The 57,671-nt window shown below is 67.8% G+C and carries 51 protein-coding genes and 1 pseudogene (2 of these 52 cut by a window edge); 21 read left to right on the top strand and 31 right to left on the bottom strand.

Translation table 11 applies throughout. The features are described 5' to 3' along the window. From pruA to ACT89H_RS10550, 4 genes are all read right to left on the bottom strand, one after another. Nucleotides 1–1,522: the 5' portion of an L-glutamate gamma-semialdehyde dehydrogenase gene (pruA, locus tag ACT89H_RS10535; RefSeq protein ID WP_445108374.1), read on the bottom strand. The gene continues 113 nt to the left of window position 1, outside the view; 1,522 of the gene's 1,635 nt are visible here — the first part of the coding sequence; the start codon lies at nucleotides 1,520–1,522; its stop codon lies beyond the left edge, outside the window. Nucleotides 1,523–1,659: 137 nt separating this feature from the next. Further along, the gene (gene dapC, locus ACT89H_RS10540; RefSeq protein ID WP_445108879.1) at nucleotides 1,660–2,763 is read right to left on the bottom strand and encodes a succinyldiaminopimelate transaminase; all 1,104 of its coding nucleotides are present in this window, start codon (nucleotides 2,761–2,763) and stop codon (nucleotides 1,660–1,662) included. An 8-nt stretch (nucleotides 2,764–2,771) separates the two neighbouring features. Continuing rightward, a complete protein-coding gene (gene fdxA, locus ACT89H_RS10545) occupies nucleotides 2,772–3,095 on the bottom strand; it encodes a ferredoxin (protein WP_014987978.1) in 324 nt (107 codons plus the stop codon). Nucleotides 3,096–3,195: 100 nt separating this feature from the next. Beyond that, nucleotides 3,196–5,796 carry a bifunctional FO biosynthesis protein CofGH gene (locus tag ACT89H_RS10550; protein WP_445108375.1) on the bottom strand — a complete coding sequence of 867 codons (2,601 nt, stop codon included), beginning with the start codon at nucleotides 5,794–5,796 and terminating at the stop codon, nucleotides 3,196–3,198. A 370-nt stretch (nucleotides 5,797–6,166) separates the two neighbouring features. Between ACT89H_RS10550 and ACT89H_RS10555 the strand changes: the two genes are divergently transcribed. From ACT89H_RS10555 to ACT89H_RS10565, 3 genes are all read left to right on the top strand, one after another. Next, nucleotides 6,167–6,664 carry a PH domain-containing protein gene (locus ACT89H_RS10555; RefSeq protein ID WP_445108376.1) on the top strand — a complete coding sequence of 166 codons (498 nt, stop codon included), beginning with the start codon at nucleotides 6,167–6,169 and terminating at the stop codon, nucleotides 6,662–6,664. Next, nucleotides 6,661–8,265, top strand: a complete 1,605-nt coding sequence (locus ACT89H_RS10560) for a PH domain-containing protein (RefSeq protein ID WP_445108377.1) — start codon at nucleotides 6,661–6,663, stop codon at nucleotides 8,263–8,265. Before ACT89H_RS10555 ends, ACT89H_RS10560 begins: the two co-directional genes overlap by 4 nt. Before the next feature lie 61 nt (nucleotides 8,266–8,326). Then, nucleotides 8,327–10,159 carry an APC family permease gene (locus ACT89H_RS10565; protein ID WP_445108378.1) on the top strand — a complete coding sequence of 611 codons (1,833 nt, stop codon included), beginning with the start codon at nucleotides 8,327–8,329 and terminating at the stop codon, nucleotides 10,157–10,159. 9 nt (nucleotides 10,160–10,168) lie between these two features. On the opposite strand, the gene ACT89H_RS10570 is transcribed toward ACT89H_RS10565, so the two are convergent. From ACT89H_RS10570 to typA, 5 genes are all read right to left on the bottom strand, one after another. Then, nucleotides 10,169–10,606 carry a hypothetical protein gene (locus ACT89H_RS10570; protein WP_445108379.1) on the bottom strand — a complete coding sequence of 146 codons (438 nt, stop codon included), beginning with the start codon at nucleotides 10,604–10,606 and terminating at the stop codon, nucleotides 10,169–10,171. Next, nucleotides 10,603–10,761 carry a hypothetical protein gene (locus ACT89H_RS10575; RefSeq protein ID WP_445108380.1) on the bottom strand — a complete coding sequence of 53 codons (159 nt, stop codon included), beginning with the start codon at nucleotides 10,759–10,761 and terminating at the stop codon, nucleotides 10,603–10,605. The genes ACT89H_RS10570 and ACT89H_RS10575 overlap by 4 nt, the downstream gene beginning before the upstream one ends. Nucleotides 10,762–10,921: 160 nt before the next feature. Further along, nucleotides 10,922–11,806: an N-acetyl-1-D-myo-inositol-2-amino-2-deoxy-alpha-D-glucopyranoside deacetylase gene (gene mshB, locus ACT89H_RS10580; protein ID WP_445108381.1), complete on the bottom strand. Its 885-nt coding sequence runs from the start codon at nucleotides 11,804–11,806 to the stop codon at nucleotides 10,922–10,924. Beyond that, nucleotides 11,803–13,581 (bottom strand): ABC transporter family substrate-binding protein, encoded by a 1,779-nt coding sequence (locus ACT89H_RS10585; RefSeq protein ID WP_445108382.1) that lies wholly within the window; start codon nucleotides 13,579–13,581, stop codon nucleotides 11,803–11,805. Before ACT89H_RS10585 ends, mshB begins: the two co-directional genes overlap by 4 nt. 870 nt (nucleotides 13,582–14,451) lie before the next feature. Next, the gene (gene typA / locus ACT89H_RS10590) at nucleotides 14,452–16,350 is read right to left on the bottom strand and encodes a translational GTPase TypA (RefSeq protein WP_445108383.1); all 1,899 of its coding nucleotides are present in this window, start codon (nucleotides 16,348–16,350) and stop codon (nucleotides 14,452–14,454) included. 230 nt (nucleotides 16,351–16,580) lie between these two features. Between typA and ACT89H_RS10595 the strand changes: the two genes are divergently transcribed. Continuing rightward, nucleotides 16,581–16,757, top strand: a complete 177-nt coding sequence (locus ACT89H_RS10595; protein ID WP_445108384.1) for a hypothetical protein — start codon at nucleotides 16,581–16,583, stop codon at nucleotides 16,755–16,757. A 51-nt stretch (nucleotides 16,758–16,808) separates the two neighbouring features. After that, nucleotides 16,809–17,096, top strand: coding sequence for a 4a-hydroxytetrahydrobiopterin dehydratase (locus ACT89H_RS10600; RefSeq protein WP_445108385.1), 288 nt, complete (start codon nucleotides 16,809–16,811; stop codon nucleotides 17,094–17,096). Nucleotides 17,097–17,367: 271 nt separating this feature from the next. Here the strand turns inward: ACT89H_RS10600 and ACT89H_RS10605 are convergent, their stop codons facing one another. Further along, entirely contained in the window at nucleotides 17,368–18,597 is a 1,230-nt protein-coding gene (locus tag ACT89H_RS10605) for a mannosyltransferase (protein ID WP_445108386.1), read from the bottom strand. A 318-nt stretch (nucleotides 18,598–18,915) separates the two neighbouring features. Here ACT89H_RS10605 and ACT89H_RS10610 point away from each other — a divergent pair, with 318 nt between their 5' ends. Together ACT89H_RS10610 and ACT89H_RS10615 are read left to right on the top strand one after the other, a co-directional pair. Then, a complete protein-coding gene (locus tag ACT89H_RS10610; RefSeq protein WP_445108387.1) occupies nucleotides 18,916–19,716 on the top strand; it encodes an Rv1157c family protein in 801 nt (266 codons plus the stop codon). Nucleotides 19,717–19,845: 129 nt separating this feature from the next. Then, the gene (locus ACT89H_RS10615) at nucleotides 19,846–20,223 is read left to right on the top strand and encodes a hypothetical protein (RefSeq protein WP_445108388.1); all 378 of its coding nucleotides are present in this window, start codon (nucleotides 19,846–19,848) and stop codon (nucleotides 20,221–20,223) included. A gap of 31 nt (nucleotides 20,224–20,254) precedes the next feature. Here ACT89H_RS10615 and ACT89H_RS10620 read toward each other — a convergent pair whose 3' ends face one another. The 7 genes from ACT89H_RS10620 to ACT89H_RS10650 form a co-directional block, all read right to left on the bottom strand. Further along, entirely contained in the window at nucleotides 20,255–20,968 is a 714-nt protein-coding gene (locus ACT89H_RS10620; RefSeq protein WP_445108389.1) for a DUF1906 domain-containing protein, read from the bottom strand. Between the two features lie 180 nt (nucleotides 20,969–21,148). Next, the gene (locus ACT89H_RS10625) at nucleotides 21,149–22,276 is read right to left on the bottom strand and encodes a hypothetical protein (protein ID WP_445108390.1); all 1,128 of its coding nucleotides are present in this window, start codon (nucleotides 22,274–22,276) and stop codon (nucleotides 21,149–21,151) included. 293 nt (nucleotides 22,277–22,569) lie between these two features. Beyond that, complete coding sequence (locus ACT89H_RS10630; RefSeq protein WP_445108391.1) at nucleotides 22,570–24,519, bottom strand: vWA domain-containing protein; 1,950 nt, start codon at nucleotides 24,517–24,519, stop codon at nucleotides 22,570–22,572. 13 nt (nucleotides 24,520–24,532) lie between these two features. Beyond that, a complete protein-coding gene (locus ACT89H_RS10635; protein WP_445108392.1) occupies nucleotides 24,533–25,927 on the bottom strand; it encodes an ATP-binding protein in 1,395 nt (464 codons plus the stop codon). Between the two features lie 108 nt (nucleotides 25,928–26,035). Further along, a complete protein-coding gene (locus ACT89H_RS10640) occupies nucleotides 26,036–27,817 on the bottom strand; it encodes a hypothetical protein (RefSeq protein ID WP_445108393.1) in 1,782 nt (593 codons plus the stop codon). A gap of 227 nt (nucleotides 27,818–28,044) precedes the next feature. After that, the gene (locus tag ACT89H_RS10645; RefSeq protein ID WP_445108394.1) at nucleotides 28,045–29,073 is read right to left on the bottom strand and encodes a transglycosylase SLT domain-containing protein; all 1,029 of its coding nucleotides are present in this window, start codon (nucleotides 29,071–29,073) and stop codon (nucleotides 28,045–28,047) included. A 195-nt stretch (nucleotides 29,074–29,268) separates the two neighbouring features. Next, complete coding sequence (locus ACT89H_RS10650) at nucleotides 29,269–31,725, bottom strand: FHA domain-containing protein (protein ID WP_445108395.1); 2,457 nt, start codon at nucleotides 31,723–31,725, stop codon at nucleotides 29,269–29,271. A 689-nt stretch (nucleotides 31,726–32,414) separates the two neighbouring features. On the opposite strand from ACT89H_RS10650, the gene ACT89H_RS10655 reads away from it, so the two are divergent. Together ACT89H_RS10655 and ACT89H_RS10660 are read left to right on the top strand one after the other, a co-directional pair. Then, entirely contained in the window at nucleotides 32,415–33,314 is a 900-nt protein-coding gene (locus tag ACT89H_RS10655; protein WP_445108396.1) for an alpha/beta fold hydrolase, read from the top strand. Nucleotides 33,315–33,737: 423 nt separating this feature from the next. Next, complete coding sequence (locus tag ACT89H_RS10660) at nucleotides 33,738–34,892, top strand: transcription termination factor Rho, short form (RefSeq protein WP_445108397.1); 1,155 nt, start codon at nucleotides 33,738–33,740, stop codon at nucleotides 34,890–34,892. A 40-nt stretch (nucleotides 34,893–34,932) separates the two neighbouring features. Here the strand turns inward: ACT89H_RS10660 and ACT89H_RS10665 are convergent, their stop codons facing one another. Continuing rightward, a complete protein-coding gene (locus tag ACT89H_RS10665) occupies nucleotides 34,933–35,631 on the bottom strand; it encodes a MerR family transcriptional regulator (RefSeq protein WP_445108880.1) in 699 nt (232 codons plus the stop codon). A gap of 113 nt (nucleotides 35,632–35,744) precedes the next feature. Between ACT89H_RS10665 and ACT89H_RS10670 the strand changes: the two genes are divergently transcribed. Continuing rightward, a complete protein-coding gene (locus tag ACT89H_RS10670) occupies nucleotides 35,745–36,962 on the top strand; it encodes an erythromycin esterase family protein (protein ID WP_445108398.1) in 1,218 nt (405 codons plus the stop codon). A 107-nt stretch (nucleotides 36,963–37,069) separates the two neighbouring features. Here ACT89H_RS10670 and ACT89H_RS10675 read toward each other — a convergent pair whose 3' ends face one another. Together ACT89H_RS10675 and ACT89H_RS10680 are read right to left on the bottom strand one after the other, a co-directional pair. Continuing rightward, nucleotides 37,070–38,275, bottom strand: a complete 1,206-nt coding sequence (locus ACT89H_RS10675; protein WP_445108399.1) for a glycoside hydrolase family 76 protein — start codon at nucleotides 38,273–38,275, stop codon at nucleotides 37,070–37,072. Between the two features lie 188 nt (nucleotides 38,276–38,463). Then, nucleotides 38,464–38,709, bottom strand: coding sequence for a hypothetical protein (locus ACT89H_RS10680; RefSeq protein ID WP_445108400.1), 246 nt, complete (start codon nucleotides 38,707–38,709; stop codon nucleotides 38,464–38,466). Between the two features lie 535 nt (nucleotides 38,710–39,244). Between ACT89H_RS10680 and ACT89H_RS10685 the strand changes: the two genes are divergently transcribed. Then, nucleotides 39,245–40,522: an NsdA family TPR-like regulatory protein gene (locus ACT89H_RS10685; RefSeq protein WP_498049530.1), complete on the top strand. Its 1,278-nt coding sequence runs from the start codon at nucleotides 39,245–39,247 to the stop codon at nucleotides 40,520–40,522. On the opposite strand, the gene ACT89H_RS10690 is transcribed toward ACT89H_RS10685, so the two are convergent. From ACT89H_RS10690 to ACT89H_RS10705, 4 genes are all read right to left on the bottom strand, one after another. Beyond that, nucleotides 40,519–41,175: an HAD family hydrolase gene (locus ACT89H_RS10690; RefSeq protein WP_445108402.1), complete on the bottom strand. Its 657-nt coding sequence runs from the start codon at nucleotides 41,173–41,175 to the stop codon at nucleotides 40,519–40,521. The two genes, ACT89H_RS10685 and ACT89H_RS10690, sit on opposite strands and share 4 nt — an antisense overlap. 185 nt (nucleotides 41,176–41,360) lie before the next feature. Next, complete coding sequence (locus tag ACT89H_RS10695) at nucleotides 41,361–41,774, bottom strand: PIN domain-containing protein (RefSeq protein ID WP_445108403.1); 414 nt, start codon at nucleotides 41,772–41,774, stop codon at nucleotides 41,361–41,363. After that, nucleotides 41,771–41,989 carry a type II toxin-antitoxin system VapB family antitoxin gene (locus tag ACT89H_RS10700; RefSeq protein ID WP_445108404.1) on the bottom strand — a complete coding sequence of 73 codons (219 nt, stop codon included), beginning with the start codon at nucleotides 41,987–41,989 and terminating at the stop codon, nucleotides 41,771–41,773. Before ACT89H_RS10700 ends, ACT89H_RS10695 begins: the two co-directional genes overlap by 4 nt. 96 nt (nucleotides 41,990–42,085) lie before the next feature. Continuing rightward, nucleotides 42,086–42,730, bottom strand: a complete 645-nt coding sequence (locus ACT89H_RS10705; RefSeq protein WP_445108881.1) for a dihydrofolate reductase family protein — start codon at nucleotides 42,728–42,730, stop codon at nucleotides 42,086–42,088. A 139-nt stretch (nucleotides 42,731–42,869) separates the two neighbouring features. Here ACT89H_RS10705 and ACT89H_RS10710 point away from each other — a divergent pair, with 139 nt between their 5' ends. Then, the gene (locus ACT89H_RS10710; RefSeq protein WP_445108405.1) at nucleotides 42,870–43,403 is read left to right on the top strand and encodes a winged helix-turn-helix transcriptional regulator; all 534 of its coding nucleotides are present in this window, start codon (nucleotides 42,870–42,872) and stop codon (nucleotides 43,401–43,403) included. A gap of 25 nt (nucleotides 43,404–43,428) precedes the next feature. Here ACT89H_RS10710 and ychF read toward each other — a convergent pair whose 3' ends face one another. Beyond that, on the bottom strand, nucleotides 43,429–44,508 hold the full coding sequence (ychF, locus tag ACT89H_RS10715; protein ID WP_445108406.1) for a redox-regulated ATPase YchF: 1,080 nt from the start codon (nucleotides 44,506–44,508) through the stop codon (nucleotides 43,429–43,431). Between the two features lie 66 nt (nucleotides 44,509–44,574). Continuing rightward, nucleotides 44,575–45,498, bottom strand: coding sequence for a quinone oxidoreductase family protein (locus ACT89H_RS10720; RefSeq protein WP_445108407.1), 924 nt, complete (start codon nucleotides 45,496–45,498; stop codon nucleotides 44,575–44,577). Nucleotides 45,499–45,741: 243 nt separating this feature from the next. Between ACT89H_RS10720 and ACT89H_RS10725 the strand changes: the two genes are divergently transcribed. Beyond that, nucleotides 45,742–46,578 carry a helix-turn-helix domain-containing protein gene (locus tag ACT89H_RS10725; protein ID WP_445108408.1) on the top strand — a complete coding sequence of 279 codons (837 nt, stop codon included), beginning with the start codon at nucleotides 45,742–45,744 and terminating at the stop codon, nucleotides 46,576–46,578. 10 nt (nucleotides 46,579–46,588) lie between these two features. Beyond that, nucleotides 46,589–47,005 (top strand): VOC family protein, encoded by a 417-nt coding sequence (locus ACT89H_RS10730; RefSeq protein WP_445108409.1) that lies wholly within the window; start codon nucleotides 46,589–46,591, stop codon nucleotides 47,003–47,005. 96 nt (nucleotides 47,006–47,101) lie between these two features. On the opposite strand, the gene ACT89H_RS10735 is transcribed toward ACT89H_RS10730, so the two are convergent. From ACT89H_RS10735 to ACT89H_RS10745, 3 genes are read right to left on the bottom strand one after another with little or no spacing between them, the layout of a single operon-like run. Further along, nucleotides 47,102–47,950, bottom strand: coding sequence for a carbohydrate ABC transporter permease (locus ACT89H_RS10735; protein WP_445108882.1), 849 nt, complete (start codon nucleotides 47,948–47,950; stop codon nucleotides 47,102–47,104). Nucleotides 47,951–47,997: 47 nt separating this feature from the next. Then, nucleotides 47,998–48,873, bottom strand: coding sequence for a carbohydrate ABC transporter permease (locus ACT89H_RS10740; RefSeq protein ID WP_445108883.1), 876 nt, complete (start codon nucleotides 48,871–48,873; stop codon nucleotides 47,998–48,000). A gap of 50 nt (nucleotides 48,874–48,923) precedes the next feature. Beyond that, entirely contained in the window at nucleotides 48,924–50,234 is a 1,311-nt protein-coding gene (locus ACT89H_RS10745; protein WP_445108410.1) for an ABC transporter substrate-binding protein, read from the bottom strand. Between the two features lie 202 nt (nucleotides 50,235–50,436). On the opposite strand from ACT89H_RS10745, the gene ACT89H_RS10750 reads away from it, so the two are divergent. The 7 genes and pseudogenes from ACT89H_RS10750 (at nucleotide 50,437) to ACT89H_RS10780 (ending at nucleotide 56,774) form a co-directional block, all read left to right on the top strand. Next, nucleotides 50,437–52,695: a carbon starvation CstA family protein gene (locus tag ACT89H_RS10750; RefSeq protein WP_445108411.1), complete on the top strand. Its 2,259-nt coding sequence runs from the start codon at nucleotides 50,437–50,439 to the stop codon at nucleotides 52,693–52,695. A 53-nt stretch (nucleotides 52,696–52,748) separates the two neighbouring features. Continuing rightward, nucleotides 52,749–52,952 carry a YbdD/YjiX family protein gene (locus tag ACT89H_RS10755; RefSeq protein ID WP_445108884.1) on the top strand — a complete coding sequence of 68 codons (204 nt, stop codon included), beginning with the start codon at nucleotides 52,749–52,751 and terminating at the stop codon, nucleotides 52,950–52,952. Between the two features lie 164 nt (nucleotides 52,953–53,116). After that, nucleotides 53,117–54,748, top strand: coding sequence for a DNA-3-methyladenine glycosylase 2 family protein (locus ACT89H_RS10760; protein WP_445108412.1), 1,632 nt, complete (start codon nucleotides 53,117–53,119; stop codon nucleotides 54,746–54,748). Beyond that, a complete protein-coding gene (locus ACT89H_RS10765; protein ID WP_445108413.1) occupies nucleotides 54,745–55,287 on the top strand; it encodes a methylated-DNA--[protein]-cysteine S-methyltransferase in 543 nt (180 codons plus the stop codon). The genes ACT89H_RS10760 and ACT89H_RS10765 overlap by 4 nt, the downstream gene beginning before the upstream one ends. 53 nt (nucleotides 55,288–55,340) lie before the next feature. Beyond that, nucleotides 55,341–55,844 (top strand): annotated as a pseudogene (locus tag ACT89H_RS10770) (recombinase family protein); the annotation flags it as partial. After that, nucleotides 55,822–56,478: a recombinase family protein gene (locus tag ACT89H_RS10775; RefSeq protein ID WP_445108414.1), complete on the top strand. Its 657-nt coding sequence runs from the start codon at nucleotides 55,822–55,824 to the stop codon at nucleotides 56,476–56,478. The pseudogene ACT89H_RS10770 and the gene ACT89H_RS10775, both read left to right, overlap by 23 nt. Nucleotides 56,479–56,480: 2 nt before the next feature. Beyond that, nucleotides 56,481–56,774 carry a hypothetical protein gene (locus ACT89H_RS10780; RefSeq protein ID WP_445108415.1) on the top strand — a complete coding sequence of 98 codons (294 nt, stop codon included), beginning with the start codon at nucleotides 56,481–56,483 and terminating at the stop codon, nucleotides 56,772–56,774. Nucleotides 56,775–56,809: 35 nt separating this feature from the next. Here ACT89H_RS10780 and ACT89H_RS10785 read toward each other — a convergent pair whose 3' ends face one another. Beyond that, complete coding sequence (locus ACT89H_RS10785; protein WP_445108416.1) at nucleotides 56,810–57,235, bottom strand: hypothetical protein; 426 nt, start codon at nucleotides 57,233–57,235, stop codon at nucleotides 56,810–56,812. A 259-nt stretch (nucleotides 57,236–57,494) separates the two neighbouring features. Then, nucleotides 57,495–57,671: the final stretch of a hypothetical protein gene (locus ACT89H_RS10790; RefSeq protein ID WP_445108417.1), read on the bottom strand. The gene runs 474 nt beyond the window's last position; the window shows 177 of its 651 coding nt (coding positions 475–651); its start codon lies off the right edge, out of view; its stop codon occupies nucleotides 57,495–57,497.

Here is a 57,671-nt window from a genome sequence, read left to right on the forward strand (position 1 = left end):
TGCCGGAGGCACGGGCCCCGCCGAACGGTTGCTGCCCCACCACCGCGCCCGTGGGCTTATCGTTGACATAGAAATTGCCCGCCGCGAAACGCAGTGCGGCGTCGGCCTGTTCGATCGCGTACCGATCCTGCGCGAACACCGCGCCGGTCAGTGCGTAAGGCGCCGCCGACTCCACTTCGGCCAGTATCGCCCGGTAAGCGCCGGGATCGGCGTCGTCGTAGACATACACCGACAGGATCGGCCCGAAATACTCGGTGGCGAACGACTCGTCGTGCGGGTTGTCGGTCAGGAACACGGTCGGGCGGACGAACCAGCCTTCGCTGTCGTCGTAGGTCCCGCCGACCGGGATGGCGACGCCCGCGTCCGCGGCCCGCCGAATGGCCGCCACATTCTTGTCATACGCCCGCCGATCGATCAGCGCCCCACCGAAATTCGACAGATCCGCGACGTCGCCGTAGCTCAGCCGGTCGGCGTCGTGCAGGAACTCCTCGCCCATCGCGCGCCAGACCGACCGCGCGATGTAGGCCCGCGAGGCCGCCGAGCACTTCTGACCCTGGTACTCGTAGGCGCCGCGAATCAAGGCGGTGCGCAGGGCGGCCGGATCGGCCGAGGAGTGCGCGACGATGAAGTCCTTACCACCGGTCTCCCCCACCAGCCGCGGATAACCGTGATAGCGGCCGATATTCGCGCCCACCTGCTGCCAGAGATACTGGAACGTCTTGGTGGAGCCGGTGAAATGGATGCCGGCCAGCCGCGGATCGGCCAATGCCACCTCCGACAGCTGCACCCCGTCGCCGGTGACCATATTGATCACGCCGGGGGGCAGGCCCGCCGCCTCCAGCAACCGCATGGTGTGGAAGGCCGACAATGTCTGCGTCGGCGATGGCTTCCACACCACCGTGTTACCCATCAGAGCGGGCGCGGTCGGCAGATTCCCGGCGATGGCGGTGAAGTTGAACGGTGTGATGGCGTAGACGAATCCCTCCAGCGGCCGATAGTCCATCCGGTTCCACACCCCGGCGCTGGACCTGGGCTGTTGTTCCAGGATCTCCCGCGCGAACGCGACGTTGAACCGCCAGAAGTCGACCAGCTCGCACGGCGCGTCGATCTCGGCTTGCTGAGCCGATTTCGACTGCCCGAGCATGGTGGCCGCCGCGATCGTCTCCCGCCACGGCCCGGCCAGCAGGTCCGCGGCGCGCAGCAGCACCGCGGCGCGCTCCTCGAACGGCAGCGCCCGCCACCCCGGGGCGGCGGCCATCGCGGCGTCGATGGCTCCGTGCGCTTCCGAATGCGTGATGTCGGTGTAGGTCCCCAGCACGTGCCGATGGCGGTGCGGCGCGACGATCTCGTGCCGTTCACCGATGCCGGGTCGATGCTTGCCGCCGATGACCAGCGGCACGTCGACGGGTTCGGCGGACAGCTCGGCGAGCTTGCCGAGAAGAAGCTCCCGTTCGGGGCTCCCGGGCGCGTACGAGTGCACCGGTTCGTTGCCGGGCCTCGGGACAACCGTGACAGCGTCCATACCTCAGGCTAGCTCGCCACGCAGCACGGGCGCGGACGCCGACACACCCGCTGTGCCCGTCGGATGAGGTGTTGCTGCCCGACACCCCGGCGATTGCCGCGCCCGCTCTCGCGCAGCGGCGACGAACGTCGCGGGCGTCAGCCCAGGCGTTCGGCCGCCGCCGCGATCCGCTCGTCGGTCGCGGTCAGCGCGATCCGCACGTGCTCGCTCGCACCGGGGCCGTAGAAGTCGCCGGGCGCCGCGAGGATGCCGCGGTCGGCGAGCCATTCCAACGTGGCCCGGCACGGCTCGCCGCGCGTCGACCACAGATACAGGCCCGCCTCGGAGTGATCGATCCGGAAACCCGCCGCCGCCAAGGCCTTCCGCAACACGTCGCGGCGGGCACGGTAGCGCTCCCGCTGGCGCGCCTCGTGCGCGTCGTCGCTGAGCGCGGCGGTCATCGCGGCCTGGATCGGGAACGGCACCATCATGCCCGCGTGCTTGCGCACTTCGAGCAGTTCCGCGACCAGCTCCGGGTCGCCCGTCACGAATCCGGCGCGGTAGCCGGCCAGATTGGAGGTCTTGGACAGCGAATGCACGGCCAGCAGGTTGGTGTGGTCGCCGTCGCACACGTCGGGGTCGAGCAAGGAGACGCCGCGCGCCTCCCAAGTCAGTCCCAGGTAGCACTCGTCGGAGGCGACGATCACGCCGCGCTCCCTGGCGAAGGCGACCACCTTGCGCAGATGTTCGACGCCGACCACCCGCCCGGTGGGGTTGGACGGCGAGTTCACGTAGATCAGCGCGGGCGTCCGCGGACCGAGCCGGGTCAGTCCGTCCGCGCGCAGCACCTGCGCGCCCGCCAGCAACGCGCCGACCTCGTAGGTGGGATAGGCGACCTCGGGAATGACGACCAGGTCACCCGAGCCGAGCCCGAGCAGCCGGGGAAGTCCCGCGATCAGCTCCTTCGTGCCGATCACGGGCAGCACGGCCGCGGGCTCGAGTCCGGTGATCCCGTAGCGCCGCTTCAGCGCGTCGACCGCGGCCGCGCGGAGCTCGGGGGTGCCGTGCGTGGTCGGGTAACCGGGCACCGCCGCGACGGAGTTCAGCGCCGCGCGGATCAGCGGGTCGACCGGATCGACCGGAGTACCGACGGACAGGTCGACGATCCCGCCGGGGTGGGCAGCCGCCCGAGCCTTCACCGAAGCGAGGGTGTCCCAAGGAAAATCAGGTAGCAGACTGCTGACCCGGCCACGCGGCGACACGACGGATCTCACTCACTCGCCATCGGGGGCAGTTCCTTGATGAACGGCGGGTCGTAGTCGACCTTTCCGACCTTGGTCGCGCCGCCGGGCGAGCCCAGCTCATCGAAGAAATCGACGTTGGCGTTCACGTAACCGCTCCACTGGTCCGGGGTGTCGTCTTCGTAGAAGATCGCCTCCACCGGGCACACCGGCTCACATGCACCACAGTCCACGCACTCGTCGGGATGGATGTACAGCATGCGACCGCCCTCGTAGATGCAGTCCACGGGGCATTCCTCGATGCATGCCTTGTCCTTCACGTCAACGCACGGTTCAGCGATGATGTACGGCACTGCCGCTCTCCTAGTCTGTCCTCGCCTGCGGGATAGTCCGCCCGGCGAAACCCTATCCCGGCAACCACACGTTACTACTGGCCAGCCTGTCCTAACTTTCCTATCCCACCGTCAGCGGCAGCGCCGAGACCTTGTGCTTCGGCACACCGTAGCTCGTCGTCCGCTCCCGGGCCGGTCGTCCGATACCGGAGGCGATCTCCACCAGTTCGGCGACCGTCTTGGCCGAGCCGTGCTGTGAGCCCGCCATCCGGGAGATCGTCTCCTCCATCAACGTGCCGCCCAGATCGTTCGCGCCGCTGTTGAGCATCACCCGCGTTCCGGTGATGCCGAGCTTGACCCAGCTGGTCTGGATGTTGTGGATCCGGCCGTGCAGCATGATCCTGGACAGCGCGTGCACGGCGCGATTGTCCCGGTTGGTCGGCCCGGGCCGCGCGGCGCCCGCCAGGTACAGCGGCGCGCTCTGATGCACGAACGGCAACAGCACGAATTCGGTGAAACCGCCGGTTTCGTCCTGGATTCCGCGCAGCACCCGCAGGTGCCCGACCCAGTGCTTCGGGTTGTCCACGTGGCCGTACATCATGGTGGAGCTGGACCGGATGCCCACCTGGTGAGCCGTGGTGATCACGTCGATCCACGCCGAGGTGGGCAGTTTGCCCTTGGTGAGCACCCAGCGCACCTCGTCGTCCAGGATCTCCGCGGCGGTGCCGGGAATGGTGTCCAGGCCGGCTTCCTGCAACGCGACCAGCCAGTCGCGGACGCTCTGGCCGCCGCGCGAGGCGCCGTTCACGATCTCCATCGGGCTGAACGCGTGTACGTGCATCGACGGCACCCGCTGCTTGACCGCCCGCACCAGGTCCGCGTACCCGGTGACCGGCAGGTCGGGGTCGATGCCGCCCTGCATGCAGACCTCGGTGGCGCCGTCGACATGCGCCTCCCAGGCCCGGTCGGCGACCTCGTCGGTGCTCAGGGTGAAGGCGTCCGCGTCGCCCTTACGCTGGGCGAACGCACAGAACCGGCACCCGGTGTAGCAGACGTTGGTGAAGTTGATGTTCCGGTTCACCACGTAGGTGACGTCATCGCCGACGGTGTCGCGGCGCAGTTGATCGGCCAGTGCGGCGACCGCGTCCAGTTCCGCGCCGTCCGCCGTGGCCAGCGCCAGATACTCGGCGTCGCTGAGCCCGGCCGGATCGCGTTCGGCGGCGCGCAGCGCGGCCAGCACGTCGGAGTCGAGCCGCCGCGGCGTGGCGACGGCGAGGTCGCGGGCCTGTTCGCGAATGGTGTCCCAGTCGCCGAACGCGCCGACGATGTCCTGCCCGAGCGCCGCGTCGCTGCGGGCCTCGGTGTTGCGGCCCTCGGTATCGATGGCGGTGTTGAGATCGACGCGTCCGGCCGATTCCCAGGACTCGTCCGGCTCCTGCCAGGGCAGGCCGACCGGGATCGCGTCCGGATTCGCCAGCCCGGTCGCCGGATCGGTGAGCGCGGCGACGTGCGCACCGATCCGCGGATCGACCCACGGATTGCCCGCGCGCACGTACTTCGGGTGCGCGGAGGTCCGCTCGACCAGCTGATAGCCCGCCGCCGCGGTGATCTCCCGCAACGTGTCCAGGTTCGGCCACGGCCGCTCCGGGTTCACGTGGTCGGGCGTCACCGGCGACACGCCGCCCCAGTCGTCGATGCCCGCGTCGATCAGCGCTCGGCACTCCGCGTGCGAGACCAGGTTCGGCGGCGCCTGCACCGGCACATCGGGCCCGAGCAGGATGCGGGTGACCGCGATGGTGGCGAGGAATTCCTCCAGGCCCGCGTCCGGCACCTCCCGCATGGCGGTGTCGTCCTTGGCGCGGAAGTTCTGCACGATGACTTCCTGGATATGTCCGAAAGCCTTGTGCTGCTTACGAATCGCCATGATCGACTCGGCTCGCTCGGCCATCGTCTCGCCGATGCCGACCAGGATTCCGGTGGTGTAGGGCACCGACAGCCGTCCCGCGTCGGTGATGGCCCGCAGCCGCACGGCCGGGTCCTTGTCGGGGCTGCCGTAATGGCAGTTGCCCTTCTCGGTGAACAACCGGGCCGAGGTGGTCTCCAGCATCATGCCCATGGACTGCGCCACCGGCTTGAGCCGCGCGATCTCCTCCCACGACATCACACCAGGATTCAGGTGCGGCAGCAGACCGGTCTCCTCCAGCACCATGATCGACACGGCGCGCAGGTAGTCCAGCGTGGAGTCGTAGCCGCGCTCGTCGAGCCACTGCGCGGCCTCCGGCCAGCGATCCTCGGGGCGGTCACCCAGCGTGAACAGCGCCTCTTTGCAGCCGAGGGCGGCGCCGCGGCGGGCGATGTCGAGCACCTCGTCCGGTTCCAGGAACATGCCCTTACCCTCGGCGCGCAACTTGCCGGGCACCGTCACGAAGGTGCAGTAGTGGCACTTGTCCCGGCACAGCCGGGTCAACGGGATGAACACGTTGCGGGAATAACTGATCGTCTTCGGACGCCCCGCGGACGCCAGCCCGGCGTCGCGCACCCGCGCGGCGCTGCGACACAGGTCGGCCAGGTCGTCGCCGGTCGCGTGCAACAGCACCGCGGCCTCGTCCACGTTCAACGTGACACCGTCGCGGGCCCGGCGCAGTGCCCGGCGCAGGGCCGATGGACTGGGCGGCGCGGATGGGACGCTCGGGTTCGGTAGGTCGGTCACGCCCTCGATCATGCGCTACACATCCGGAACTGTCTCCCTCCAGTGCTGGTTGCGGCGTAGCGGACCAGGCGCGGCTCCGCTCGCCACGGAGCCCACGCGGAGACGTGGAGCACCGTTGAGCGTTCACAACTGTGCGGTACCCGAGGCTATTCCGTGGCACCGTGCGCGGCGGGCCCGCGGCCAGTCCTCGACGTTGTCTCGGTGAGCGCCGCCGAGTCGACTGTTCCCCTGCGATGGAATGTGTGTTCCACGGGCGCCGCGAGGCGCGATCCGTCCGGTGATCACGCCATGGCCGACGCGCCGCGGCGTGAAACGGTTGTGCCGCTGTGCGCCCCACTATCGTCCGCGACGTCGACCGCGTGATCGTGCAACCATGGGCAGCATGTCGCAGCCGCGCACGATCATGGCCGATCCGGCCTGGCGCCCCAGTCCCAAGGCGAAGCTCCTGTGGACCGTGCAGGCCGCCGTGGCGTGGGTGATCCCGTTCGCGGTCCTGCTGATGTGGGCGGTGCTCGACTCCGCGCATCGCGGATGGCGGCTCGGATTCTTCCTGGTCGCGCTCGGGGCCGCCGCGCTGCACATCGGCGTCGTGCCGTGGTGGCGGTACGCGGTGCACCGGTGGGAGGTCACCGACGAGGCGGTCTACACCCGGGTCGGCTGGCTCACCCAGGAGAGCCGGGTCGCGCCCATCTCGCGGGTGCAGACCGTCGACACCGAACGCGGACCGCTCGAACGCCTGCTCGGACTGGCGACAGTCACCGTGACCACCGCGTCCTCGGCGGGTGCGGTGCGGATCAGCGCGCTCGACCTTCCGGTCGCCGAGGAGACCGTGAGCCGGCTCACCCGGATCGCCGCCCAGCACCGCGGAGACGCGACATGAGCGGCGAGACGACGGACGACGAGCAGGCCGGGGCGCCCTGGCAGCGGCTGGACAAGCGGATGCTGCTGGTGCACCCCATCACCGAAGTGGTGCGGTTCATCCCGGTGCTGATCGGTTCGGTGATCCTTGGGACCAGCAGCGGTAACCATGTGTGGAGCATCATCCCGCTCGCGCTGATCGTCGGGTTCGCGCTGACCCGCTGGTTCACCACGACGTATCGGGTCGGGCCCACGCACGTGGAGTTGCGCACCGGGCTGCTGGAACGCAAGAAGTTGTCGGTGCCGCGGTCGCGGATCCGCTCGGTGGACGTCGAAGCGGACCTGCTGCACCGGGCCCTCGGATTGGCGGTGCTGGCGATCGGGACCGGCCGACAGGCGGATTCGGGTGAGAAGTTCAAGCTCGACGCCTTGGACGCCCGTGTCGTACCGCCGCTGCGCGCCGCGCTGCTGGCCCACACGGCGGGCCTGGTGGATCAGAACGAGGATCGAAAACAGCCCCCGCAGAACATCTCCGGTGGTTTCACCGCCCCACGTACCCAGGCGCGGGAGATCGGCCATTGGAGTCCGGCGTGGGTGCGCTACGCTCCGCTGTCGCTGACCGGGTTCGCGATCATCGCGCCGATCGCAGGCTTCGCGCTGCAATACGGGCTCGGTGAGATCGTTGTCCGCTCGGACGCGCTGCACGACATGGAAGACAGCGGCGTGCTCGTGCTCGTGCTCGCCGGGGCCGCGTTGCTGGGCGTCATCGTCGTCGTGGTCAGCGCCGCCGCGTGCGCGCACTATCTGACCACCTATTTCGGGCTGCGCGTGCGCGACGACGGCAAGACTTTGCAGCTGCGCCACGGCCTGTTCACCACCCGCCAGATCACCCTCGACCGGGCCCGGCTGCGCGGAGCGACGGTGTCCGAACCGCTGCTGTTGCGCCTGGCGGGCGGAGCGGAACTCGAGGCGATCATGACCGGGCAGAACCCGCGGCAGCGGATTCTTCCGCAGGCCCCGCGAAGCGCCGTGGAGCACACCCTCGGCCATCTGCTCGCCCCGGAGGAAATGCGGGACAACGAGTTTCCCGTCCGGCCGGGGGCGATGCCCACTCGATCGGGCGCGGCGCAGATGCGCACCCTCCCGGCGCCCGGCAGCGCCCCGTTGATCGCACACGGCCCGGCGGCACGGCGACGCAGACACACCCGCGCACTCGCGCCGGTCGCGCTCGCCGCCGCGGTGTTGGCCTCCATCGCTCTCGCCGGACAACACTATTCGCCCTGGTGGTGGCTACTCCCCGGCCTCACCCTGCCGCTCGCGCTCGCCCTCGCCGAAGACCGCTACCGCGGCCTCGGACACGCGGTACTGCCTCGCACCACCGACAACCCCACCTGGCTGATCACCCGAACCGGATCGCTCGACCGCGACCGCCACTGCCTCGAGGCCCCCGGCGTCATCGGCTGGACGGTGCGGCAGACCTTCTTCCAGCGCCGCGCCGGGGTCGCCACGGTGATCGCAGCCACCGCCGCGGGCAAGAAGCACTACGCCGTACTCGACCTGCCCGCCGACCAGGCGTGGCAACTCATCCAAGCCGTCACACCGGGGCTGCCCGGCGCACGCTGAATCCACCCCGAGGTGTCGCTGACTGGTTGCCAACCGGCGGCGGAGTTCAATGGACGCTGTGGTGACCAAGACCGAGCCGCACCATACGGAGCCACGGATCGCCGATCGCCGGATCCGGCAGATGCAGCGGGCCGACAAGTTCCGGCTGACCGCGGTGGGTGGGCTCGCCGCACTCTCCCTGGACGCATTGTCCAGCGTGGCCTACGGACCAGAGGCGATCGTGCTGGTGCTGGTCGCCGCGGGAGCGGCGGCCGTCTCCTGGACACTGCCGGTGGCCTGCGCGATCGCCGCGCTGTTGCTGGTGCTGGTGCTGTCCTACCGGCAGGTGATCGCGGTGCACCCGGACGGCGGCGGCGCGTACGCGGTCGCCAAGCAGCAGCTCGGCCGGCCCGCCGCCCTGCTCGCGGCCGCCAGCCTGGTCGTGGACTACGTACTGACTGTCGCGGTGAGCCTCGCCGCGGGCGCGGCCAGCCTGGCCAGCGCCTTCCCCGTACTCGCCGACAAACTGCTGCCGATGACGCTGATCGGGCTCGCGGCGCTCACCGTGATCAACCTGATCGGGGTGGCGGAATCGGCGCGCGTCCTGATGGGGCCCACGCTACTGTTCGTCGTCCTGATCGGCGGTGTCATCGTGGTCGGACTGCTGCGGCCGCAACCGGTCGCGATGATCGGCGTCGACCCCGGCGTGATCCGGCCGGTGGAGGCGCTCGGTGTCGTCCTGCTGCTCAAGGCCTTCGCGGCGGGATGCTCATCACTGACCGGCGTGGAAGCGATCGCCAACGCCGTGCCCGCCTTCCGCACTCCCTCGGTGCGCCGCGCGCAGCACACCGAGGTGGCGCTGGGCATCCTGCTCGGTGCGATGCTGCTCGGCCTGGCCGTGCTGATCCGCGAACACCACGTCACACCACGCGGAAACGTCACCATCCTGGCGCAACTCGCGGCGGCGGCGTTCGGCACCGGTTGGCTGTTCTACCTCACCAACCTCGCGGTCACCGCGGTGCTGTTGCTCGCGGCGAACACCAGTTTCGGCGGGCTCCCGGTCCTGCTGGCGCTGCTGGCCAAGGACCACAGGGCGCCGTCGCTGTTCGCGCTGCGGTCGGAGCGTCCGGTCTTCCGGTACGGCGTCACCGCACTCGCCGTGCTGGCCGGGCTGGTGCTGCTGGCGGTCGATGCCGAAACCCACCGGCTACTGCCGGTTTTCGCGATCGGCGTCTTCACCGGGTTCACCATCAGCCAGTGCGGCCTGGTGCGGCACTGGTGGCGCGTGCGCGGTCGCGGCTGGTTATCGCGCGCCCTGCTGAACGGACTCGGCGCGACACTCACCGCCGTCGCGGGCATCGTCCTGCTGGCGGAGAAGTTCACCGAGGGCGCATGGCTGCTACTGCTGATCGTTCCCGCGCTGGTGATTCTTTTCTTCCGGATCGAGAACTACTACGCCGAGGTCGCGCGTCAGCTGCGGTTGCGGGAAATCCCGCCGCGGCCGCGACCGGCGCCGGAAGCCAAGGAACTGGTGGTCGTGCCGGTGGTCACCATGAGCGAGGTGACCTATCGCGCCCTGGAAGCCGCCCTGCGCATGCGCGGCGAGATCGTCGCGGTGGCCGCGGACATCGATCCGGCCGCGACCAAACGGCTCAGTGCTCAGTGGAAGGAGTGGGATCCCGGCATCCCGCTCGCGGTACTTCCCTGTCCGCATCGCAGCCTGGTGGCCACGCTCGTCGGCTACGTCCGCAAGCAGACCGACGCCGGGCTCGGTGTCACCGTGCTGCTCGCGCATGTCGAAGCCCGGCACTGGTGGCAACGCCTGCTGCACAATCCGCGCGGACCGGTGCTCACGGCCGCGCTGCGGGTTCGCACCGAGGCCGTGATCGCGACCCTGGCGGTCCGCCTCGCGTGAGCACCCCGGTCAGCGGCGGCCGAAGACGCGCGCGTTCAGCTGGATGTAGATGTAGGCCAGCGGGGGCAGCAGCCCGGCGAACAGCAACAGCGCCGTGCGCCAATCACTGCCCAGGAGAATGTCACCGCCCGGCCCGGCGCTCGCGCAGACCAGGAAGCCGAACGTCCACGCGGCCACCGGAAGACCCAGAATCGCGGGACGCCGGGTCACGGCTCGCGCGCCCGCGACGAGCAGGACGTTCACCACCCCCGCCACCGCGGCGGAAATCGGGAAAGCGACCGAGCCCAGGTAGATCGGCAGGTACAACACCTCGAGCGCCAGGGTGATCAGGGCGTCCACGATCAGGATCACGAGGATCAGCGAGCCGAGGAAACCTACCGGGAGCGGAGCGGCGCCGGATGCCGCGGGAGCGCGATCGCCTGCGTGGTCGTCGATCTTCGTCGTCACGGGACCGGCGGGTAACCGAGAAGCGTCAACAGGTTGCTCTGCATGTCGACGAACGCGTACAGCACCGTCATATACAGGTCGTGCTGCTGCTGCCAGTATGGCCGCATACTGTCGACGAACGCCGCGATCGCGTTCTGGACCTCCCAGTTGTACATATTGCCGAGTCTATTCCCGCGATGGGGCGCACGATCAGTTCTCCCGGTCGGCAGGCAGGGCGGCGACCACCGGGAATTCGCCGGTCGGGCCGCCACGTTCCGCGGCGATGGCCCACACCCGCTCGCGCGCGGCGAACCAGCCGACGATCAGCTGGATCCGTCACTCCAGTCCGGCGAAGAGATCGTGCTCCCGCCCGTCCGGCCCGAGCGGACCGCGCCGACCCCGCACCAGGATGAAGTGCTCCTCGGGCAGCACCGGCTGCGCGACACCGTTCGAGAGGGCGAATTCCCGGCCGGACGGCGCGACGGTGACCTGGGTGGCGTGCGCCCGCAGCGCGGCGCGCTTGGCCGTCAGTACCTCGGACACGTCGATCGTGGTGGTCACCGCGTCGCTGGGCACGCTCGCGAGCTCGCCTTCGGCGGGCAGCCGCCAACCGGGCGGCAGCGCGCCGGGCAGGCCCGCTGCCGTGCGCCGGGCCAGCGCGGCGGTGTGCAGACGCAGCATGTCGGCGTCGGTGACGGTCCAGTAGTACTTCGGGACGTCCCAGCCCTCGCCCGCGGCGGCATGCACCGCGGCCGTGGTGATCTCGTGCGCCCGGATGTGGTCCGGGTGGCCGTACCCGCCGTGCGGGTCGTAGCCGACGACCACGCGTGGCCGCAACCGAAGCACCACGTCCGTGAGAGCCCGCACCGCCTCTTCTCCGGAGCGCACGAAAACGCGCGGCTTGTTCGCGGCGGGTGTGCCCGCCATCCCGGAGTCGCGCCAGCGGCCCGCGCCCCCGAGCAGGTGCGGCCGCCCCGCTCCCAGCGCTTCCAGCGCACGGGTCAGCTCGAGGACGCGATATCCGCCGAGCTGGTCGGCGTGGCCGGCGGCGAGCAGCGCCCACTCGTCGCCGATCACCTCGCCCTCCTCACCGAGGGTGCAGGTGATCACGGTGACCGGCACGCCGCGACGACAGTAATGCGCGATCGTGCCTCCGGTGGTGATGGATTCGTCGTCCGGGTGGGCGTGTACCAGCAGCAGCCCGCCCGTCGCCGCCGTCACGGGATCCTGCGCCACATGGACGCGTCGCCGAAGATGCCGACCTGGATCGCGCCGCTGAGCGAGGCGCCGTCCAGCCGGGGACCGGACGCGGCGACGGCGTTGTCCTGCACGATGGGCAGAACCGTCGCCATCGCCCACAGTTTGGGTTCGGCTTCGGCGAGCACCCGTCCCACGTCGACGCCCCGCACAGCGTCATCGATCGCGGGCTGCAGGGTCGGATCGCACACGCCGGACAGGTTGCTCGGCGCCCGCTGCGCCGCCTCGGCGATGGCCTGCGCCGGGCCGGTGACCCCCGGCAGCGCGGGCGGCGGGCATCCGTACCGGGAAGCCAACACGGTCGCCGGGTCCGAGCCGGCCACCTCCCAGCCGACGATCGCGTCGACCGTGCCCTCGAGCAATTCCTTGCCGTACAGCTCGTCGGCGGCGACGCTGCGCACCGTCGCGTCGATGCCCGCGCTGCGCAGCTGGTCGGCGGCGGTATTGGCCACGGCCAAGGCGGTGGCGTCCCGGTCGACCGCGCCGATGCGCACGGTCAACGGCTTGCCGTCCTTGCCGACGGTGCGTGGTTGCGGGGCGGGCGAGGTCGGGGAGGCCACCGGCGGCGGCTCCGGCGCCCGGCCGTACCCCGCGGCGGCCAGCAGCGCGAAGGCCTCCTCCGCCGACCGCCGCGGCGGAGCGGTCGGAGCGTATCCGGGATCGGACGGTGCGAGCACCTGAGCGCGAGCCGGTTCCACCCAGTTGCCGGTCTGCGCGCCGACCGTCGCCAGCAGGACGGGATCCAGTAGGGCCAGCACACCCGAGCGGACCCGGGGGTCGCTCAGTTCGCCTTTGCGACCGTTTAGCGCCATCTGCAGCACCCGCGACTGCGGCATGGTCGCGGTCCGCACGGAGGGAATCGCCCCCAGCTGCGCCTGGGTCGCCACGCCCCCGTGCACCAGCGCCATCTGCACGTCGCCGGTGCGCAGCGAGCCCGCCAACTGAGCGGTCGTGCCGCCGCGGCGCAGCAGGATCTGGCCCGGCATCGCCGGTGTTCCCCAGAAGCGGTCGTTACGTTCCAGCAGCATCTCGTCGCGGCCGGGGTCCGCCGACCGGATCCCGAACGGCCCCCCGGACACCCGGACACCGTTGACCTGACCGTTCATCCCCCTGGCGAACCCGCCGGGCGCGTCCTTGAGCAGATGGGAGGGCAGCAGATCGGTGAACAACTCGCGCCAGCCGGGGTAGGGCTGCGTCATCACGACGGTGACGGTCTTGCCGCCCGCGGACGAATTGACGTCCGAGATCATCCGGTAGCCCGCCGGATCGACGACTCCCGGCTCGGAGATCATCTCCTGCCACAAATAGCGGAAATCCTCGGCCGCGATCGGCGCCCCGTCCGACCAGGACGCTTCGTTGCGCAACTTGTAGGTGATCGTGAACGGTTCCTGCGCGGTGACTTCGGCGGAGACCAGCAACGACGAATCCGGAATCCAGGCCGTCGCGCCGGGCCGTGCGGGATCGAGCACCGGCCGGAACGGGCTCGGCAGCACCAGGGAGGCGATCGCCGAGGTCGCGGCGGACTGATCCGAGCGCAGATGCGGGTTGAACGCGGTGCCGATGGTGTCCAAGGCCACGACCACAGTCGTTTCCGCCGGCTTGACCGGTATGGTCTTCGGGCTATCGGTGCTTTCGATGGGCGGCGGCGGATTCGCCGCACAGCTGCTGATCAAGGTCAGCACCGCCACGGCCGGCAACAACGTGCGCCACGCTGCGCGTTTTCCTGCGCCCACTTTCACGCTCGGGGACTCTACCGTACGGTCGAGTCGGTTCCCAGATTCCTGCTGCCGACCAGGGAAACAACGCGGTCGCGGGATATCCGGGAGTGGAAACACAGCAGCGCCACCGTACCGGTGACATCGCCGTCCATACCGCGTGAACTCGGCAAATATTCGACGTACCAGCTGCGACACAATAGCCGGAGGCACCGGCGCACAGCGATCCGGATGCGCATCGGTTTCGTTTACGCAACCAGAAGTTATCCGCGAAGGTGCACGCTTGCGCCGATACGCTGAACGGACGGCGAACCCCCTTCGCCGGCGCACCATCCGGCAGGCACGGTGACCGCCCGCGCACACGCCCGGAACAACCGCAGGTCCAGCAGCTCGTCGCCGAGAACGCTCAGCGCTCGGACCGGTCGGGATGACCACAGGTGCGGGCGGGATGAAGTCGGCACGCTGCGCAGCCGATCAGTCCCACCCGACCACGCAATAACTTTTCGAAGCGTGTTCCGTCGGCAATTATCCGTTCTTCCCCACCGACCGAGTGCCAGCGGAAAAATATTCAGCGCAGACGCACTGCCTTCCAGATATATACCGAGACCCTGATCTCGGATCGTGATTCACGCATAATAGGCCCATCGAACGCTCGGATCATGCGGTATCGGATTCACCGCAACAAACATCGAGGCCGCATCTCGAAATTCACTGGGATAACCCCCGCGCCCCACGATTGCGTGGATCTCGGATTGCGCAGGCGCACACAACTCGAACGGAACTCGCGGCCCCACCACCCGCACACTGCGGAAACCCCGACTGCCGGGCCCGCGGATTCGGCACGGTGTTCGGCGCCACCCAGGGTGACGCCGAACACCGCTGCCCGGAAAGCGATTACAGTGCCGCGCGATCGCGCGCCTTGCGCCGGGACAGTTCCCGCGCGCGCTCGTTCTGCCCGAGGACCACCTTGCGCACCCGAACCACCTCCGGGGTGACCTCCACGCACTCGTCGGCGGCGCAGAACTCCATCGCGCCTTCCAGATCGAGCTGCAACGGCTTGGCCAAGGTCTCGATCACGTCGGCGGTGGAACTGCGCATGTTGGTCAGCTTCTTCTCGCGCGTGACGTTGATGTCCAGATCCTCCGCACGCGGGTTGACGCCGACGACATGCCCCTCGTAGGTGTCCGCACCCGGCTCCACAAAGAACTGCCCGCGGTCGGCCAGCTGGATCATCGCGAACGGCGTCACCGTGCCCGACCGGTCGGAGACCAGCGAGCCGGTGTGCCGGGCCCGGATCTCACCCGCCCACGGCGCGTAACCGTGCGACACGGCGTTTGCGATGCCGGTGCCCCGGGTCTCGGTGAGGAAGTCGGTGCGGAAGCCGATCAGGCCACGCGAGGGAACGATGAACTCCATCCGCACCCAGCCCGCGGCGTGGTTGCTCATCTGCACCATCTTGCCCTTGCGCGCGGCCAGCAACTGGGTGATCGCGCCGAGGTACTCCTCGGGGCAGTCGATGGTCAGCTCCTCGTACGGCTCGTGCACCTTGCCGTCGACCTGCTTGGTGACCACCTGCGGCTTGCCGACGGTCAGCTCGAAGCCTTCACGACGCATGGTCTCGACCAGGATGGCCAGCGCCAGCTCACCGCGGCCCTGCACCTCCCAGGCATCCGGGCGCCCGATGTCGAGCACACGCAGCGACACGTTGCCGACCAGCTCCTGGTCCAAGCGCGCCTTCACCATGCGGGCGGTCAGCTTGTGCCCCTGCACCCGGCCGACCAGCGGCGAAGTGTTGGTGCCGATGGTGACCGAGATGGCGGGCTCGTCGACGGTGATGCGCGGCAGGGCGACCGGATCGTCGATGTCGGCGAGGGTGTCGCCGATCATGATGTCCGGGATGCCCGCGATGGCGACGATATCGCCCGCCACGGCCAGCTCACCCGGCTTGCGCTCCACGCCGACCGTCTGCAGCAGTTCGGTGATCTTCACCTGTTTGACGCCGTCGGCGTGCATCCAGGCGACGTTCTGCCCCTTGCGCAATTCGCCGTTGTGGATGCGGACCAGCGCGAGACGACCGAGGAACGCCGAGGCGTCCAGGTTGGTGACATGCGCCTGCAGCGGCGCGGACGGATCACCCTTCGGCGCAGGGATGTTCTCCAGCAGCACGTCGAACAACGCGTCGAGGTTTTCCGCGTCCGGGGCGTTGCCGTTCTCCGGACGTTCCTTGGACGCCTTGCCCTCGCGCCCGGAGGCGTACAGCACCGGAAGGTCGAGCGCGAGTTCGGCGGCCTCGGCGGCGGCGTCGTCCAGATCGGAGGCCAGGTCCAGCAGCAGGTCGTGGCTCTCCTCGACGACCTCTTCGATGCGGGCGTCGGGCCGGTCGGTCTTGTTCACGACCAGGATCACCGGCAACGACGCGGCCAGCGCCTTGCGCAGCACGAACCGGGTCTGTGGCAGCGGCCCCTCGGACGCGTCCACCAGCAGCACCACGCCGTCCACCATGGACAGGCCGCGTTCGACCTCACCACCGAAGTCGGCGTGGCCGGGGGTGTCGATGACGTTGATCACGGTGACCGAGCCATCCGGGTGATGCCGGTGCACCGCCGTGTTCTTGGCGAGAATGGTGATGCCCTTCTCGCGTTCCAGGTCGCCGGAGTCCATCACCCGATCGACGGGCTCGGCCCGCTCGGCGAAGGCGCCCGACTGGCGCAGCATGGCGTCGACCAGGGTCGTCTTACCGTGGTCGACGTGGGCCACGATGGCGACGTTGCGAAAATCGCGTGCAGACGACACGCCTGAATCCTCCTGCTGTTCGGTGTTGGAGCCTACGGTGCTCGGTGTCCGGCGCGCACGGACGCTCCGTGGTTACGCAGGCTGCCGGCTCCGGGGCCCGACGCACACGCCGGGCTTCCTGCGAAGAGGTGGGGAATCGAAACTCACCAGACATCGCGGCGAGCTATACCCTACCGCCAGTCCGCTCGGAGCACCGTTTCAGCCTTTGCACTAAGGGTATGCTAACCGCTGTGGGCAAGGTCAAAGCCAAGAAGGTTTCGAGCCTGAAACCGAAGAAGAAGTGCTGTCGCAAGAAGACGCGCTGCGTGAAGTGCCCCGTGGTCATCATGCGGATGAAGAAGTGCGAAGCGGCCGGTGTCACCGGCAAGGATCTGAAGAAGGCACTCGAGCGGGCGCGCGCAGCCTGACCCCGCCGCTCCCTTCCCAGGGTCGGCCCGAGGCGAGTAGTAAGGAGTGTTATGGCGCAGCAGGCACTGCTCTCCGATACCGAAATCGCCGAAGCTCTCACCGAATTGCCGGAGTGGTCCAGATCAGGCGACAACCTGACCCGTACCGTCGAGGCGGCCACCTTCCCCGCGGGCATCGAACTCGTGCGCCGCGTCGCCGAGGTCGCGGAGGAGACGAACCATCATCCCGACATCGATATTCGCTGGCGCAAGGTCACATTCAGCCTGTCCACGCACTCCGCCGGTGGGCTCACCGCGCTGGACGTCGCGCTGGCCCACGAAATAGATCGGCTGTGTTGAATTTGCCGCGACTTCGTCGCGGCGTGTTCGCGGCCCTTTTGTGGCTCGCGTCCGAGTGGCCGCCGCTTGCTCCTTCGTCGCCTACGCGGCGGCCACTCGGACGCGAGCCGGGCCGCGAACGGAACATGCTCGATCTCGCTCCGCTCGGAAGACGTGGTCGGGGTGAGCTGGGCGCGACAACAGCGAATCTGCGGCGCTCGGGCGCACGAACGCTCGGGGGAGTTCGGCAGCGGCGGCGAGTTTCCGGGTGATCGTCAGTCGCACACGAAGGCTATCCGGCGCGCGCGGGGCCTTCTGTCGTCACACGACTTGATTCGTCCTCGACCGATCGGGTGTACCGAGTTCCGAAGCGGATCACCCAGAGGTAGAGCACCACGACGCCGAGCACGTCGACGGCGCCGAGCCAGGCCAGCACGCCCGGGCGCGAGATGGTCCAGATCGACCCCTGGAAGAACGACAGCACCCACGGCACGCCGACGAGCATGGTCACCAGCCAGTACCCGGCGATGATCCGCGCGCCGGGCGCCCGGCGCAGCGGCCCGTACACCAGCCAGAGCACCGTCGGCAGCAGCCACACCCAGTGATGCGACCACGAGATGGGCGAGATCATCAGCCCGAACAGTTGCACCACGATCAGCGTGCCGAGCCGGTCGTCCCGGTCGAGCGCGCGCCAAGCCAGGAACGCCAGCGCCGCGACCACGAGCACGGCCGCGATCCACCACGGGCCGGACTCCACGTCGTAGCCGAGGATCCGGCTCAGCGCACCGCGCAGCGACTGGTTCCACACCGACCCCACGGGGCCGATCCGGCTGGCGTCACCGAGCAGTGTGCCGAAATACTGGCGGGCCTCCACCGGGGCGATCAGGAAACTCAGCCCTACCGTCGCGCCGAAGACCACGGCCGACCAGGCCACCGTCGCCCAGCGCCCGCGCGCGACGAAATACAACCCGGTGATCGCGGGTGTCAGCTTGATACCCGCGACTATCCCGACCAGCCCGCCGGACAGCCACCACCGGGAGCTGCGTACCGCGAGCATCCCACCGAGCACCAGGAAGACATTGACCTGGCCGTAGTCCATCGTGGTTCGCACCGGCTCCAGCCAAAGCCCCACCGCGGTCCAGCCGACGGTGGCGGCACGCCACTGCGGCGTGCGCAGCCGCTGCGCCCCGAACAGCAACTCGAGACTGATGTGCACCACCGCGTACAGCGCCGCGGCGATGGCCAGCAACCAAGCCACCGCGACCAGGGTGAACGGCAGATAGTGCAGCGGGAAGAAGACCAATGCCGCGAACGGCGGATAGGTGAACGGCAACGGGAAGTCCGGCGTCTTCTCCGCATAGGTGAAGTCGTAGAGCTGATCGGTCAGCAGCGCGGCCGATCCGCCGACGTAGACGTGCAGGTCGACCAGATTCATCCCGTTCGGGGACAGCAACATCCACAGCAGCCGGGCCAGCACGGACAGGCCCAGCACCAGCACGGCCCATCGAAGATGACGATTCAAATCGCTGGCTTTCGGCTCGAGTGCGGTGCGTAGGTGGGCGCGCCCGGACTTCGATGTTCTGGCGACAGCGCGGGCGGCACCGATTAGATTAGCCGCAGCGTGCCTCCCGTCGGTTCCACCCTCGAACCACCGATAACATTCGCATCAACTTTCACATCAGTAACACGAGGGCGCGGTATCTTGCTAACACTGATCGTCCACGGCGCCTTCCGGACCCCGCGGCTGTACACCTAGCCGCGATGTCCCTAGAGTGACCCCCGAAACGATGCCTTTTTGCAATCGAACCCTGATGTAACCGAGGTAAGGACGGCCAGACCAGTGCTTCGCACCCGAGGATCGCGGATCGCGTTGTCCGCACTCGTCATCGCGGCGAGTGCGACGCTCGCCGCGCCGACGACAGCAATCGCGGCCCCCGTGACGGCCCCCGCGGCGACTACGAACACTGTTCCCATGGTTCCCGAAGGCGTTCCGGTCGACGCGCTCGCCGCGCTCGCCCCCGCCATCGTCGGCGCCATCGCGGGCCCCGCGGATATCGCGAGCCCAGCAGGCATCGCGGGTCCGCAGTCGGCCATCCTCGATCAGGCGCGCAGGCTGCTGGCCACTCTGAACCTTCCGCCGCAGATCAAGTCCACGCTGGAACAGATCATCACCTTCCTCGACGGTAGCGGCGGCGGAGGTCCCGAGGTGCCGAAGGACGGCCCGGTGATCGCCCAGTTCCTGTATCCGAGCATCGGCAAGGGCTGCATCGGCCCGTCCGCTGATTCGGTGGGCACCGCGCTGGCCGTGCCCGGGCCCGCCACGCTGCCGCCGCCTGGTCCGCGGGCGGGTCAGACCGGGTTCGTCTTCACCGCGCTCGGCACCAAGGGGCCGACGCCCGTGCAGGACCCGCCGATGACGGTGCAGTGGCTGAACCTCGACACCCGCCAGTCCGGCGTCCTGCCGCTGACCGACGCGGCCAAGATCAACCCGGACGGCCCCGCCACGCTGTCCGCGATCGCCGACACCGGCAACGGCCGCGTCGTCGCGGTCATCTCCGGCTCGCTGACCACCAAGTCCGCTGACGCGGAGGCGCGGACCTGCTCGTTCCTGCCGACGCTCGGGTTCTTCACCGTAGGCTGAGCTCACGTTCGAGGGCGGCGACTCCATCGGGGTCGCCGCCCTCGGTCGTGCCAAGAGCTTCGCTCGTACCAGCGAACGGATCCGCTCTGCCGCTTACTCGAGTGGCCGGACTGTGGTAGACCGCTATCTATGGCGACCACCGATTACTCGAAATCCACGGACTGTTCGAGACGGCCGGGTCATTCGATCCGGAGCAGGCGCTCGCACCGTTCCATCCTGTCGATCCGCTCGGAGGGGTCGATCCTGTCGATCGGCTCGGCGTACTCGGTTCTGTCCATCGGCAGCGTGGGCTCGGTGCTGTCGATCGGATCCGTGGGATCGTTCGGGTCGACGATCTCGTCATTCTCGTTCGCCAGCCTCGGTTCCGCGTTCTCCGGTCTGTCCCGGTGGTCGCTGTTCTCCTGGCTCGGCGACCACGAGGCCCCGGACGGCCGCCCCTCCCTGCGGGTCGTCCCCGATGACGAGCCCGACCTGCGCGTTACCCCGATCAGCCACTGTCAAACGTAAATCGGAGAACAGACAGGAACGCGACCCGCTTTCACCACTGCCCGTATTCGGGGGTGAGCACATTGTTCACATCGATCCCCACCCCGTCGATGGATTGCTTGTCGATCTCGAACTGGTGGAGGTTCGCGGCGGGGTGCACGAAGCCCTTCGGCGTGCCCCAGTTGTGCTGCCAGTACCAGGAACCCAAGCCCGCGGCGCGAGCCAGCTCGATCGTCGGGGTGTTCGCGTAGACGCCGGTGTTCTCCGTGCCGAGCACGGACTGCCAGCCCAGGAGGTATGGCGCGATCATGGTGGCGAAGTCTGCCGCGGAGGGATTGTCGTCGATGGAGGCGTAGATGGGCACGTTGTCCGGGCCACCGGCGGCGCGGTGCAACGCGAGCCCGCGCTCGGCATGCCGCTTACCCGCTTCCAGGCCGCCACGCCAGTCCGCGGTCGGCCCCTTGCCGAACTGGTAGCACGAGACGATCTGCAAACCCGCCGCTTTGAGGTCGTCGACCTCCGCGGATCGCAGCGGTTTACCCGCCATCCACTCGGCGCCGGGCCTGCGATCGGACACATAGCGGATCACGCCGATATGTCCGGCGTCGCGGATCGCCGTGGCGGAGGGAATACCGCCGGCGTAATCGATGAGGGTGCCGAGCGCGGATCGCGCGGAGGCGGGAGCTGCCGCGGCGGTCGCCCCGACCACGGCCGCCGCGGCCGCGTAGGCGAACAGATCACGGCGGGATACCGAATTGGAACGCATCGTCGACTCCTTCGCGCAACCCCGAGATGGATGGCAGCGTGCCCGGCGCACCTTCCCCAGATCTCATCGCGCGCCGGGAGCCTCGAACGTGAACTCATTTCACCATATTCACACTGGAACCGCTAGACCCAGGAGAATCACGTTTCACATTCGCCACACGCGCTCAGCGCCGCGACCGGCTCATACACTGCTGTCGATGCGCGCCGCGACGTCGATGGTGCGCATCGCGGGGTCGGCCAGTTCTGTGCGGATCACCGCCGCCACCTGGGTCAGAACCTGCTTCTTTATCCCGGCGAGCGCACCGAGGGCGGCCGCGCGGACACCGTGCGCGGTGAACACCATCCGAATGTCGGCCGGGTCGGGCGGCGGCACGTCGATCACCACGCACAAGGGATCGGCCGCCCGGGCGATGAGCAGCAACGGCACTTCGACGTCGGCGCGATAGCGATTGGCTTTCAGCACGTAGACCGTGATGTCCAGGCTCACCGGCAGTGTCATGTCGAAAGCGACCGGCTCGGCCGACCGGTCCGCCAGTCGCGGCATCCGCACCTTTCCCTGGACGGTCACGACGACGCCGGCGCGCGGCCCCATCCGCAGCGGCCCGACCTCGATCCGCCGGTCCGCCAGCCGTTCGACCACGTCGCCCACGCGTTCGCGCGTCACAATGCGGGAAAAGAACCGATGCCCGAACTCGTCGTAGCCGATCCAGTCGAACGCGCGCTTGCTCCGATGCGCCGAACGCCGGCCCGCGACCATGGCCTCGATGTCGAAAACCAGCCCCCGACGGGTCTGTGGGTCGGCCAGCATCGCGTTCACCCGGGAGGCGACCTCCCGCTGCACCACACCCGCGATCGGGTCGAGCAACCATTCCCACGCCGACTCCACCGCTTGGGCGCGCAGGACGAAGCTGATGTCCCGCTGGGTGATCGGCGGGATGTCGATGACGATCAGCACGGGTTCAGCGGTGCGGGCGTGCAGGATCAGATCGATCTCCACCCTGGCCTCCAGGCGCAGCCTCCGGCCGCCGAGCAGCACCTTCACTGTGAGCGACACCGGGACGGTCACCTCGAACGTCACCTTGGGGCCGCTGCGCAGGACACGAGGGGCGCCGACCTTCCCCTCGGCGACGAAACCCGCGAGTCCGGCCGGGCCGATCGAAACCGGGCCGATGGTCATGCCGCGGCCCGTCATACCGGAGATGGCGGACTCGATACGAGCGGCGTTGACGGCGTGCGTGACGAAACGCTCGCCGAACTCGGCGTAGTCGATCCAGCCGGGCGCACTACCCGGTTCGTCGGTCGGATGCATTGCTAGTTCCGCAACCCTCACCTCTCGATGGACATCCGACACGGTACGCGACCGGTCTTGTCCCATCCCGGAACACACTGCCCAGTCCGAGATCCCCGTCCTGCCGATGAGGGGGAAGCAGGGCGGGGACCGGTAGCGGCGCTGCCGGGCACCGCCGTCTCCATCGTAGGGCTATTCGCCATGCCGTTTCACCCGCATAGCGGACCTCGCCGCACTCGTTGCAGCCGACCGGAGCCGTATCCGGTCGGCTCCGGCGCCATCAGCGGCTGTGGGCAGGTCAGCGAGCCGCGTCTTCAGCGCCTGCCACGCAGGTAGTCGCTGACCACGGCGGCGCCCAAGCCGTCCAGATCCGGTGCCACCACACGGCCGCCGCTGCGGCGGGCCACCAGGTCGACGAACGCGGCCAGGCGCGGGTCATCGCCGAGCATGAACACCGTCACCGAAGCACCCAGCTTGGCCAAGGCGTCGACCTGCGCCATCGTCACGGCGAGTGTGCGTTGCGCGGGTGGCCAATTGAAGTAGCTCTCCCCGTCCGGCTCCAGGTGGGCGGTCGGCTCACCATCGGTGACGACGAGCACGACCGGCACCGCGTCCGGGTGCCTGCGCAGGTGCGCCGCGGCCAGCAGCAGTGCGTGGTGCAGATTGGTGCCCTGCTCCCACACTCCTTCCAGTGCGGTGAGTTCGCCGATGCCGAGGGTGGTCGCGTGCCTGCCGAAGGTGATCACGCTCAGGGCGTCGGAGCGGAACCGGGTGCCGATCAGATGGTGCAGCGCCAGAGCCGTGCGCTTCATCGGCACCCATCGGCCGTCCTGCACCATCGACCAGGACGTGTCGACACACAACGCGACGGCAGCCCTGGAGCGCTGCTCGGTCTCCATGATCTCGACATCCGAAACATCGAGCCGCACCTGCCGATTGCCGGTCGACGCCGATCGCAGCACGGCATTGCGCACGGTCCGTGATACGTCCCACGGCTCGGTGTCGCCGAAGCGCCAAGCCCGGGAGCCACCGGTCGGCTCACCCGCGGCGCCGGTCAGGGCCGTGTCCCGGTCCCCGCGCCGAGACCGCAAGCGCCCGACGACATCCCGCAGCGCCGTCTCGCCGAGCCGCCGCAAAGCCTTGGGCGTCAACCGGAGCGAGCCGTCCTGTGCCCGCTCGAAGATGCCTTGCCCGCGCAATTCGCGCTCCAGTTCGGCCAGCCGCGCGGCGTCCACGCTCGCGTCCGCGCCGAGGTGACGCTCCAGCGCCTCCAGGTCGATGTCCTCGAGCCGGGCGCCGGCGTAGGACTGACCGAGTTGCTCTGCCAGCGCGTCGAGTTCGGCGAGGTCCTGCAGAGCCTGCGCGCCCGCGCCGAGGCCCAGCGGATCCTCGCCGCGGAACCGCCGCGCGGAACTCCAGTCCTCGCCGGGACGCAGCGCTCGCAGATGCGCGTCCAGCGCGGCGACCTGTTGAGCGATCGCCGGATCACCGAACGCTTGGCCGATCAGCTCGGACAGCTCCGCCCGCTGCTGCTCGGACATCGAATTCATCATGCGCTGCGCGGCGGCGGCACGAGCCGCGAGCGCGTCGACCAATTCCTCGGTGTCGCGCGGGTTCTCCGGGAAGAACTCGCCGTGCTCGGCCATGAAATCGGCGAACCGCTGCTCGGTGTTCTCGCCCCTGGCGTGGGCGGCGAGCAGATCGTTCAGGTCGGACATCATCCGCCTGACCCGCTCCACGTCCTCGGCAGTGGTGTTCCGCAACGCCTGCTTCATGCCCTGGAAGCGCGATTCCAGCAGCTCGCGGCCGAGCAGGTCGCGAATTTTCTGATAGTTCTCGCGGCCGGTCTCCGATCGCCATGGGTAGTCGGCGAGTTCGGTGACGGCGGCGGCCGTGCTCGACGGCAGGGCGTCCAGCCGCGCTTCGGCGAACCTGGCGTCGTCGGAGGGGTCGGGGAACAGCGCGCCGCGCTCGGCGTCCAGTGCCGATTCCAGCAGTTCCCGGACCTGCTGCAAGGTGCCGTCCAGCCGGTGGCTGCGAGCGATCTCCGTGCGGCGCTGCCACAACCGGCGAGTCAGCTCCTCCAGCCCCGGCATGGTGCGGGTACCGCGCCGCAACAGCTCTTGCAGGGCGCTGCGCGGCGAGCTGCCCTCCATCACATCGCGACCGATCCGGTCCAGTGCCTCGCGCAGATCGAGCGGGGGCGCCAGGGGATCGGGCCCCTCGTGGTACGGGCCGTAGGAGTAGCGATCGGGGATCGTCACGACGCGTCGCCGATCATCGGCCGTACACCGCCAGACCGTCGTCGGAGTCCTTCGCGATCTGACGCGCCAGGAAGAGCGATTCCAGCGCGAACTCGACAGCCGAGGCGATCCGGGGTGGCGGATCGGCCGCGTCGACGCCCAGCCGCGCGGCGACTTCGTGCAGGACGGGCAGTTCGGGCAGTGCCGAGAGAACCTCCGCACCGGGCACGCGTTCCCCGGTGGTGACCAGGTGCCCGTCACCGACCGCCGCGGCCAGCGGCCGCAGGTCCAGTCCGCCGAGCAGCGCCCGCGCGGTCTCGGAGAACGAGCGACGCAGCAGATGGGTGAGATGCTCCTGCTCACGCCCCTCCTCGCCGGACTCGAACTCCAGCTTGCCGCGCAATACCGCGGGGACGGATTCCAGATCGACCGGACGCGCCACGGCGGGACTCTCCCCCGTCACCGCGGACCGGCGCAACGCCGCCGCCGCCACCGTCTCGGCCGCGGCCACGGCGAAACGCGCTGAGACGCCGGACCGCTGGTCGATCGCGGACGACTCGCGCAGCTGCCGCACGAACCGGGCGAGCACCTCGATCAGCGGATCGCCCACCTCTGCCACGAGCTCGGCCTCCTGGCGCACCAGCGCCACCTCCGCCGCCACGCTGAGCGGGTAGTGGGTGCGAATCTCCGCGCCGAACCGGTCTTTCAGCGGCGTGATGATCCGGCCGCGGTTCGTGTAGTCCTCCGGGTTGGCGGTGGCGACGAGCAGCACGTCCAGCGGTAGCCGCAGGGTGTAGCCGCGGACCTGGATATCGCGTTCCTCCATCACGTTCAGCAGCGCCACCTGGATGCGTTCGGCGAGGTCGGGCAACTCGTTGACCGCCACGATGCCGCGATGCGCGCGCGGAACGAGTCCGAAGTGGATGGTCTCCGGGTCACCGAGGCTGCGGCCCTCGGCCACCTTCACCGGATCGACATCGCCGATCAGGTCACCGACGGAAGTGTCCGGCGTGGCGAGCTTCTCGGCGTACCGCTGCGAGCGATGCCGCCACGCTACGGGCAGATCGTCGCCGAGTTCGGCGGCCAGCCTGCGACCGGCCGGGCTGATCGGGTCGAGCGGATGCTCGCCGAGTTCGGCGCCCGCGATCACGGGCGTCCATTCGTCCAGCAGGCCGACCAGGGTTCGCAGCAGCCGGGTCTTGCCCTGGCCGCGCTCGCCGAGCAGCACGACGTCGTGTCCCGCCAGCAGGGCGCGCTCCAGCTGCGGCACGACCGTCCGGTCGAACCCGACGATGCCGGGCCACGGGTCGCCGCCGGAACTCAGCAGCGCCAGGAGGTTCTCGCGGATCTCGGTCTTCACGCCACGCGGCAGGTGGCCGGCCGAACGCAGTTCGCCCGCGGTCGTGGGCAGGTGTTCGGGAACTTTCACGAATTCGACGCTACGTCCATTCCGCCGCCGGGTCGACCGAACTTGCCGATCAGCCTGATCAAGCGGGTGAAATGCGGCGCCGAACCGATTATCCGACGGCCGGTCGGATCATCGGGTGCTGAGCTGAGGTTCGCTGGACGGGTGCGGTGCGGTCGCGGCGGCGGTGTCGTCCGATTCCTGTGTGATCGCAGCCGGATTCACGTCTTCGGCCGGCGTCACCTGTTCCATCCGCGGCGAGTGGTCGTTGCCATCGGCACCGGGGATGTAGTGCTGGGCCATGCTCGTACCGATCGGTGCCGGCGCACGACCATTCGACTCCGGGTGCGTCTGGGCGGCCTCCGAGCGCTCGACGTGCTCGACCACCGCCTCCGCCGTGTCCCGCGCCGCCGACTCCGGCGTCTGCGAGCGAACGATCTGCTTCGTGACCACCTCCGCTGTGTCCCCCGCCGACGACTCCAGCGTCTGCGAGCGAACGATCTGCTCGGTGACCGCCTCCGCCGTGTCCCGCGCCGACGACTCCAGCGTCTGCGAGCGAGCGGCCTGCTTGGTGACCGCCTCCGCCGCGCCGTGATCCGTCGGCTCCGTACCCGCCTCGGCGACCTCGCCGCGGGCACCGTGCTCGTCGGCCGCCTGTGCGAATCCAGGCGGCTCGGACCCGTCGGCGGTGGGGGGCTCCGGCTGCTTGCCGGACCGGATTCGGTCGAGGGTCTGTCGCACCGCCGCCGCCAGACGCGCGTCCAGGACAGCCTCGTCCGGACTGGCGTCGGCAGCCGCTTCCGGACCGCCTTCAGCAACCGCGGAGACCCGTTCGACCACGGGCAAGGGCGTCGTGGCCAGCCACAGCTCCGTCAGTTCGGGCGCCGGGGCAGCGGGTGAAATGACTCGCTCTTCGGTGCCGGGTTGCTGCCCTGCCGGGGGGCGCTGTTGCTGCTGTGAAGCGTCGGCGGCCGGGACCACCGCACCCTCCTGACCCGATGCGGTCGGTTCGCTCGCGCGGTGTGCGGGCGCGGTGGGCTCCATCAGGATGCTCGGCAGGATCTGGTTTCCGGCTCCGCCGACCTGGGTGAGCGCGGCGAGTCGTTCCTGGAGATCCTCATGATCGGGCACAGCGGCCGTCGCCTGCTCGATCGCGCGCCCGTATCGCTCGGCGACGAGCCGGTGGGTGACGAGGGCGACGCCGATCATGATCGGCGCGATCGCGTGGATGCCGATTCCGGCCACATCTCCCGACCTGAAGTACGGGAAGGTGTTCAACGCGATACTCGCCGTCAGCAAGACGCCCTCGACCGTGTAGACCTGCCACAGCCGGTCGATCACACCCCACTCGGCGGTATCGCCGGTGGACAGCATCAGCGCGACGAGCACCGCGCTGATCAGCGCTTCCAACCCGTAGGACAGCCAGAACATCGGATTGGTCGCGCCACCGGTCGGCGCGATGTTCTGCTGCACCGTGACCGCGGAGAACAGCATCGAGAACGCGACGACTCCGGCCAGCAGCCCCAGCACCCGCGGCTTGCGCTGATGAAGGCGAGCGACTTTCGCGTGCGGGCTGCTGCTGTGCCGCTGCTCACCGATCGCCTGCGCGGCGCGCAGCAAGTCGGCGGCTTCCCGTTCGGCCAGTTCGGCGGCCGTGCGCCGCACCCGCTCCGCGGCGTCGGCGGCCGCCTGGATGCGCGCCCGTTTCTCGTGGCGTTCATAGTCACGTACGAGTTCGGCCAACTCGCGGGAGGCGGCGAGTTCACGCTCGGACAATGCTTCGAGCAGCGCCGGATCGTCCTGGTGCGCCAACCGCTCATGCGCGATCTGCACCCGGTCCGGCAGCGCGCCTGCCACCAGATCATCCACCGGCGGCGCCCCGGTGGGCGCGTGGGTCGTGAAACGACGGAACATCAGCAAAGAACCTTTCCGACGGTCGAGTGTTCCAGACGCAGCGCGCCATAGCTGCCTCGGCCGTCGACCACATCCGCCGAACCAGACGACCGACCCGGCCGAGAACGAAAAGATAACTCGTCATCGAAATCCGTTCGAGCCGACGAGCAATCGGGCCGCTCAGGGGCGGCGGGACGAATCCGCCAGGACGACCCCGGCCCTATCCGGATCGCTCCTCGCCCCCGGACTCAGTAGCCTTTCGCCGAACGATTCGGATCCGCTTGCTGAACCTTCACTTGCAGATCGTGGCCGTCGCGGGAGACACCGTACCGCTCTATGACGTAGTTCATGCTGGCGGCGACATTGGCTACCGGATCGTGAATGTTGTCGGAGGTTCCCGCGACATGGTAGGCCTGGAAGGTACCGGGGATCGTCTGGGTAAGCCCCCTGGACGCCTGACCGGCGGCAGCGTTGCTGTCCCAGTTGTTCACGGCGTTGGGATTTCCGCCGGATTCTCGTTCGATCAGCACCCGGTAGCCGCGCTTCCAGTACTCGCGGGCCACCGGATCGGTGATGCCGAGCGCGTCCAGCGCGCCGTCGATCGCGGCGTCGACCGAGACGTTGCCCCGGTAGCGGGCGTAATCGGCAGTCGTCGCGGCAGGCACGAAGCCAGGGCCCGGTGAATAACTGCGCTGCATGTAGTCGCTCGGCACGTAGTTGCCGCCCGCCGACGCGGGGGTGTATGTGGGCGCGGAGCCGTCGATGTTCTCGGCGTGCGCTTGCACGCGGTCGGTGGCCTTCGCGATCTCGTCGTGCACGTCGTCGATCGTCTTCAGCACGGCGTTCGCCAGCCTCGTCTCGACGTCCGTAGCGATGTACCGCTTGCCCGGACTCGCCCCAGGAGCCGCGTCCAGCGTCGCCTGCAGATCTGTGACGTGTCGCCGGACCGCGGCGAAGGTGCCGCTGGAGATGTCGTAGGTGCCGTAGGCGGACAAGTCGACGTTCTCGTCTTGCTTGCGGATGTCGTTCTTGATGTCGTCGAACTCCTGCGTGCGGTGGGCGTAGCCCTCGGCCATGACCGATTTCGTCTCGTCGCCGGTGACGAGCTTCTCGTCGCGCAGCAACTTCACCACATCCGGAGCCTGCGAAGGCGAACCCGTCGCCAGCAGATCCGCCGACGTCTGGATCGTCTGGCGGCCCACCTCGACGACCGCCTTCAGGCCGGGACTCGCGTCCTCGGGCGGGTCCAGCCGCACCACCCAGCGCTCGATGCTCATCGACGCACCCGAGTCCCGGCCGGTCGCGGCCCTGCGAACAGCAGCATCACCTCATGCCCGACAACACTCGTCAGGCCGTGCGCAGCTGCCAGTCCCACAGCGTCGAGTATTCCGGTGATGGCGCACGTCGCTTTCCCGTCCTTGGGAGCAGCAGCCCGCTTCGAACAGCCCGCGTCGGCGCGGTGCGGGAAAGCGTCAGATCGTTGCGGGACGGCGGGCGCCGCGCCGCCGGGGACGCAGCTGGTACAGGCGATACCAGGCCAGCGCGAGGAAGACGGCGCCCAAACCGGCGACGACTCCCATGTCGAGCAGCCAGGTGCCGATGGTGTGTTTCCACATCGGGTCGGGTCCGCCATCGTGCGGCGAGAGGGTGTCGAGGTCGAGGGTGGCGGCTCCCGCACCGAACCCCCAGCGGGCCGGCGCCAGGTATGCCAGCTGCTCCAGGACGGGAGTGCCGGGCAGCCGTACCAGCCCGCCGGTGAGCACCAGTTGCGCCATGGACAGCACGATCAGCAGCGGCAGCGTCTTCTCCGACGTGTTCACCGCCACCGACACCAGCAGGCCCAGCGCCAGCGACGAGATGCCGAGCAACGCCATCGCCAGGATCAGTTCCACCTCGACCGAGGTGAACAGCCCCTTGGGGGGCATACTGACCCCGATGGTGCCGATCAAGACGAGCACTACCGCCTGGAGTGTGGTGATCACACCCAAAACCAGCAGTTTCGACATCAAATAGACTCCGGCCGACAGTCCTGCCGCGCGTTCTCTGCGATAGATCGTCTGTTCCTTGACAATCTCACGGATCGAGTTACCGGTACCGACGAAGCATGCCGCGAACGCCAGAACCATGAGCTTGGTCGCGGCGTCGACGTTCGTTCCGGGCGCCCCGGTGAACCCCTGCCCCGCCGGCACGGCAGCGATCAACCCACCGAGCAGCAGGGGCAATACCCCGAGCAACGCCAGATAGCTCCGGTCCGAGGCGATCACCGCGAGGTAGCGCCTGCACAATGTGCTGAGCTGGCTCAGCTTGGACTGCGAGGGGGGCGGTGGCGCCGGTGTGTGCACTTGCGCCGGGCCGAGTTCGTCGGTCGGGCCGATCGCCACGTAGCGCTCGAACCGTGGCGAGTCCCGGAACTCGCCGGCCCAGTCTCGTTCTTCCTCGCGGTCGAATGCCTGGAACACCTCGGCCCAGCTCGCCGCGCCGAACTGCTGCAGCCCTTCCGCGGGCGGTCCGTAGTAGGCCAGCCGGCCACCGGGCACCAGAACCAGCAGGCGGTCGCAGGAGTCGAGATTCGCGACACTGTGCGTGACGACGATGACCGTGCGCCCGTCGTGCGCCAGTTCCGACAGCATTTCCATGACCGTTTTGTCCAGGCCCGGGTCCAGGCCGGATGTCGGTTCGTCCAGGAACAGCAAGGACGGTTTGGTCAGCAGTTCCAGTGCGACGCTCACCCGTTTGCGCTGCCCACCCGAGAGCCGATCGATGCGGGTATCGGCGTGCCGCGCCAAGCCGAGCTCGTCGAGAACCTCGTCGACCCGCTGCTCGCGCTCCTCGCTGCCCGTGTCACCAGGGAAGCGCAGCTCGGCCGCGTAGAGCAGTGCCCGCCGCGTCGGAAGCTGGTTGTGCAGAATATCTTCCTGCGGGACGAGTCCGATGCGGTGGCGAAGTTCGTCGTAGTTGGCGTACAGGTCGCGGCCGTCGTAGCGGACCGTCCCCTCCGTCGCGGGCCGCAATCCGGTCACCGCGCCGAGCAGTGTCGATTTGCCCGCCCCGCTCGGCCCGATGACCCCGACGAGAGATCGCGCCGGGATGGGGAATCCCACCCCGTCCATCAGCACCTTTCCTTCGGCTGTCCGCACGGTGAGGTTCTGCACCGAGACCGATACGTCACCGGTGTCGACGAACTCGCGCAGTTCGTCGCCGACCAGCCGGAAGGTGGTGTGCCCCATGCCGATCAAGTCGGATTCCGACAGGTCGGCGGCGTCGACGCGGGCACCGTTGACATAGGTGCCGTTGTGGCTGTCGAGGTCGACGACCTGGTATCTGCCCGCACCGATGGTCCGCAACTCGGCGTGCCGGCGGGAGACCATGAGATCGTGCACGACGATGTCGTTGTCCGCGGCGCGTCCGATCCGCAGAGTGGGCGACGTTATCCGGACCACAGCGCCGGGGTGGTCCGCCGGCGGGGCCGATCGCGACACCCGCCGGGGCAGGCCCGGTTCGAACTTCGTGACCGTGGCTTCGTCGTCGAGGTCGTAGCCGGGATTCGGCACGATCATCGTGTCGCCGCCGGAATCGCCATCGGATTCCTGGCCGGGTGACGTTTCCACCGAGCAAGCCAATTTCTCGCCGTCCACGGCGTGTCCGAGTTGGAACGTCTCGTCGTGATCGATCACCATCCGATCGACGCGGTGACCGTCGAAGAATGTTCCGTTGAGACTGTGCGCGTCCTCGATTTTCCAACCGTCCACATCACGCTCCAGAACGGCGTGCAAGGACGAAACCCGCGGATCGGAGACAACGATATCGGCCGCCGGATCGCGACCGACGTTATAGGCGCCCCCGGCCCGTAGCCGATAGACGCGTTCCCGCGTCTGCACTACGAGGACCGGCGCCTCGGAGAATCCCGTGGAGGATGATCCATCCGCCATAAAGGGAGTATACGACCGTGCCGCACGGTCACCGCAATAGTCGCGCACGCCTCGATCTCGTCGCGATTGGCACTCCCGCACTATCGCTCTCCGCCGCACCCACCGGGCCGACCAGCGCACATGGCTGCGAACAATGGTGTGCAACGCTGTCCGCACGCACCTGATCACGCGGGATGGCGGAAACGCCAGTCGAATTCGAGGATTCGAAACGACCGCGCCGCCACAGCCCGATATGCGAAGCCCCGAACGGGCTGGATGCGACAAATCGCGCATTCGTCCGAGACACAGATCGGTACCGGTTTCGGCAATCCCGATCGTTCGATATCGAAAAATTCTCGGCGACGGCCCGATTACCATTCCGGCCACCTCCGACTGTCGCAATCCGATCTCACTTGCCCGCAACGGAATCGGCTCACCGCCCGGGGTTGGACACCGCCTGGTGACGCGGTGATCCCACTTCCGGTGAAACCCGGAATCCGCCCACGAGTTCGCTCGAGCAGCAAGGCCGCAACACGTTATCGCACCGGATCATCCCGCTCCACGCACAGCCACCGGGCCCGCCGGAGACCACGACCAGCACGCGAATGCGCACCAGCGGGTGCGCTCGGTCGACCCCCGTCCGATTCAACGTGATATGGTCACACCACAAAACGTGGTATACTCATACCACAAAAGGCGAGGGAGGGCTCATGCCGAAGATCGGGCGATTCACCAGTGACGAAGCGAAGGACACCTTTCTGCGCGCCTATGACGTACTGGCGGCGAACTGGCCGGTGCCTTCCATCCAGCACAGCGTCGAAACCTCGTTCGGGACCACAGCGGTACGCGAATCGGGAACCGGGCCGGGCCTGCCGATCCTGCTGCTGCCGGGCATCGGCGGCAACGGCCAGGTCTGGCACCGGTTCATCGAGGATCTGTCGCGCGACCATACGGTGTACACGCCCGACGTGATGGGCTGGGCAGGACGCTGCGAGCAGACCGCACCCCTGCGTGACGGTGCGGACGTCGCGAAATGGCTGGTCGAGGTGCTCGACGAGCTCGGTGTCGACCGCGTCCACCTGGCCGGAAACTCCGTCGGCTCCTGGATCGCGATTCTCGTCGCCGCACTGCACCCCGAGCGGCTTGCGAGCCTGACCATGTTCGAACCGGGCGGCGCGACCTTCGTCAAGCCGCGATGGCGAGTGTTGCTCAGGTTCCTCGTCGCGGGCATCCGGCCGACACCCGAGCGGATGCGAAAGTTCAGCAAGTGGCTCAATCCCGGCACCGCACTCACCGACGACGAGTTCGCGATGGTCATGGCGTTTTTGAAATTCCGCACGGGTATGCCATGGGAGCAGCCGCTCACCGCCGAGCAGTTGGCCGCTGTCACCGCGCCGACGCTGGTGCTCTTCGGCGCCGAGACGGTGGCGAACGACCTCGAGGTCGTGCCTGCCCGGATTCGCGAGCACATCCCGTCGGCGGACATCGAAATCTATCCGGGCATCGGACACGATGTGCTCTGGGCCAATCCCGGCCAGGCCATCCCACGCTTCCTCGACTTCGTCGGAAGACACGATCAGGTCCGAACCGCGGATCCGATGGGTACGTGACAATTCCGGGCGGCGGACCGCCGCCGCTGCTGGGCCCGGGTCTTCTTGCCCGGAACTCGACGTGGTGGCGGCGCCCCCCGGTTGGCTGATGGTCGAATCCGCTTGACGTGGTTGTGCGGCAGAGGTTCGACCGCACCGTGCCGGTCGGGCGATTCAGCCGATGTACGAGGGGAATAAGCGGCACTATTGCGTGTTGCACTTGGTGCCGCTATGGTTGGTGCGGTCTCCATCTTGTGGATGTAGGTGACAACTCTCCCTCCCACGAGAATCCATATTCGCCACGGCGGCCTCGTCTGCCGAGAACTGGCGGCATGCGCGCACTGGACAGATTCCAGCCACATACGCGCACACATCGAACGCCCTTCCCAGTAGGCGGCATTCGCGGCGACCCGCCGCATCCACGACTTCCCCAGGAGAAAACCCGTGCAAGACAACATCATCGGCACCGACGACCAGTCGGCCGGCGAGGACCGTACTACCTCGGTCACCGGCATCATCGACATCATCCACAACCACGCCACCCTGCACGTCGACGGCTATCTGCCCGGACCGCGCGACGCCCACGTGCCTGCGCGTTCGGTCCGCGAGCACGGCTTGCGTCGCGGCGATACCGTCACCGGCGCAGTCGGATCCAAACGTGACGGCGCCAAACTCCCACCGCTGACCCGAATCGACACCATCAACGGCCTGCCACCCGGCAACGCCACAGCGCGACCGCACTTCGCCGACTTGATCCCCATCTATCCCCAGGACCGTCTACGGCTGGAGACCGAGCCGCATGAACTGACCACCCGCATCACCGATCTGGTCATGCCGATCGGCAAGGGCCAGCGCGCCTTGGTCGTCGCGCCGCCCAAGGCAGGCAAAACGTCTGTGCTGCAAGCCATTGCGCACGGCATCGCCAAGAATCATCCCGAATGCCAATTGCTGCTGGTACTGGTCGGGGAACGCCCGGAAGAGGTGACCGATCTGTCCCGCGCGGTGCCGGCCGAGGTCGCTGCCGCGACCTTCGACCAGCCGGCCCACGAGCACATCGCGCTCGCCGAACTGGCCATCGAACACGCCAAACGCCTCGTCGAGATGGGCCACGACGTCGTGGTGCTGCTGGACTCGCTGACCCGGCTGGCGCGCGCCTACAATCTGGCGGCCGCCGGGTCCGGCCGCATCCTTTCCGGTGGCGTCGACGCCGGGGCACTCGCGCCACCGAAGAAATTCCTCGGCGCCGCCCGCAATATCGAGCACGGCGGCTCGCTCACCATCATCGCCACTGCCCTGGTCGAAACCGGCTCGCTCGCCGACACCGTGATCTTCGAGGAATACAAGGGAACCGGAAACGCCGAACTGAAGCTCGATCGCCACCTCGCCGACCGCCGTCTGTTCCCCGCGATCGACATCGACCGCTCGAGCACCCGCAAAGAGGAACTGCTGCTGTCCGCCGACGAGCGCACCGCCACGTGTTCCCTGCGCAAGACCCTCTCGGGCCGCGACCCGCAGCAAGCGCTCGAACTGCTGCTGACCGGCCTCCGGCAGACCGGAACCAACCCCGAATTCCTGACCCAGATCCGCAACGCGGGCTGACACGGCTATGTATCCGCTCCTGCCGCCTCGCGGGTCCTTCCTATCGTGTCGTTTCCAGCATCGTGAGGTAGGCATCGAACTGGGCCGCGCCCGCGAGAAGATTGCGGCTGCGCGTGGTCAGCCGGTCTTGCCAGGAGTCGAGGAACGCACTCAACGCCTCCGCCCCGCCTGCCTCGCGCAGCGACTCGATGAACCGCGCGACCTGCGCCAGCAGGTATCCACCTCGGCGCAACTGGCGTGCGATCTCGGCGTCGCGCACACAGTCCGGTCCGTATTCGCGGTAGCCCGTCGCCGGGTCGCGTTCGGGACGCAGAATGCCCTGGGTTTCCCAGGTACGCAAGGTCGCCGGGTGTACGCCGATCCGGCGCGCGAGTTCGCCCACGGTCAGCGGTCGGCCGTGGCCCGGGGTCGGCGTCGTGGTGGACAGGCTGCCCAGGGCCGTTGCGACTTCGGTGCGGGTGTCGCGTTCGGCGCGCAGCGCGACATGCGCGGCGTCGATGAGCCGGTAGGCGGACTCGGTATCCCCGCGGTTGGTCGCGCGCATGATCTCCATCGCCCGCTGGTGCCCGTGGCCACCGCGCAACGCGAGGAAGGCACGTAGGGCCTGCGCGTGCAGAAGCGTGTAGCGCCGGTAACCGGCCGCGCTGCGCTCGGTCGGCGGCAGGATGCCCTCGTCGTCGTAATTGCGGATCGCCTGTGCGGACAGCCCGTGCTCCCGGGCGAGATCGATAGGTCGCAGCTTGTACCTCCGTTTGAGACTTTGGTCCCTGAATCGTGGTTAGAAGTCGACTAAGTTTCACCCGAACCTTCAACGATACTGTCGAGGGCAGTGCAATCCTGGAAGGGGTCTTCATGTCCACTGCCACATCACTGCGTGAGATCGGCCGCCAACTCGACGACCCGGCAAGCCTGGGCCGTGCCGTCGACGAACTGCTCGCCGCGCGGACCGAGCCGCCGACGCTGCTGGCCCTCGGCGAGCCGACCCACGGGATCGAGGCATTCCCGTTGTTACGCAACGAACTCCTCGGCCACCTCGTCGAACTGGGGTACCGGTCGATCGTGTTGGAGACCGACATCTTCGCCGCCTCCGTCGTCGACGACTACGTCGCCGGGGCGACCGCGGAAATCGATACGGTGCTCACGGCGGGATTCAGCCACGGGTTCGGCGCCGTACCGGGCAATCGCGAACTCGTCGAATGGCTCCGCGCGCACAACGCGGGCCGCCCCTCCTCGGACCGAGTTCGCTTCTACGGCTTCGACGCGCCGGTGGAGTACTCCGGCGCACCGAGCCCGCGACGCGCACTGTCCGCGGTCGACGACTACCTGCCCGCTGCGCTGCGACCAGTATCGGTCCGCGACCTCGACGCGCTGCTCGGCGCGGACGCGGACTGGACGAACGAGGCGGCGATGTACGACCCGGCAGCGTCCGTCGGCGATTCCGACCGCGCTCGCGCCCTGCGCGTCGTCGCCGACGATCTCGCCAGTGCGCTGCGCCGTGCGGCGCCCAGCCTGCGTCCCGCCGACCCGACCGGCTACGACCACGCCCTCGCGCACGCGCGCACCGCTCTGGGCCTGCTGCGCTATCACGCGGCCATGGCCGGTGCCGGACCCGATCGCATCGCCACCTTGCTCAGCCTGCGCGCCGAGATGATGGCGGAGAACCTGCTCGCGATCGTGGCCCAGGAGCAGCGACGCGGGCCGAGCCTGGTGTTCGCGCACAACGTGCACCTCCAGCGCGTGCGGTCGAACATGCAGGCCGGCCTGGACGACGTGCACTGGTCCAGCGCAGGCGCGCTGGTCGGGCTCACCCTCGGCGAGCGCTACGTCGTCCTCGCAACCGACGCCAGCCCCGACAGCGATCCGGACACCCTCCAGCGCGTGTTAGCCGAGGCGACCACCCGCCGCGCGCTGTTCCCGGCAGAGGCCGTGCGCGCCGCACTCACCCCGTCGATCGGCACGAGCCACCCGATCGTGCCCGGCCACATCCCCCTCACCCCGGCCGACTTGGGGGGCGCCGACGCGGTCATCTTCATCGCCGACACGGACGGAAAACGGCATCAGTACTGGTAGGCCTGGGCCCTGGCCGTGCAGGACCGAGCGTCGGCGCGGCGAGTTCGACCTCGGATATCCGGACTGTCGAGTTCCCCTCCGCCCCACCACATCCGGCCGCCGTGGGCTCAGTGTCCCGCGGCGGTGAGCTGGTAATCCGCTTCGAGCAGCATCCACCCGCTCAGCTGTACCGACAGATCGCGGCTCAGGTTCGCCGACCCAGCGGCGGACGAGTGCGTGAGCTGGGGAAAGTTTTCCGGATGCTCCGGCACCGTGACCGGCCGGGTCCAGTCCATACCGAACAGCGGTAGCCCGTCCACTTCGGCGCGGTGTTCCCACGCCGCCCGCGCGGAAGCGTGCACGATATCCGCAGCGGTGCTATCGCCCAAGGACAGTGCGGCTTCCGCGAGATATCTCGCGAGGATGCCCATGAAAAGACCGGAGTCGTCGCCGGAGGCCCCGGCGATCACCCCGGTGTCCGTAAGCCGATCCCTGGTTGCGGTAACCAGAGCCGCCACACGCTGGTGATGAACCGATTCACCCGTGCGCACCGCCAGTTCGGTTTCCAGTCCGATGGCCACGCCCTGGCAGTAGGTGTGGACGGTCCGCTCCACTCGTCCGCCGGGTTCATGGACCCCGTCGAGGATCAGGCCGCTACCGGTGTCGCGCAATCGTGTGTGCAGGAACTCGGCGAGTTCTCCGGCGCGGGACAGCTCGCCCACACGCGCCATGGCGATACCGGTCGGACCGATCGCGGGAGTGTTGTAGTACTCGTCGCCGGACCGCCAGGGCACCGCACCGACGGCCGGGTTCCAGCCGCCGATCAAGTCGGCCCGCAGCTCGCCGACGGCGTCGCCGAACCGGACCCCGAGCAGCCGGTCGGCGCGTTCGAGCGCCAGCGCCAGCCAGGACATATCGTCGTAGTACCGGTTGGTCCAGCCGGTGAGGTTGCGGGTCCGAATTCCGCGTGCGAGCGCGACGACGCGGGCTATGCGTTCGGGTGTGCGGGCACGGTACGCGGCATCCACCGCGCAGTCCAGCAGGTGGGCCTGCCACCAGTAGCACCAGCGCAGGAACGACTGGTCCAGCCCGGACGCGGGCCAGACGAGCATGCCCAGCCGCGCCTGCGGACGGCCCCAGAGCGTGCGCACGTGCCGGTGCACAATCGCCTGTTCGGCCAAGTCCGCCCGCTTCCCGGGCTCCTCGGGGCCCGCGGACGCTTTCCCAGTGATCGTCACCGCCTGCGCCGGCTGCGCCATAGCGGTGAGTGCGATCGACGCTCCGGCCGCCAACAAGGCACTTCGCCGGCTGATTTCCTTGTTCCGGCGATCCATCCGCTCGGACTCCCTCTACCTCACCGGAGCAAGAAACTGCACAGCTACATTTTATCCCGCGACGACGATCGGGGCGCGGCGTCGACCGGCGCCCCAGGCGCAGACCGCAACCGCCGAGCGCGCCTCCTGCCGGTCGGAGATCAAGGATCGGCCGTCGCCTGAGCGGTAGTCCCGCCAAAAGAGCGAGGTCAGGGGCACCACCTGTCGATCACCGCGGTAATCGGCCATCGAGCCTCCACGTCATCCACATCGAAGATGACATCCGCCCGCCGCATCACCCGCTCGATGTGACCATCCAGATGCGCGCGCCCCGGCACGATGACAGCCTCCGCCCGAGTCCGCTCGACCTGATCGAGCAGCAACCCGACCGGATCCTCCGTCTTCCCCGACAGCGCAATCGTTTTGCACAGGTCGTAACCGAGCCGCTTGGCCAAGCTCCGCATTGTCGTCTCCAACCATTTCTGATGCGGGCCTGCGATGTCCGTCCGCAAGAATCCGATCGCCCGTGGACGACCGGTCGGCGTCAACGCAGACCTCCCCTCAGATCGGCAGGCCGGTCATCGATGATCTCGACCCCGGTCCATGTGCACGTATCCGGCCCATCAGTCCGGTGCTCACCGATCCGCCCATCGATCACCGGCACCATCCGCTGACAGAGCAGACACATGACCTGCTCGATCGGGCCGGTCACACCGCGCGCATAAGCGGCGCCGCACATACTGACCGTGATTCGCGGCCGGCCATCTCCAGCCGAGCCGATTCCCCGTTTCACCATCCGTGTTCCCTCCCATTGACTTTGGTCGGTTCAGGCTCTGATGAGCATCGCTTACGCCGAGCGGCACCGGTGGAGCTCTCACGAGACTCGCAAAACCAAACGTCCGTATAAAGGCCATGCGATGGGACATCAATAGGACGTTGGTGCCCAATTTCCTTGCGCCTGAGTCCTCTACGTGGACTAATCTGGCCTCTATGGCATCGACAGGGAACGCTTCACTTCGCGCGGCCAGGCAGGCGCTAGGCTTTCGATCTCAAACGGCACTCGCAGAAGCTGTCACTGAAGCTGCGCGTCAGATCGGGCTACGCATCGAGGTCGCCAGCCGGACGGTCCGTAGATGGGAATCCGCGAATCCGCCGTGGCCTCATCCCGACCACGCAGCGGCACTCGAGGCACTTTTCAAGCGCCCGGTTACCGAGTTGGGTTTCGCGCCACCTTGGACGGACGGGGTGAGCGATCAGCGCGCAGGTCAGAAGCTCGCGGACAGACACCCGCGCCTCCCGCTCAGCCACAACGGATTCGGCACAGCCGCATCGCACCTACCGGCTTCGGTCGCGAAGGAGTTCGCCTCGATCACAGCGTCCCATCGCCGCCTGTATTGGTCGACACCTGCGGCACGCCTGCACCGCCTGGTCGTCGATCATGCGCAGTTCGGACTCGAACTCTTGCCGCAGGCATCGGGCGCGGCCGCGACGGTGTTGGCACGAGCCGTGTCGGAATCGAGTCTCCTGGCCGGACGCTTGGGATTCTTCGATCTACAACAGCCCGAGCTCGCACAGCCGAGCCTCGTACTCGCGCTGCAAGCCGCGCACGAAGCTGGAGATTCGCTCCTCGGCGCGGCTGCGCTGGCGCATATGGCATTCGCACCAGCGTTCTCCGGAGACGCATCGCGTGCCGAGGAGGCTCGTGAACGACTGCGTGCCGCACGGGCTTTTGCGAGTAGAGGCAACGGCAACTCGGAGATGATGGCTTGGCTGGACGCTATCGAGGCGGAGGTCGAAACTCGATTCGGTGACCCGCGCCGGGCGCTGGCCCTCATCCATAACGCCGAGAAAACCTACACCGAATACAACAGCGACGCACACCCGTCACCAGAGTGGTTCGACTGGTTTTCTCCGGTCAGGCTTGCCGGCTTCAAAGGAAACACGCTCATCCGCGCCGGTCGAGGCCGCGAAGCATACGAAACCCTGGACCAAGTACTCAGTGACCTCCCCGATGCGGATGCGAAGCAGAGGTCGATCTATCTCGCCGATCTGGCCGCCGCAGCCGTCCTGGAAAAGAACCCGGAGCAGGCGTGCCGATACCTCGAGGAAGCCTTGGATCTGCTTGCCCGCAACTGGTATGCGACTGCGCTGGATCGAATCAAAGCTGTGCGTCAAACACTCACGCAGTGGGATTCCCTGCCCTCGGTTCGAGAGCTCGACGCCCGGTTGTACGACTGGCATACAACCGTCAGTTCACTGATCGGCTAACCGGCGGAATTCTCTGCCGCGACGATATTCGCCAGTTCGTTGAGATCGCTGATCTGCCAGTCGGACAGATCAGCGACCTCCTTCTTGTTGCGGTGAATCCATCCCCAAGGCCCCCGCAGTAGGTAAGCCGTCCGCATACCGACCCGTTTTGCCGGAGCGATATCGTTGTCGATACGGTCGCCGACGTAGATTATCTCTTCCGCCGGTCGACCCGCCGCCGCGACAACCTTCGCGAAAAACTCGAGCGAAGGTTTCTGCACACCCCAGTCGTCAGAGGTAGCGATGAAGTCGGTGGGCAGGTCCAGTCCGCGGAGCAGTGTTCCCGCGCGGACTGTTTGATTCCCCGCGATCCCGACCCAAATGCCCATCTCACGCAGCTTCGACAACGCCGGGCGCACATCGGGGTACAGGTCGTCCTCGCCGAACCACTCAGCCTGCCCGGCGTCAGCTCGTGCTTGTCGTTCCTCGTCGAGATCGAACCCAGGACGGAAGATTTGGAAAGTCTCGCGGTAGTCCAGACCGGTTGCGATGACGGCTCCGAACGCTGCCGCGAACGTATGCCGGGGTACGCCCAGCCAGTCCGCCCACGTTCCATACTCTCGGGTCTCGTCGACCAGCGTCTCCCCGACATCAAAGACAACCGCGGCAATCACCAGCTAACTGTACCTCGCTGTTTCGACCGATTCATGACGCGCTCGGAGCATCCCCTCGGAGGCCCACCTCGATAAGAAACTCCTGAATAACTCTGCGAATGCAGCGAACCGGGGATTACCGATTTCTGAATCCCACCGATCAGACGTTGAAACGGAACTCTACCACGTTCCGCTACGAACCAACGTCACGGCGAAGGCGCGATGTATTCGCACTGCAGGTCGGACACCCTCGCGATGTGCTCGAAGTCGTGGTCCGCCGCAAGCACGGTCGCATCGTTCACGATGGCATAGCCGGCGATGAGGATGTCGTGCGAACCAGCCGCCCGGACCAACCCCGCGTTCCACAGTGCTGCCTGGATATCGAGCACGAGCGATTCGTCGGGTGCATGCTCGAGCGGGAATCCGAGGGAGATCTGCTCTCGGTAGTTCGCGTGCTCTTCGGGCGTCCGGGCGCTGTGGCAGAACTCGAGCACCTGCGGCGGGCAGGTAACGAACAGGTCGGCCGGCGCGCGCTCGATACGCCGCAGGCGCGCGGTAATAGCCGGGTCCCGAGTAGCCAGCCTCGCCCAGACCGAGTTGTCGACCAGGTAGTCGGTCACGAGGACTGGGACTCGCCCGGAGAGACCACTGGGGCACCGAGCTCGCTGTCGAGGTCGGTCAGTCCTGCGATACCGTCGATCATCGCGCCTTTCTGCTTCGAGGCGATGAGCCGGCGCAACGCGAGGTCGAGGACGGCTCGGTTCGACCGCTCGCCCGTGAGCGCTCTGGCACGCTCGATGAGCCGCGGATCCAGGTCGACGCTGGTGACTGCCATGATTGCCCTCCCGTTGTTATATGTCCGATTATATATCGGGCGCCGACGCGGAACCACCCCAGCCGTACCGGGACTCCGACCGAAGCCACCGCGCTCTCACTCGCCGTGGTTCCTGTTCCACAGCTGATGCGTCAGACCACTGGATGTACTGATGGACTCGACACTGAATCGCTCTTCCAGGCCGGTGAGGTGATCCCAGATCCGAACACCAGCACCGAGCACGATCGGAATGATCGACACGTGCAGAAAATCAATGAGATCGGCCTGGAGGAAATCGCTCACGGTGGACGGCCCGCCGCCGATCCGGACGTCCAACCCGCCGGCCGCATCTTGCGCCAAGCGAAGCGCCTCCTGCGGCGAGGCATCCACGAAGTGGAAACTGGTGCCGTTGTCGAACTCGAGTGCTTCGTGCGGGTAATGGGTCAGAACGAAGACCGGGGTGCGGAAGGGCGGCGCATCTCCCCACCATCCCTTCCAGCCGTCGTCCGGCCATTCGCCCCTCTGCGGGCCGAACTTACGACGACCCATGATCTCCGCCCCCACACCCTGGCCCCACATACTGAACATGGCGCGGTCCACGGTCACCGGTTCGTCGATTCCGTGAATACCGTGGATGACGCGTCCGTCGAACTTGCCGAAAAGCGCCGCCGCTCCGCCGATCGGCGCTTCGAGCGTCACGTGATCGCCGGCGGCATACCCGTCCGACGAGACGAAAAGGTTGTGGACTCGCGTACGGGACATGATCACTCCAACCCGGGTGGTTGCAAAATAAAATCACCCGCATAATAGCGTAGAGCGATTTCTGTTTGCAATCACTTTTGGAGGTCAGATGGCGAGAGAACACCCCCGATCAGGGTGCGCGATCAACGCGGCGGTCGAGGTGCTGGGCGACGCCTGGACCCTCATCGTGCTTCGCGACATCGTTTTCGGCGGGCGCCGGCACTTCCGCGAGCTCCTGACGCGCAACGACGAAGGCATCGCGTCGAACATCCTCGCCAACCGCCTCCGAAATCTGGTCGAGAACGGCCTGCTTTCTCGTGACGATGCGACGCGGGGGCAGCGGGCGGCGTATTCGCTCACCGAGGCAGGAATTCAGACGGTTCCGGTGATGGTGGCCCTCGGGGCCTGGGGCATGCATCATCGACCCACGTCACATGCATTGAGCGTTCGCGCTCGCATCCTGGCCGAGTCCCCGGACCTCGTCGACGACCTCATTGACGAGCTCCGCGAGATCCACCTCGGCATTCCGCGACGCGCCCCCGAACGCCCCCTTGCGTCCGAACAACTGCGGCAGGCGTTCGAGGCCGCGACAGCGAGAGCGGGAGCATGGTCCAGTGGCGGCGAGGAGCCCGAACCAGCAACCTCGAACGCCGACGTCCGAATGTTCGGGCGCCCCGACCCCTTCGCACGATAGGGCCTGGGGTTGAATCGAAACGCGGCTACACGTTGAAGCGGAACTCGACCACGTCGCCGTCGGCCATGACGTAGTCCTTGCCTTCCATGCGGACCTTCCCCGCGGCTTTGGCGGCGGCCATGGAGCCTGCCTCGACCAGATCGTCGAAGGCGACGACCTCGGCCTTGATGAAGCCGCGTTCGAAGTCGGTGTGGATGACGCCTGCGGCCTTCGGGGCGGTGTCGCCCCGGTGGATGGTCCAGGCGCGGGCCTCTTTCGGGCCTGCGGTGAGGTAGGTCTGCAGGCCGAGGGTGTGGAAGCCGGCGCGGGCCAGAGCATGCAGGCCGGGTTCGGTTTGGCCGATGGATTCGAGGAGTTCGGTGGCGGATTCGTCGTCGAGTTCGAGCAGTTCGGCTTCCACCTTGGCGTCCAGGAACACCGAATCGGCCGGGGCGACGGAGGCTTTCAGCTCGGCGACCTTCGCCTCGTCGGTGAGCACCGACTCGTCGGCGTTGAAGACGTAGAGGAAGGGCTTGGTGGTGAGCAGCGAAAGTTCTTTCAGCAGGTCGGTGTCGACCTTGTCGGCCGCGGCGAACAGGGTGGTGCCGCTGTTGAGGATTTCCTGCGCGGCCTTGGCGGCGTCGGCGACCGGCTTGCGGTCCTTCTTGACCTTCGCTTCCTTCTCCAACCGCACGACCGCCTTCTCCAAGGTCTGCAAGTCGGCCAGGATGAGTTCGGTCTCGATCACCTCGATGTCGGCGCCCGGGTCGACGCGGCCGTCGACGTGCACCACGTCGTCGTCGGCGAACACCCGCACCACCTGGCAGATGGCATCGGCCTCGCGGATGTTGGCGAGGAATTTGTTACCCAGACCCGCGCCCTCCGAAGCGCCCTTCACGATGCCGGCGATGTCGACGAACGACACGGTGGCGGGCACGATCCGCTCGGAGGAGAAGATCTCGGCCAGCTTGTTCAGCCTCGGATCGGGCAGCGGAACCACGCCGACGTTCGGCTCGATGGTCGCGAACGGGTAGTTCGCGGCAAGCACGTCGTTCTTGGTCAACGCGTTGAACAGCGTCGACTTCCCGACGTTTGGCAAACCGACAATTCCGAGGGTGAGACTCACGAGGAAGAGAGTCTACGCGGCGCGCCCACCCCACTCCCCCGCGAGTGGCACAAGGCACGGCCCGTTTCAGGGGATGAGGACGACTTTGCCGAGGTTTGCGTGGGCTTCGATGACGGCGTGGGCGGTGGCGGCTTCTTCGAGAGGGTATTCGGCGTGTATGGCGGGGCGCAGTTGGCCGGAGGCGTAGTACTGCCAGAGTTCTTGGCGCCAGTGTTCGTAGACGTCGGGTTGGGTTCGCGCGATGCGGGCCATTTGGAAGCCGATGACGGATTTCGCGCCGACGAGCAGGTCGTAGGCCTGGATGGTGCCGCCGCCGGAGCTGTAGGCGACCAACCGGCCGCCGGGGGCCAGCGCGGCGAGCGCGGCTGCGAGCAGGTCGCCGCCGACCGCGTCGAGCACGTAGTCGGCGGGAGCGCCCCAGGACTGCCGGCCGTACTCCACCACGTCGTCGGCTCCGAGTTCTCGAACGAACTCCGCCTTCGCGAGATCCGACACCGCGCCGACCACTCGCGCCGCGCCACGCACCCGCGCCAACTGGACCGCGAGGTGGCCGACACCGCTCGCGGCCGCGGTGATCAGGGCGGACTCGCCCTCCCGGGGCGATGCGGCACTGAGCGCACCGAGTGCCACCAGGCCGCTGCGCACCAGCGCGACCGCGTCGACGGCCGACGCGCCGTCCGGAATCGGCGATGCCATGTCCGCCGAGAGCAGGGCGTAGTCGGCGTAGCCGTGTCCGAATACGAGGCCGGTCACGCGGTAGCCCGGCGTGTATCGCTCGACGCCCTCGCCCACCGCGACAACCTCACCCGCGACCTCGCCGCCCAACGCGATCGGTTCGCGCCGCTCACGCACCTTCCGCACCACCGGGAGGGTCACCCCGACCGCCTCGACACGGACCAGAAGCTCACCCGGCCCCGGCGTCGGGACTTCGACCGAGACGAGCTCGAGCACCTCGGGACCACCGCTGCGCTCGTACCGCACCCGCCGCATTACACCTCCAAATTTTCGTCAGAAGGCGCAACGGTAACCGGATCTCGGCAGGTGATCATGGCAACTACACGCTGTAGTGGTACATCTCACCGCTGCTCGGAACCGGCGGAGAGCCGCCCGATCGGTTCGGCCCGCGACCGCTCGAACACGGGCCGAAGCGTTCATCCGACGCCCGAACCCGCCGGGACTCGCGCCGGACGCTACTCGAGGCCACCTGTCGGTCCTCCGGCGTAGCGTGACCGCATGGAGCCGACCTCCGAGGTGGTGACAGCGCGTCCGGCATCCGCGCTCGCCGCGTTCATCGACCGGTACGTCGGTTATCGCATGTCCGGATTCCCGGCGGGAATCCATCGGGGATTGCCGTCGCGGCACATGACTTTCATCGTCGCGATCGGACCCACGATCGACGTCGTCGAGCAGACCGACCCGCGCCAGTCGCCGCAGAACTACCGGTGCGTGCTGAGCGGCCTGCAAGCGAGCACGGCACTGATCGCGCACGGCGGTCATCAGGAAGGCGTGGCCGTGTCGCTCACGCCGCTCGGTTGCCGCACCCTGTTCGGCATGCCGGCGGCGGCACTGTGGGACACATCGGTCGAATTCGCCGACGTCGTCGGCCCCGTCGGAGCGGAGCTGTGGGAGCGGTTGCAGTACGCGCCGAGTTGGCCGGAGCGTTTCGGCGTGTGCGATCGGGTGCTCTCGGCGCTGGCCGATCCGGATCGCGCGGTCGGTCCCGAACTCACCTGGGCGTGGCGCGCGGTGGTCGGTTCCGGCGGCGCAATCGCGGTCGGCCCGCTGGCCGCGGAAATCGGGTGGAGCAGGCAGCACCTGACGCGCCGGTTCACTCGGGAATTCGGCCTGAGCCCGAAGCTCGCGGCCCGGATCACCCGTTTCGAACGGGCCCGCCGGATGCTCGCGCACACACCGTCCTACGTCACCATCGCCCAGGTGGCCGCCACCTGCGGGTATTACGACCAGGCCCATCTGGATCGCGACTTCGCCGACCTCGCCGGGACCAGCCCGACCACGTGGCTGGCCGAGGAGGTTCCATCCGTCCAAGTCCCGGACGAGTCCGCCGGATGACGATGAACGCATGACGAATCCGACAGAAACCAGCACCCGCACCGCTGTCTGGCCCACGCTCACCTTCCGCGATGCCCGCGCGATGGCCGCCTTCCTGGTCGAGGCGTTCGGCTTCCGGGAGGCCGCGCTCTACACCCGCGAGGACGACCCGTCGATCGTCGAGCACGCGGAACTGCGCTGGCCGTTGGGCGGCGGTGTCATGTTCGGCTCGGCGGGCAAGGACGACAGCCCGTTCAGCACCCGTCCGACCGGCACCGACTCGGTCTATCTCGTCTGCGAGGAGCCCGACGCGCTGTTCGCCCGCGCCACCGCCGCGGGCGCCGAAGTGGTCCGTGACCTGCGCGACGAGGACTACGGCTCACGCGGCTTCACGGTCCGCGACCCGGAGGGCAACCTCTGGAGCTTCGGCACCTACTGGGGCGCCTGATCGGCCCGGCGGCAAACCCTTCCCAGAGCGCAACCGCGGCCCGGCGACAATCGCCCGGCCGCGGTACCGCGCCGATGAAGCGAAGCCGCCCCCAACTCACCGCCCGCCGAATCCCGACATCGCGATACCGCGGATGAACGCACGCTGAGCTATCGCGTAGATCAGCAGCAGTGGGAGCAGGATGACGACCGCCGCGGCCATGAGGATCGGCCACTGGGTGTAGTACTGGCCTTGCAGCCGGACCAGACCCAGTGTCGCCGTGGCGACGTCGTCGCGCTGGATCATGACCAGCGGCCAGAGGAAGTCGTTCCACACGGTGATCCAGGTGAGTACGGCGAGCACCAGCAGAGCCGGACGGGTGTGCGGCAGCAGGACCCGCCAGTAGACCTGCCAGGTGGAACAGCCGTCGAGGATGGCGGCCTCCTCGAGTTCCTCGGGCAGCGTGCGGAAGAACTGCCGCATCAGATACGTGCCGAACGCGCTGCCGAACAAGCCGGGCACGATCATCGCCCACGGGGTGTCCACCCAGCCGAACGCACGCATCAGCAGGAACTGCGGGATCACTGTCACGGTCAAGGGCACCATCAGAGTCGCGAGGTAGGCGAGGAACAGCATGTCGCGCCCGCGAAAGCGCAAGCGCGCGAACGCGTAACCGGCCAGTGAGCAGAAGAAGACCTGCCCCGCGGTGACACATAGGGCGTAGATCGTGGTGTTGAGCAGCATCCGCCCCATCGGCAGCAGATCGAAGACCTTCCCGTAGTTCGACCACTGCGGCCGCCGCGGGAGGAGGGCCACGTCGGCGATCTCGCCGTCGCGCTTCAGCGAGCCGGACACCGCCCACAGGATCGGCAACAAGGCACACCACGCGACGCCGGCCAGCACCGCGTAGATCGCGGTGCCGCGCACCACTCGCCGCACGATTGCCCGGTCGACGCGGCCGACCACGCGGTCGCGCCGGACCGGCAGCGCGCGGCGCACCACCTCGCAGGTGTTCACCGCTCCACCTCCGACCGCCGGGCCATCCGTAGTTGCACCAGGGTCAGCAGGAACAGGATCGCGAAGATCAGCCAGGCGATCGCAGAGGCGTAACCCACCTCGTAGAAGCCGAACGCGTTCTGGAACAGCATGATCCCCAGCAGGTAGGTACCCGTCTCCGGTCCCCCGTTACCGCCGGTCAGCGCGTATGCCTGGTCGAAGGCCTGCACCGAATTGATGATCGTGATGATGAAGACGAACGACAGCGGCCCGCGGATCAGCGGCACGGTGATCGCGGAGAATCGCCGCAGCGCACCGGCTCCGTCGATCTTCGCGGCCTCGTAGAGCGTCTCCGGCACACCCTGCATGGCGGCGAGCAGGATGACCGTCGCGAACGGCACGCTCTTCCACACGGTGACGATGCTCAGCGATACCAGCGCCCAGTCCGGGTCGGTCAGCCAGGGCACCGCACCGATGCCGATCCAGCCGAGCGCGACGTTCAACAACCCGTCGTCGGTGAACAGGAACCGCCACACCACCGCCATGGCGACCGCCGAGGCGACCAAAGGGAGAAAAGCGATGGTGCGAAATACGCCGATACCGGCCAGGCTGCGATTCAGCGCGGCGGCGACGGCGAGACCGATCACCACCGTGGGCAGCACGGTCAGCAGTGTGAAAACGGCCGTGTTGCGAATGGCGATGAGAAACAACGGATCCGCGGTGAGCAGCCGCCGATAGTTGTCCACACCGACAAATCGCATGGGGCTGAACAGGTCCCACGAATGAAAACTCAGATAGAGCGAAAAACCCAATGGAAATAACAGGAAGACCGCGACGGCCGCCACGTTCGGCGCGACGAACACCCAACCGGCCCGCTCGCGCCGGCGCGCCAATCGGGACGCGACCCGCGTTGTGCCCGATGTCTGCGATCGCTGTGCTCCCGTCATGGCGTCTTCAGCAGCGCGTCGACGTCGGAGGCGAAACGACCGTTCAAGGAGGCGGCGCTCGCGGCGCCGCGCAGCACTCGGTCGCAGCCGCGTTCGAGCAAGGCGGATACCTTCCCCCAGGCCGGGGTGACCGGCAGCGGGCGGGAATTGGCCGGACCGGCGGTGAACACCGCGAGATTGCGGATCTCCCGGTGGGCGGCGGCGAACCCCGGCGAGTTCATCGCGGACCCGAGCACCGGAACGAACAGCCCGGACCCGGCGATGATCGCCTGCCCCACCGGCCCGGTCGCGAATTTGACGAATTCCCAGGCCTGTTCGACGCGCGGGCTGCTCGCGGCGATGGCCAGCCCAGTACTGCCGACGTCGGTGACGGCCCCGGGACCGCCGTGTGGGCCGACCGGTAGCACCGTGACGTCGATCGGGAGATCGTCGTGCCCGGCGAATTCGGAATACAGCCAGTGCCCGCCCAGCGTCATCGCCGCCCGGCCCTGCCGGAACAGGTCGGGGGCCGAGACGGAGAGCGTGTCGGCGGCTTTCGGCGCCACCCGGTGGCGTATCGCGAGATCGGCGTAGAACTGGAATCCTTCCGCGAACCGCGGATCGCCGAGGTTGGTCCTGGTGGGGTTCACCGAGGGCGAGAACCATTCGGCGCCGTTGTTCATGCCGAAACAGGCCGCCGAGAAGTACGGCACCCAGGCGTCGGCGAAGCCCCACCGGGTTCGAGACGAGTCGTGCCTGGTCAACGCCTGGGCAGCGGCCAGGAACTCGTCGAACGACCAGGCGTCGCGCCAGCGAGCCGGCGGAGTGATCCCGGCTTCGCCGAACAACGCCCGGTTGTAGTACAAGAACACGCCGGACCACTGCTCGGGCAGGGCGTACTGCCCACCCGTGTAGCTGAAGGTGTCGTACAGCGCCGGATAGCTGTCGGCGCGAAGCTGGGCGGCGTATTGCGGATCGCGGTCGAGCAGAGTGTTCAGATCGAGCAACACGCCGCGCGCCGCCAACCCCGAATAGGTCAGCTCCCACGCCATCAGCACGTCCGGGCATTTGCCGCCCGCGCAGTAGGTGAGCATCTGTTGCAGCGGGTCCGGCCCCGACATGATCGTCCGAATTTCGATGTCGGGACGCAGCTTCCGGAATTCGTCGATGATCTTCAGCCGGGCTCGGGCCTCTTCCGGCCTGGCCTGGAAGAAGAACGTCAGCGCGTCGTCATCGGAGCCGCAGCCGCCGCTCGCCAGCAGCGGCGCGGCCAGCGCCGACCCGAGCAGCGTCCGGCGACGGACCCGGGCGATGGGATTCGCACGCAACACAGCCCTCCTCCGGGGCGGATGTCGAGCTCCTCGAACCGCATGGCAGCATACATCCGGCAATCACGTGGCGACGGCCGAGACATGAACAATATTTCACGGTGCCCGTCCAGCGTCCGGAATCGGCACGACGGCGCCCACCGATCGGATACGTTGTCACGTGTTTGAGTAGATCCTGCGCGTTTTACAGGAGAGTAGGCAGATGGCGACAATCGAATATCTGCGGACCGATCCCGATCTTCCGCCCGTCGGCGTGGTCGACAAGTCCCCGATCACGCCGGCGAAAAAACTGATCTTCGCCGGGATCGCCGTACTCGGCGCCATAGCCTGGGCAGTACTCGCCATCGCACGCGGTGAATCGGTGAACGCGGTCTGGATCGTGATCGCGGCGGTGTGCACCTACGTGATCGCGTACCGGTTCTACGCCCGGTTCATCGAACGCAAGATCGTCAAACCACGCGATGACCTGGCCACCCCCGCCGAAATCCTGGAGAACGGCAAGGACTACATGCCGATGGACCGGCGAGTGCTCTTCGGGCACCACTTCGCCGCCATCGCCGGCGCGGGCCCGCTGGTCGGTCCGGTGCTGGCCGCGCAGATGGGCTACCTGCCGGGGACCATCTGGATCGTGGTCGGCGTGGTGCTGGCCGGCGCCGTGCAGGACTACCTGGTGCTGTGGGTCTCGATGAAGCGGCGCGGCCGCAGCCTGGGGCAGATGGCCCGCGACGAGCTGGGCGTGATCGGCGGCTGGTCGGCCATCGTGGGCGTCCTGGTGATCATGATGATCCTGCTCGCGGTGCTCGCGCTGGTGGTCGTCAACGCGCTCGCGCACAGCCCGTGGGGCGTGTTCTCGATCGGCATGACCATTCCGATCGCACTGTTCATGGGTGTGTACCTGCGATTCCTGCGGCCCGGCAAGGTCGGCGAGGTCTCCGTGCTCGGATTCGCCATGCTGCTGCTCGCCATCGTCGGCGGCGGCTGGGTGTCGGAAACCGACTGGGGCGCGGACTGGTTCACGCTCTCGCCGGTGACCATCTCGTGGCTGCTGATCGCCTACGGCTTCGTCGCCTCGGTGCTTCCGGTGTGGCTGCTGCTGGCTCCCCGCGACTACCTGTCGACGTTCATGAAGGTGGGCACCATCGTGTTGCTCGCGGTCGGCATCCTGGTCACGCTGCCGGTACTGCACGCGCCCGCTGTCTCGTCCTTCGCGGCCAGCGGCACCGGACCGGCCTTCGCGGGCTCGCTGTTCCCGTTCCTGTTCATCACCATCGCCTGCGGCGCGCTCAGCGGCTTCCACGCGCTGGTCTCCTCCGGCACCACGCCGAAGCTGCTGGAGAAGGAATCGCACGCGCGGATGATCGGCTACGGCGGCATGCTGATGGAGTCGTTCGTCGCGGTCATGGCGATCATCACCGCCTCGATCATCGACCAGCACCTGTACTTCGCGATGAACGCGCCGCTCGGTCTCACCGGCGGCACGGCGGAGAAGGCCGCGGCCTACACCAACAGCCTCGGGCTCAGCGGGCCCGCGATCACTCCCGCGGAGCTGAGCCAGGCCGCGAGCGATGTCGGCGAATCATCGATCATCTCCCGCACGGGCGGCGCGCCGACGCTGGCGGTCGGCATCTCCGAGGTGTTCCACCAGTTCCTGGGCGGCGCGAGCATGAAGTCGTTCTGGTACCACTTCGCGATCATGTTCGAGGCGCTGTTCATCCTCACCACGATCGACGCGGGCACCCGGGTGGCCAGGTTCATGCTCTCCGACGCGCTGGGCAACTTCGGCGGTGCGGCGAAGAAGTTCCGTGATCCGTCCTGGCGGGTCGGCGCGTGGCTGTGCTCGGCCGTCGTGGTCGGCGCGTGGGGCTCGATCCTGCTGATGGGCGTCACCGATCCGCTGGGCGGCATCAACACGCTGTTCCCGCTGTTCGGCATCGCCAACCAGCTGCTCGCGGCCATCGCGTTGACCGTGGTGCTGGTGATCGTGGTGAAGAAGGGCCTCGCGAAATGGGCCTGGATTCCGGCGATTCCGCTGGTCTGGGACCTCCTGGTGACCATGACGGCGTCCTGGCAGAAGATCTTCTCCGCCGATCCGAAGCTCGGCTACTGGAAGCAGCACAGTATCTGCCAAGCCGCGCAGGAAGCCGGGAAGCTGTGCCTGACGGCGAAGACGCAGGACGATATGAACGCGATCGTGCGCAACACCTTCATCCAGGGCACGTTGTCGATCGTGTTCGCGGTGCTGGTGCTGATCGTGGCGGTGGTCGGCGCACTGGTGGCCTTCCGTGCCCGGCGCTCTGATGCGACGACGACCACCGAGACGCCGCAACAGCCGTCGAAGATCTTCGCGCCCAGCGGGTTCATCGCGACCGCGGCGGAGAAGGAAGTCCAGCAGCAGTGGGACGAGTTGATCGCGGCCGGGAAGGTGCGCGCATCGGGCGCGGCCCACGCGCACGCGCAATGAACGACTGCACGGAGCAGGGTGCCGATCGGTCCGCGCGACCGGTCGGCGCCCGGCTGCGCGCCGCGGCCCGCGTCTGCGGCCACGCGGTACGGGCGGGCGTCTGGTATTTCGACTCGATCCTGGGCGGACAGGACTACCGGCGCTACGTGGAGCACTTGCGGCGCAGGCATCCGGATCGCGCCGTGCCCACCGAGCGGGAGTACTGGCGGCAGCGGCATGCCGAGGCGGATCGCAATCCGGCCAACCGGTGCTGTTGACCGGATAACAATCTCTGCGCGCGTCGCCACACACCGGTTCGGTAGTTCCCACGAGTGCTGACCGGGCAACCGTCGTGCGATGTCATGGCAGTCGTGCGAGGTCGGGACCACCACCGGCGATGGTGACCGATTTCCGCTAGCACGGGTTAGCGACAGCTGCCATTGTGGTGTGCGTGACGATCACGGCATTGGATTTCGAACGTTGCTACCGCGCGGTGTCGACCCGGGACTCGCGATTCGACGGGCAATTCTTCACGGCGGTGCGGACCACCGGAATCTATTGCCGCCCTTCGTGTCCGGCGATCACGCCGAAGCGGGCCAACGTGTCGTTCCTGCCGACCGCCGCCGCGGCACAACAGGCGGGCTACCGCGCCTGCCGTCGCTGCCTGCCGGACGCGGCGCCCGGCTCGCCGCTGTGGAACACGAGAGCAGACCTGGCCGCGCGCGCGATGCGGCTGATCGGTGACGGCGTGGTCGAGCGGGCCGGCGTACCCGGTCTGGCCGCCACGCTCGGCTATTCCCAGCGGCAGCTCACCAGAGTGCTGACCACCGAACTCGGCGCGGGGCCGCTGGCGCTGGCCAGGGCACACCGGGCGCACACGGCGCGACTGCTGATCCAGACGACGGCGATGCCCATGTCCGAGATCGCGTTCGCGGCGGGTTTCGCCTCGATCCGCCAGTTCAACGACACGGTGCGCGAGGTGTTCGCGGTCAGCCCCACCATCATGCGGCTCGAAGCGCAGCGCGCGAAGACCGGCGCGCCCGCGCGCTCCGCGCCGTCCGGCAGCGGATCACTCACGCTTCGGCTGCCCTACCGGGAGCCGCTCGACCGAGCCTGGTTGGAATGGTTCCTGTCCGCGCACGTGGCGCCGGGCATGGAACTGTGGGAGAACCGCACCTACAGCAGAAACCTGCGCACGCCGCACGGGCACGCCACCGCGCGGCTGAGCTTCCAGCGCGACCATGTACGGGCGGATCTGTCCCTGCACGACATGCGCGACCTCGCGCCGACCGTGACGAGGCTGCGGCACCTGCTCGACCTGGATGCCGACCCGGTCGGAATCGACGAAGCACTCGGTGTCGTGCCCACGGCGCGCGGTGGTTCCTCGAAACGGCCGCCGGAGCAGCTCGCCGACTATCCGCCGGACGCGGACGCGGGGTCGCCGCCCGAGAGCGAAGGGTTGCCCAAGATGGACCCGCTCGAGGTGGAGGCCCCGTCGCTCGCGCCTGGCATCCGCGTGCCCGGATGCGTGGACGGCGCCGAACTGTTGTTGCGCACCATGATCGGGCAGCAGATCTCGGTGTCCGCCGCGGCGACGCACACCGCGCGCCTGGTCGAGGCGCTCGGCGAACGGGTGGACGGGCCGATTCCGCTGCTGTTCCCGACGCCGGAGCTGATCGCCGAACGTGGCGCCGAGGTATTGACCGGACCGGCGCGGCGCGTCCGTTCCATCATCGCGGCCGCTGAAGCGCTCGCCTCCGGCGAGCTGGCGCTGCACCAGGGGCGCACCTCCGCCGACCTACGTCGCGACCTGCTCGCACTGGACGGCGTCGGGCCGTGGACGGCCGACTACGTGACCATGCGCCTGCTCGCCGATCCGGATGTCCTGCTCGGCACCGACCTGGTCGTCCGCCGCGGCGCGAGCCTGCTCGGCATCGACCTGACGGATACCGCCCGCTGGGCGCCGTGGCGGTCGTACTTGTCCATGCACTTGTGGAAAACAGCACTGACCGGCCGCGCCACACCTTCCGATGTCCCCGCTCTCGCCACCACGAAAGGCAGTGTCGAACCATGAACGCCAGCATCGCCGTCCGTACCGACCTCGGCGGCACCTCGACCGCCGCAGCGGATTTCGCCGTTACCGAGACACCCATCGGCCCGTTCACCACGCTGGTCGACTCCGACGGCGCAGTACTGGCCTCCGGTTGGACCTCCGACGCGGAGAACCTGCGCGGCCTGGTCCATCCCACCCTGCGGCCCGGCCGATTGCGGCAGCGAGATTCGCTGGGCGAGGTGACCGGCGCCGTGACCGCCTACCACGCAGGGGATCTCACCGCGATCGACCCGATCCCCGTTCGTCAGCAGTCCGGGGAATTCCTCGTGCACGCCTGGGAAGTACTCCGCGCCGTCCCGGCGGGCGGCCCACTCACCTACACCGAATTCGCCGCCCGCGCCGGCCGTCCCGACGCCACCCGCGCCGCAGCCAACGCTTGCGCCCGCAACGCAGCCGCCCTCTTCGTGCCGTGCCACCGGATCCTGCGTATCGGCGGCGCCCTCGGCGGCTTCCGCTGGGGGTTGCCGGTGAAACGCTGGCTGCTCGACCACGAACGGTGAGGACGCCGCCGTCATGGTGCCGATCGCGTACTCAATCGTTTAACTTTACATCCATGAGTTCGCAGGTAACGCCCCTTCGGGCGTTGATAGTAGTTCGTTTGTCCAGATTGACGGACGAGAGCACCAGCCCAGAGCGGCAGCTCACCGAGTGCGCGAAGCTCTGCGCTGATCGTGGGTATGAGGTGGTGGGGGTGGCTGAAGACTTGGACGTATCAGCCGGGGCAACTTCGCCGTTCGATCGGCCCCAGTTGGGCCGATGGCTTGCTCGTGACTTCGATCCGCTGGCTTCGCCTGGACCTGAGAACCGGGCACCGTGCCAGTTCGACGTGATCGTGTTCTACCGGCTGGATCGGCTAGTGCGGAGTGTTCCGCACCTGTGGAAGGTGATCGAGTGGGCCGAAGGCAACAACGTCGTGTTGGTCTCTGCCAGTGAGAAGCACTTTGACCTTGCGGACAAGTTCGGTCGTGCGATCGTGGCGCTTATCGCCACCGTGGCCGAGTTGGAGCTAGACGCGATCAGCGAGCGGAACTCGAATGCGTTCCGGCACAACTTCACCGCTGGTAAGTGGCGGGGCGGTGTGCCTCCCTGGGGGGTACCTTCCAGAGAAGGACGAAGACGGAGAGTGGAGGCTGGTCCAAGACCAGGTGCAGGTGAAGGTGATCCGCTCGGTTGCAGAGCGGGTTATGGCTGGGGAACCACTGCGACAGATAGCGCACCGCATGACCGAGCGGAAGATCCTGACGCCGAAGGATCGGTTCGCTCAGACCCAGGGCCGAGAGGTCAAGGGCTACGAATGGCATTCCGGACCGCTGAAGCGGTCTCTGTCTTCTCCTACGCTGCTGGGACATGTGGTGACCCGTGAGCCGGTGATCGGGGCGAACAGTCAACCTGTGCGTGATAGCAAGGGCAAGAAGGTGTTCGGCCCGGAAACAGTCGTACGTGCCGAGGACGGCAGTCCGGTGGTACGGGCTGAGCCGGTCCTCTCCCGAGTGGAGTTCGATCGGCTCCAGGTGGAGCTGAAGAGCCGAGAGAACCGCAAAGAGCCGACGAAGCGGTCCAGTGGGCTACTGCTGAGGGTTATTCACTGTGCGGTGTGCGGCCGTCCCGCGTACCGGCTGAAAGGCGGCAAGGGTCGGCGGCGCGGTACCGGTGTGCTTCCGCCCAGTACAAGGATCGTTGCGAGAATCTGACGATGACCATCGATGACGCCGACAACACCGTGACGGCGGCTGTGCTGTCACTGTTGGGGGACTCCGAGCGTCAGGACCGCGAATGGGATGCCGGGGAGGACCATGCGGCCGAAGTGGAGGCGATTGACGCTGAGCTGGTCGATATGGCCGATGTGATCGCGTCCGGCGCGTTCGCGAAGGGCACACCAGCCCGCGCGAAGCTAGAGGATCGGGTCTGCCTGACGGGCATCGTGTCGACGGTGACGCCACAATCTGGGCAGTGCTCGGTACGGGGTTCCTTCACCCATTCGCCGTAGTTGTTAGCCATGCTCCGCCTTTCGGAATGCGGGGGTCAAGAACCCTGCTGTGGGATGTCGTTCTGTAGCACCCAGAGCGCACGACCCTGCTCTTGGGTAATGATCTGCCGCTCGGTCGCGAGCTTGATCACCTCGAAGAGGGCGGATTCGGCCCGCTCCTGCTTCCCCTTCTGGATTGCGGCGTCGTACTCACGCTGAAGTTCGGCCAACTGATCTGCCGCCCTCACATACCCGACGTGGCCGTACTTGAGATTCGACCCCGGCACGGGGACAACCTTGCCGATTAGATCCGCGCTCCGACTGTGGGTGAGCCGGACCTGCACATTGACGCTCCCGAACCCCGTCACGTTGCCGCGCGAGTTCTGCCCGTCGTACGTCTTGTTGGCGATCCCCCCGTAGTAGAGGGTGACGGGGTCACCCACCTCCAGATCGCGTCCGTCGTGGTCTCGATTGACCCTCACTTGCACTCTCCTCCCGTGTGCAGGCTACTGCTGCTCGGACGAGCGTACTCGGATGCTCTGTGTTGCGGCACAAGGAATTTAGGACTGGACCCAGCTAGGACTGGGTCTGCTGGACCGTCACGGCTGCGTGGTAGCAGCCGAGCACTCCCCCAGGGGTATACCCCTGCCCCCGGCCTCGGGATCGGTACGTAATGCGGCCGTCCGATCCTGTACGGGTTATTGGTTGGTTGGGCTCGTCCGAATCGAGGCCAGAGCGTCATCAGCGGGCTCGACGAAGACCCCACAGAAAGTCATTGGTTCCGTCCGGCAAGGCATGTGGGAGTCCCATATCTCGGCGCTCTTCTTGCTTCCGTTCCCACTGGTAGAGGGTGCCCGCGATCGGGTCAAGCGCTTGCCACTCCTGGCACGCCCGCACCGACTTGCCGCAGGAGCAGCG

Source organism: Nocardia aegles, from assembly GCF_052545135.1.

Excerpts from the sequence above, each read along its gene's own strand:
- ACT89H_RS10775 (WP_445108414.1), top strand. The coding sequence starts at position 55,822 with ATGCGTTCCGGCACAACTTCACCGCTGGTAAGTGGCGGGGCGGTGTGC.
- ACT89H_RS10550 (WP_445108375.1), bottom strand. The coding sequence starts at position 5,796 with ATGATCGAGGGCGTGACCGACCTACCGAACCCGAGCGTCCCATCCGCG.
- ACT89H_RS10670 (WP_445108398.1), top strand. The coding sequence starts at position 35,745 with ATGTCCACTGCCACATCACTGCGTGAGATCGGCCGCCAACTCGACGAC.
- ACT89H_RS10620 (WP_445108389.1), bottom strand. The coding sequence starts at position 20,968 with ATGCGTTCCAATTCGGTATCCCGCCGTGATCTGTTCGCCTACGCGGCC.
- ACT89H_RS10645 (WP_445108394.1), bottom strand. The coding sequence starts at position 29,073 with ATGAGCATCGAGCGCTGGGTGGTGCGGCTGGACCCGCCCGAGGACGCG.
- ACT89H_RS10640 (WP_445108393.1), bottom strand. The coding sequence starts at position 27,817 with ATGTTCCGTCGTTTCACGACCCACGCGCCCACCGGGGCGCCGCCGGTG.
- ACT89H_RS10720 (WP_445108407.1), bottom strand. The coding sequence starts at position 45,498 with ATGCGGCGGGTGCGGTACGAGCGCAGCGGTGGTCCCGAGGTGCTCGAG.
- ACT89H_RS10655 (WP_445108396.1), top strand. The coding sequence starts at position 32,415 with ATGCCGAAGATCGGGCGATTCACCAGTGACGAAGCGAAGGACACCTTT.
- ACT89H_RS10650 (WP_445108395.1), bottom strand. The coding sequence starts at position 31,725 with ATGGCGGATGGATCATCCTCCACGGGATTCTCCGAGGCGCCGGTCCTC.
- ACT89H_RS10730 (WP_445108409.1), top strand. The coding sequence starts at position 46,589 with ATGACGAATCCGACAGAAACCAGCACCCGCACCGCTGTCTGGCCCACG.
- ACT89H_RS10765 (WP_445108413.1), top strand. The coding sequence starts at position 54,745 with ATGAACGCCAGCATCGCCGTCCGTACCGACCTCGGCGGCACCTCGACC.
- ACT89H_RS10600 (WP_445108385.1), top strand. The coding sequence starts at position 16,809 with ATGGCGCAGCAGGCACTGCTCTCCGATACCGAAATCGCCGAAGCTCTC.
- ACT89H_RS10625 (WP_445108390.1), bottom strand. The coding sequence starts at position 22,276 with ATGCATCCGACCGACGAACCGGGTAGTGCGCCCGGCTGGATCGACTAC.
- ACT89H_RS10555 (WP_445108376.1), top strand. The coding sequence starts at position 6,167 with ATGTCGCAGCCGCGCACGATCATGGCCGATCCGGCCTGGCGCCCCAGT.
- ACT89H_RS10705 (WP_445108881.1), bottom strand. The coding sequence starts at position 42,730 with ATGTCCCGTACGCGAGTCCACAACCTTTTCGTCTCGTCGGACGGGTAT.
- ACT89H_RS10750 (WP_445108411.1), top strand. The coding sequence starts at position 50,437 with ATGGCGACAATCGAATATCTGCGGACCGATCCCGATCTTCCGCCCGTC.
- ACT89H_RS10685 (WP_498049530.1), top strand. The coding sequence starts at position 39,245 with ATGGCATCGACAGGGAACGCTTCACTTCGCGCGGCCAGGCAGGCGCTA.
- ACT89H_RS10725 (WP_445108408.1), top strand. The coding sequence starts at position 45,742 with ATGGAGCCGACCTCCGAGGTGGTGACAGCGCGTCCGGCATCCGCGCTC.
- ACT89H_RS10700 (WP_445108404.1), bottom strand. The coding sequence starts at position 41,989 with ATGGCAGTCACCAGCGTCGACCTGGATCCGCGGCTCATCGAGCGTGCC.
- ACT89H_RS10780 (WP_445108415.1), top strand. The coding sequence starts at position 56,481 with ATGACCATCGATGACGCCGACAACACCGTGACGGCGGCTGTGCTGTCA.
- ACT89H_RS10675 (WP_445108399.1), bottom strand. The coding sequence starts at position 38,275 with ATGGATCGCCGGAACAAGGAAATCAGCCGGCGAAGTGCCTTGTTGGCG.
- ACT89H_RS10615 (WP_445108388.1), top strand. The coding sequence starts at position 19,846 with ATGGCGACCACCGATTACTCGAAATCCACGGACTGTTCGAGACGGCCG.
- ACT89H_RS10575 (WP_445108380.1), bottom strand. The coding sequence starts at position 10,761 with ATGTACAACTGGGAGGTCCAGAACGCGATCGCGGCGTTCGTCGACAGT.
- ACT89H_RS10560 (WP_445108377.1), top strand. The coding sequence starts at position 6,661 with ATGAGCGGCGAGACGACGGACGACGAGCAGGCCGGGGCGCCCTGGCAG.